This is a genomic window from Pseudomonas sp. PWP3-1b2 (genome assembly GCF_049896045.1).
Taxonomy (GTDB): domain Bacteria; phylum Pseudomonadota; class Gammaproteobacteria; order Pseudomonadales; family Pseudomonadaceae; genus Aquipseudomonas; species Aquipseudomonas antarctica_B.
Genome location: NZ_JAFCTN010000049.1, coordinates 1 through 43,080 on the forward strand (window position 1 = coordinate 1; position 43,080 = coordinate 43,080).

30 protein-coding genes and 1 pseudogene are annotated in these 43,080 nt (G+C 61.7%); 11 read left to right on the forward strand and 20 right to left on the reverse strand.

Features of this window, described 5'->3' with window-relative positions; genetic code table 11:
• Positions 1 to 153: 153 nt before the first annotated feature.
• Both ACP7A2_RS23495 and ACP7A2_RS23500 read right to left on the reverse strand, forming a co-directional pair.
• On the reverse strand, positions 154 to 672 hold the full coding sequence (locus tag ACP7A2_RS23495; protein ID WP_426136160.1) for a hypothetical protein: 519 nt from the start codon (positions 670 to 672) through the stop codon (positions 154 to 156).
• Complete coding sequence (locus ACP7A2_RS23500; protein WP_426136161.1) at positions 669 to 1,583, reverse strand: NAD synthetase; 915 nt, start codon at positions 1,581 to 1,583, stop codon at positions 669 to 671. The genes ACP7A2_RS23495 and ACP7A2_RS23500 overlap by 4 nt, the downstream gene beginning before the upstream one ends.
• A gap of 185 nt (positions 1,584 to 1,768) precedes the next feature.
• Between ACP7A2_RS23500 and ACP7A2_RS23505 the strand changes: the two genes are divergently transcribed.
• Positions 1,769 to 2,257, forward strand: coding sequence for an Hcp family type VI secretion system effector (locus ACP7A2_RS23505; RefSeq protein WP_426136195.1), 489 nt, complete (start codon positions 1,769 to 1,771; stop codon positions 2,255 to 2,257).
• Positions 2,258 to 2,296: 39 nt separating this feature from the next.
• Here ACP7A2_RS23505 and ACP7A2_RS23510 read toward each other — a convergent pair whose 3' ends face one another.
• The 9 genes from ACP7A2_RS23510 to ACP7A2_RS23550 all read right to left on the reverse strand — a co-directional run bounded on the left by ACP7A2_RS23510 (position 2,297) and on the right by ACP7A2_RS23550 (position 16,186).
• The gene (locus ACP7A2_RS23510; protein WP_426136162.1) at positions 2,297 to 4,807 is read right to left on the reverse strand and encodes a fimbria/pilus outer membrane usher protein; all 2,511 of its coding nucleotides are present in this window, start codon (positions 4,805 to 4,807) and stop codon (positions 2,297 to 2,299) included.
• A gap of 85 nt (positions 4,808 to 4,892) precedes the next feature.
• The gene (locus ACP7A2_RS23515; RefSeq protein ID WP_426136164.1) at positions 4,893 to 5,633 is read right to left on the reverse strand and encodes a fimbrial biogenesis chaperone; all 741 of its coding nucleotides are present in this window, start codon (positions 5,631 to 5,633) and stop codon (positions 4,893 to 4,895) included.
• A gap of 74 nt (positions 5,634 to 5,707) precedes the next feature.
• Positions 5,708 to 6,310, reverse strand: coding sequence for a fimbrial protein (locus tag ACP7A2_RS23520; RefSeq protein ID WP_426136165.1), 603 nt, complete (start codon positions 6,308 to 6,310; stop codon positions 5,708 to 5,710).
• A gap of 196 nt (positions 6,311 to 6,506) precedes the next feature.
• On the reverse strand, positions 6,507 to 7,154 hold the full coding sequence (locus ACP7A2_RS23525) for a response regulator (protein ID WP_348057558.1): 648 nt from the start codon (positions 7,152 to 7,154) through the stop codon (positions 6,507 to 6,509).
• A gap of 67 nt (positions 7,155 to 7,221) precedes the next feature.
• The gene (locus ACP7A2_RS23530) at positions 7,222 to 10,377 is read right to left on the reverse strand and encodes a response regulator (protein WP_426136166.1); all 3,156 of its coding nucleotides are present in this window, start codon (positions 10,375 to 10,377) and stop codon (positions 7,222 to 7,224) included.
• An 82-nt stretch (positions 10,378 to 10,459) separates the two neighbouring features.
• Positions 10,460 to 11,653: an EAL domain-containing response regulator gene (locus ACP7A2_RS23535; protein WP_348057554.1), complete on the reverse strand. Its 1,194-nt coding sequence runs from the start codon at positions 11,651 to 11,653 to the stop codon at positions 10,460 to 10,462.
• Positions 11,640 to 14,438 (reverse strand): ATP-binding protein, encoded by a 2,799-nt coding sequence (locus tag ACP7A2_RS23540; protein ID WP_426136168.1) that lies wholly within the window; start codon positions 14,436 to 14,438, stop codon positions 11,640 to 11,642. The genes ACP7A2_RS23535 and ACP7A2_RS23540 overlap by 14 nt, the downstream gene beginning before the upstream one ends.
• A gap of 57 nt (positions 14,439 to 14,495) precedes the next feature.
• Positions 14,496 to 15,479: a fimbrial protein gene (locus tag ACP7A2_RS23545; protein WP_426136170.1), complete on the reverse strand. Its 984-nt coding sequence runs from the start codon at positions 15,477 to 15,479 to the stop codon at positions 14,496 to 14,498.
• A gap of 23 nt (positions 15,480 to 15,502) precedes the next feature.
• The gene (locus tag ACP7A2_RS23550) at positions 15,503 to 16,186 is read right to left on the reverse strand and encodes a fimbrial biogenesis chaperone (RefSeq protein ID WP_426136171.1); all 684 of its coding nucleotides are present in this window, start codon (positions 16,184 to 16,186) and stop codon (positions 15,503 to 15,505) included.
• A gap of 207 nt (positions 16,187 to 16,393) precedes the next feature.
• On the opposite strand from ACP7A2_RS23550, the gene ACP7A2_RS23555 reads away from it, so the two are divergent.
• The gene (locus ACP7A2_RS23555; protein WP_426136173.1) at positions 16,394 to 16,915 is read left to right on the forward strand and encodes a chemotaxis protein CheY; all 522 of its coding nucleotides are present in this window, start codon (positions 16,394 to 16,396) and stop codon (positions 16,913 to 16,915) included.
• 246 nt (positions 16,916 to 17,161) lie between these two features.
• On the opposite strand, the gene ACP7A2_RS23560 is transcribed toward ACP7A2_RS23555, so the two are convergent.
• Positions 17,162 to 18,238 (reverse strand): aldo/keto reductase, encoded by a 1,077-nt coding sequence (locus ACP7A2_RS23560; protein WP_426136174.1) that lies wholly within the window; start codon positions 18,236 to 18,238, stop codon positions 17,162 to 17,164.
• Between the two features lie 131 nt (positions 18,239 to 18,369).
• Here ACP7A2_RS23560 and ACP7A2_RS23565 point away from each other — a divergent pair, with 131 nt between their 5' ends.
• Together ACP7A2_RS23565 and ACP7A2_RS23570 are read left to right on the forward strand one after the other, a co-directional pair.
• Complete coding sequence (locus ACP7A2_RS23565; protein ID WP_426136175.1) at positions 18,370 to 19,047, forward strand: ABC transporter ATP-binding protein; 678 nt, start codon at positions 18,370 to 18,372, stop codon at positions 19,045 to 19,047.
• Positions 19,044 to 19,835, forward strand: a complete 792-nt coding sequence (locus tag ACP7A2_RS23570) for an ABC transporter permease (RefSeq protein ID WP_426136176.1) — start codon at positions 19,044 to 19,046, stop codon at positions 19,833 to 19,835. The genes ACP7A2_RS23565 and ACP7A2_RS23570 overlap by 4 nt, the downstream gene beginning before the upstream one ends.
• A gap of 369 nt (positions 19,836 to 20,204) precedes the next feature.
• Here ACP7A2_RS23570 and ACP7A2_RS23575 read toward each other — a convergent pair whose 3' ends face one another.
• From ACP7A2_RS23575 to ACP7A2_RS23585, 3 genes and pseudogenes are all read right to left on the reverse strand, one after another.
• Positions 20,205 to 21,251 carry an L-idonate 5-dehydrogenase gene (locus ACP7A2_RS23575; RefSeq protein WP_426136177.1) on the reverse strand — a complete coding sequence of 349 codons (1,047 nt, stop codon included), beginning with the start codon at positions 21,249 to 21,251 and terminating at the stop codon, positions 20,205 to 20,207.
• 14 nt (positions 21,252 to 21,265) lie between these two features.
• Positions 21,266 to 22,039, reverse strand: a complete 774-nt coding sequence (locus tag ACP7A2_RS23580; protein ID WP_426136178.1) for a glucose 1-dehydrogenase — start codon at positions 22,037 to 22,039, stop codon at positions 21,266 to 21,268.
• Between the two features lie 21 nt (positions 22,040 to 22,060).
• Positions 22,061 to 22,165: pseudogene (locus tag ACP7A2_RS23585) on the reverse strand (hypothetical protein); the annotation flags it as partial.
• Between the two features lie 142 nt (positions 22,166 to 22,307).
• Between ACP7A2_RS23585 and ACP7A2_RS23590 the strand changes: the two are divergent.
• The gene (locus tag ACP7A2_RS23590) at positions 22,308 to 23,180 is read left to right on the forward strand and encodes a LysR family transcriptional regulator (protein ID WP_426136179.1); all 873 of its coding nucleotides are present in this window, start codon (positions 22,308 to 22,310) and stop codon (positions 23,178 to 23,180) included.
• A 580-nt stretch (positions 23,181 to 23,760) separates the two neighbouring features.
• Here the strand turns inward: ACP7A2_RS23590 and ACP7A2_RS23595 are convergent.
• Positions 23,761 to 25,185, reverse strand: coding sequence for an efflux transporter outer membrane subunit (locus ACP7A2_RS23595; RefSeq protein WP_426136180.1), 1,425 nt, complete (start codon positions 25,183 to 25,185; stop codon positions 23,761 to 23,763).
• A complete protein-coding gene (locus tag ACP7A2_RS23600; protein ID WP_348059779.1) occupies positions 25,185 to 25,979 on the reverse strand; it encodes a helix-turn-helix transcriptional regulator in 795 nt (264 codons plus the stop codon). Before ACP7A2_RS23600 ends, ACP7A2_RS23595 begins: the two co-directional genes overlap by 1 nt.
• 504 nt (positions 25,980 to 26,483) lie before the next feature.
• On the opposite strand from ACP7A2_RS23600, the gene ACP7A2_RS23605 reads away from it, so the two are divergent.
• Complete coding sequence (locus ACP7A2_RS23605; protein ID WP_426136183.1) at positions 26,484 to 32,753, forward strand: amino acid adenylation domain-containing protein; 6,270 nt, start codon at positions 26,484 to 26,486, stop codon at positions 32,751 to 32,753.
• Between the two features lie 537 nt (positions 32,754 to 33,290).
• Here ACP7A2_RS23605 and ACP7A2_RS23610 read toward each other — a convergent pair.
• The 3 genes from ACP7A2_RS23610 to ACP7A2_RS23620 form a co-directional block, all read right to left on the reverse strand.
• Positions 33,291 to 34,808, reverse strand: a complete 1,518-nt coding sequence (locus ACP7A2_RS23610; RefSeq protein WP_426136184.1) for an ArnT family glycosyltransferase — start codon at positions 34,806 to 34,808, stop codon at positions 33,291 to 33,293.
• A gap of 26 nt (positions 34,809 to 34,834) precedes the next feature.
• Entirely contained in the window at positions 34,835 to 36,490 is a 1,656-nt protein-coding gene (arnT, locus tag ACP7A2_RS23615; protein ID WP_426136186.1) for a lipid IV(A) 4-amino-4-deoxy-L-arabinosyltransferase, read from the reverse strand.
• Positions 36,491 to 36,678: 188 nt separating this feature from the next.
• Positions 36,679 to 37,353: a histidine phosphatase family protein gene (locus ACP7A2_RS23620; RefSeq protein WP_426136188.1), complete on the reverse strand. Its 675-nt coding sequence runs from the start codon at positions 37,351 to 37,353 to the stop codon at positions 36,679 to 36,681.
• 272 nt (positions 37,354 to 37,625) lie between these two features.
• On the opposite strand from ACP7A2_RS23620, the gene ACP7A2_RS23625 reads away from it, so the two are divergent.
• The 5 genes from ACP7A2_RS23625 (at position 37,626) to ACP7A2_RS23645 (ending at position 42,876) form a co-directional block, all read left to right on the forward strand.
• Positions 37,626 to 38,294 (forward strand): ABC transporter ATP-binding protein, encoded by a 669-nt coding sequence (locus ACP7A2_RS23625; protein WP_348059789.1) that lies wholly within the window; start codon positions 37,626 to 37,628, stop codon positions 38,292 to 38,294.
• Between the two features lies 1 nt (position 38,295).
• Complete coding sequence (locus ACP7A2_RS23630) at positions 38,296 to 40,758, forward strand: FtsX-like permease family protein (RefSeq protein ID WP_426136189.1); 2,463 nt, start codon at positions 38,296 to 38,298, stop codon at positions 40,756 to 40,758.
• The gene (locus ACP7A2_RS23635; protein ID WP_426136191.1) at positions 40,748 to 41,812 is read left to right on the forward strand and encodes a lipocalin-like domain-containing protein; all 1,065 of its coding nucleotides are present in this window, start codon (positions 40,748 to 40,750) and stop codon (positions 41,810 to 41,812) included. The genes ACP7A2_RS23630 and ACP7A2_RS23635 overlap by 11 nt, the downstream gene beginning before the upstream one ends.
• A 138-nt stretch (positions 41,813 to 41,950) precedes the next feature.
• Positions 41,951 to 42,496, forward strand: coding sequence for a hypothetical protein (locus tag ACP7A2_RS23640; protein ID WP_426136192.1), 546 nt, complete (start codon positions 41,951 to 41,953; stop codon positions 42,494 to 42,496).
• A gap of 2 nt (positions 42,497 to 42,498) precedes the next feature.
• Complete coding sequence (locus ACP7A2_RS23645; protein ID WP_426136194.1) at positions 42,499 to 42,876, forward strand: hypothetical protein; 378 nt, start codon at positions 42,499 to 42,501, stop codon at positions 42,874 to 42,876.
• The last annotated feature ends 204 nt before the right edge of the window (positions 42,877 to 43,080 follow it).

The window sequence follows — 43,080 nt, forward strand, 5'->3', positions numbered from 1 at the left end:
TTGCTCGCGAATGCGGTGGGTCAGCTACCACATTGATCAACTGACACACCGCCTTCGCGAGCAAGCCCGCTCCCACAGTTTAATGGCTAGATTCCTCGCTCTGCGTCAGGCCTGTAGTTTATTTTTTTGGACACTACAGGCCGGGTATTTGAATCATTTTCCGGACGTCCACCATTTCCAGCGGCCCTGTTTTTTCAGGGTCGCGATGATGTCTTGGCGTTTCTGGCGGATTTCTACCATTGTGTGGCGCATTTCGCGGCAGCGGTTGCTGTTGAGGATGAGCAAGCCGATCAAGGGGCTCAGGAGGGCGGTGGCGTAGAGGTAGGTGTTGGGTTGGTAAACGATTGTGGGGAGGGAAGCCACAAAGCAAATAAAATAGACGCTCACATTTATCCAGACCCAATGAATACGACCGTACAACACTTCTGCTTTGGCTAGGGCAAACACTCCACCCAATCCGATGCTGCACAAAAAAACGGTCTTGGCCATAACGTCTACGGTTTGAGTAGAGAGATAGGTGAGCATCGCGAGGATCGTGGTTAATGCAATCGAGCAGCAGCCGGCAAGCATGTCACCCGCGATTAACGGCATGTACCGCTTGAGCAATTGCCAAGGATCTTCAATAAAAGCCGCTGAGTAACAACGGTTTTTTATGTTGCCTTTTTTGCTCACTGTATGACTTCCTCGTAGATGCCAATCGCTAATGCCCTCACATTTCCGTTCGCTGCACTGCTGGTGAAACTCAGCGAGGCTGCTGCGACATCCATTATATGGATGACGGTTGCCCGTTGCATTTGTGTGGCGCTAATACGTTTGGGAACCCGGCCGGCAGCTTTTTCCAGTTTTAGCTGTTTGAGCGTCAGTTTCGGGTGCTGGATTCTTAGTAGTTCATTGCTGAGCTTTGTACGCTCTTGCCGAGTCAGGCCTTTGAGCGCTTGGTAAGTGGTTTTCCCCGTTACGTTCGTGGTTGTCTTGATGACTTTCATTGTTACCAAAGCCGATGTGGTAACACCTAGTAAAGCAACACCGTCCAGCATGGCTGTCGCAGCCTGGTACCAAGCTTCGTTATCCAGATAGTCATTAACTTGAGGAAAAGCCGCCTCTGTTCCCGTCCGTATAACGCCAGCGATGCATTGAATAGTGCCCGCAACAGCAGCGGCTTTGCCGATGATTGAAATAACTGCACTTGTCCCTGCCGTAAACGGCATCAATGCCACACCACTCGAAACCACGACCCAGCTCAGTATCGCCCCTGCACACGTCACCGCCGTATTCACCGCTTCTGCCACTAACTTCGACTGTCGCGGCTCATGCTCCAACATCCGCTTGAACTCTGCCGGCCCCACGTAGCGAGGCGCTTCACGCAGAACTACTTTCTTGGGCACCACACTGCAAATCGCCTGAAAATCACGCAGGGTCACGACGTTGAAGTCTTCGTCGATGTACACCACTCCAGCGCCAATCAATGCCGGGTCTGCGTCAATGGCAGAGAACAACCGGCGCAGATCCAGGCTGCTTTCAAGTCGTTGGCGTGTCGTGCGGTGGGCTGAGGGGAATCCATCTTTCAGCAGGGAAGCCGCCATGTCTAAACTCCTTTTATGCGGGAGCCGAGAGAGTAGAGACGGGCAGGCAGGGCTGAATGTCGGAAGGTTCGCCAATTCAGGTGAGGTGCGTCCTTATCCTGCTTTGGCGTCTTGTTAGCACCCGCCGGATTAGTGAAAAGTGCGCGCCACGTCAGTACCGACGCCTACATAAACAGGGAAGAACCATGGCAGTTGATATGTTTTTGAAGCTGGGAGATATCAAGGGCGAATCAAGGGATGAGGCCCATCGCGACGAGATTGACATCACCGAATGGGCGTGGGGGCTGTCGCAGAGCGGATCGATGCACAGCGGCACAGGCGGCGGTGCGGGGAAAGTCGATATCGCCAACCTGAACCTCAAAAAACCGCTGGATAAATCCAGCCCCAATTTGATGATGGCCTGCGCCAGCGGCAAGCATTATCCCGACGCAAAACTGGTGGTGCGCAAAGCGGGCGGGGCGAGCCCGGTGGAGTATCTGGTGATCAGTTTGAAGGAGGTGATGGTGGCGTCCTACAGCACCAGTGCTGATCAGGCGGGTGATGCGGTGTATGACAGCTTTGCACTGAATTTTGCCATGGTGGAGGTGAGTTATCAGCCGCAGAAGGCTGACGGCGGCAAAGAGGGCGGGCCGGTGAAGTTTGGCTGGAATATTCGCCAGAATCAGAAGATCTGAGCGCGGGTGGGTGCACTTGGCATCGAACCCGCCGCACAATCAAGGCGCACACACCAGCGCCTGCCGTTCATAGTTCAGCGCCTTGTTCTGCGCCGGCAGTGCATACGTCGCACGGCATTGCTGCTCGCCCCATTTGATGATCAACGTACCCTGATCCTGCTCCACCAACGCCAGTGCATTGCCATTCGGATCAGCGATTGCCAGCTGCTTGCCAGCGGTGTCTTCCAGCGAGGCACCGAAGGATAACGGCTGATGCTGTGCGTCATACAATTCAAACAACACACGTCGCCCCTTGGACCCGCTGTAGCGCGCGACGACGATGGCGCCCCGGCGTGGCACCAGTTGCTGGGAGGCGTTGGTGATTTCCACGTCGCCGCCCAGGTCGCGGGTGTCCAGGCTGATCCAGTTCACCCGATAGGGCTGCGCGGTGGGGATCACCGCATAGCCGTTGTAACCGGTCTCGACCCCGCTGTAGCTGCTGATCTTCGCCCCGGCGATGCCCGGCACTTCGGCCAGTGCAAAGGTCTCGCTGACGGTCTGCCCCAGGTTGACTCCGCCCGCGTGGGCCACCACCGAACCGGCGAGGTTGAGGTTTTGTGAGTTGTAACCCTGGCCCTGGCTATAGCCGAGGCTCACATCCGCCACGGACGTGCGGCTGTTGATATTCACCGAGCCTGAGTCGCCACTGGTATCGCTGTGACCGGCCTGCACTGAGTAGAACGTGTCGCTGGCATCAGCGACGTAGCCGTTGACACCGGCCTGAGTGGTGGTGTCGCCGTGAGTGCTGCTGGTGGTGACAAATGCCCGTGGCGCGCGGGCCTGGCTGCCCAGCGGGAACGAGATGGACAGGTTCACCTGGGTGTCGCTGCTCGGCTGGCCCCAGGTGACGATTTGCTTGGTGCGGGTCACGCCCAGGTTGTAGCTCAAGTCGCCCCAGTTGCTGGTGTAACCGGCGGAAAAACTCTGCGAGCCGCCACGGTTCCAGTAGCGCTGATCGCTGGCATTCATGTACAGGCTGCCGAATTCGCGGTTGCGCCCGATGCTTTGGTTGATGGTCAGGTCGGTGCGGGTTTTCGAGTTGCCGGTGCGCACGCGGGCGCCTTCGCTGATGTCTTCGACATGGTCGGTGAGGCTGCGGTAGCCCTCAGTGGAGTAGCGGTAGGCGGCCAGGGTGAAGTTGGTGTCGGTGCCGGCGAACGTTTTGGCATACAGCGCGCGCACGCTGTTGCCTTGGGTGGTTTGCCCGCGCGCCTTGCTCGACGAGTGAGTGACATCCAGTGACACCGCACCCAGCGAGGTGTTTTTGCCGGCGCCGAGGGACAGCGCGCTGTAATCCTCACTCGCTTGCACGCCGACGATGCCGCTGAGGTTGCTGGTCAACCCGTACGCGACGGTGCTGCTGATAAAACGCGGCGTGGCCAGGCCGTCGGCATTGCTGTTGAAGGTGCCCGCCGAGACGCTGTACTTGACCTGGCCTTCGCGCACCATGATCGGCAGGCTGGAAAACGCCTGCATGGTCACGCGGCGGCTGCCGTCGGCTTCGATCACGGTGATTTGCAGGTCGCCGTTGGAGCCGCTGGGGTAGATATCGTTGATCTCGAACGGGCCCGGCGCCACGTTGGCGGTGTAGAGGATGTAGTCGTTCTGGCGAATTTCCACCGTCGCGTTGGTCTGCGCCACGCCACGAATCACCGGCGCATAACCGCGCTCACTGTCGGCGCGCATGCCTTCGTCGGAGGCCAGTTTCAGGCCGCGATAGCGGACGCTGTCGAACAGGTCGGTGTCGGAGAAAATCTCACCGGCGCTGAACTGGCCCTTGATCGCCGTCACGTCGTGTTGCAGGTACGTGCGGTTGCTGGTGAAGGTATTCGGGCGCCCGGTGCCGCTGCTCAGGTTGGACTCGTTGCGCAGTCGCCAGGCACCCAGGTTGATGCCGTTGCGCAGGCCCAGATTATTGTTGATTCGCGTCTTGTAGTCGCCGGCAGTTCGGCTGCTGTTGAGCTGATAGTTTATGAACGCAGCGGGCACGCCGGCGTCCCACAGTTGGGGGTCGACATAGCCGCGCAGGCCACGCTGCATGGCCGCTTGCGGGATGCTCGCCATCAGGCGCAGGCGGCTGCTGTCATAACGCACGCTGGCGTCTTTGATCATGTCCGCCAGGGGGTAGCATTCCAGCGGGTGCTGCGGGTCGACTTTACCTTCGGCCTGCAAGCGGGTCATGTCGATGCCCAGTTGCTTGAGCAGGTCGAGGGTCAGGCAGGCTTCCACCCGGCCGTTTTGCGGGTTGCGCTTGAAGTCGATGTCGCGCCGGCCCACCAGCACTTCGTTGCTGTACAGGTCGACGCGGTAATTGCCCGGCAACACGCTGTTGGCCGACAGCAATTGCTGCAGGTCGACGGGTGACTGCGAGCCCTGCAGGAACGTGGTGTTGAAGGTTTCCGCAGCGTCATCGGCCAACGCCAGCGCCGGCAGGCTGGCGGCCATCGCCAGCGACAGCGTCTTCAACTTCAGTGCGCAACGCGCGGGCCGGGTGCTGGAAAGAAAAGACATGCGAAGACCTGTGGCAGCCCTGATCAGCCAACAGGCGGGCACGCGAACGCGCCCGCGAAGTAAGCCGGAGGGTGAGCGGAAATTCTTAAGGGTTCAGACGTGACTCAGTCGCGTAGACGGCGGCCGAAACGCCCCGGGCCAGGCGTGCGGTGTATTGATTCTGCGCGCCGTAGTCGTTGATGCTGGAGAACGACAGCTGCACCGGGCCGTCGCCGGGCAGGGCGCCGAGCGGGAATTGCTTTTGCTCGCCGGGCGCGATCATGGTGGAGTCACTCGCCAGTTGTGTCTGTACTTTCACATCGGCCATGGACACGTGATACAGCGTCGGGTTTTTCACCTGCAAAACGGTCTGCGCGCCGCTGCGCACCAGCGTCCACGCAAGCTGCGCCGGCGCCTGCAACGCCGAACCGAGCAAGCCGGCAGGGCGGTAAAAAATCTTGATGCGCTGGCGGATGGCCAACTGCAAGGTGTTCTCGGCTGCACTGGCCTTGGGGATTTCCTGCACGTTGAGCCACACCACCGACTCACGGTCCGTGGGCATGCCCGTGCCTTCGTACAGAATGCGCAGCAGTTGTTGTTCCTTGGCAAACACGCGTGCCAACGGCGGGGTCACGGCAAACGGCGCGCGGCTGCCGCTGGCGTCGTTCATATCGACCCAGGACTGCACCAACACATCCTGATTACCGTTGCGCACGGTGATATTGGCTTCCTTGTGGTCGCCATCAAACACAATTCGGGTGGCATTCAATGAAATGCTGGCGCCTGCCGGGGTCGCCAAAAGCACGCCCAGCAGCCCCAGGCACGCGGCAAAAGAACGAGGCAGCATGAGGGTTATCCGGTGAAGTCAAAAGAAAATGGCGAGGCCGCAGGGCCTCGCGCGTTCGGTGCCTGAGCGCCGGGTTATTCGTATTGCAGGATGAACGGCAGGGTGGCATCACCACGACCCGCGACAGCGGAACCGGCTGCACCGGTGGTCACGTAGGCAGCGGCGAAGCTCAGGGTGGCGTCGCCGCCCTCGGCGCCTTGGCCGTGCATAGTGCTTTCAATGCGTGCGGTGGTTGGCGAGCTGAGGTTGATCAGGCCACCGTTGCTGTCGAGCAGGGCGATACCGACGTTTTTAGCCGACGCGGAACCGGCGTTCAGGGCCAGTACGTTCTTGCCGGTCACCAGGCCCGAACCGCCATTGTTGGCATCAAAAATCATCGCGACTTTGGTGCCCTGGTTGCAGTTGACGTTCAGGTTGAAATCCTTGGCAGTCACGCGGCCGGCAGTCGGGTTCTCTGCGGTGCCCATGTCCTTGATCGAAACGTTGCCCATGTCGACCGAAATGCTGCGGTCGGAGTTGGCGCCATCTACCGAACAGGCGTCGTTGTTGATGACGCCGGTGAAGGTGATTTTACCGCTGCCACCCAGGGTCGGAACAGGCGCTGGGTCTTCGGCAAACGCGCTGCCGGAAGCGGCGATGATGGCCGAGGCGATAACCGCCAGGGAAAACTTCTTCATGATGATGTCCGTAAGTGTTGGTTGAAAAAATGCTGTTGTTGAACTGCCAGGAAAGAGTAAGCGGCAGGGGCGGGCGGGCGAATAAGACGATTCTTATAAGCCGCGAAGCAGACGGGTCGAATGCCCTGAAATGCAGGAGGAAAAGCACAAGGCGAGGGGCAAAGCCATTGCCGGGGAATGGCTTGCGAGGGGTGTGTCAGTTGAAAATATTACGCGCCAGGCAATACGCCAACAGGTCCTGGTCACTGCTGACTTCAAGCTTGCGCATGGCCGAAATCTTTTGCGCGCTGATGGTTTTCGAACTGCGATGCTGGCTGCGCGCAATGTCACTCACGCTCATGCCGGAGATAAACAAACGCAGGATTTCAAACTCTTTGGGCGACAGCGTGGAAAAGCGTTCGTCGATGGCCGTGAGTGTCTCGATCACCGAGGTTTTCGGCGGCTCCAGGCTGCGATAGACACCCCGTAGCGCAATCGCCTTGAGGGCGAGTTGAATCTCGGTGTGCAGCTGACTTTTCTGGATGATGCCGACCACCCCCAGTTCCTGCAGGCGAGTGAGGATCAGGTGATTGGAAATCATCGTCAGGATCAGGATCTGCACCTGCGGGAAGTGCCGTTTCAGGTACTCCACCAGCTTCAGGCCATCGCCATAGGGCGAGTCGCCCGGCATGTTGTAATCGGTGATCACAATGTCGACGTCCTGGCGCTGCAACAGCTCGATCAGGCCCGCCGAGCAGACCGCCTCACCCACAACCTGAAAGCGCGTGTCACGCTCCACCAGTTCGCGTACCCCGAGCAGCACGATCGGGTGATCGTCCGCGATAACCACGTTGAATTTTTTCATAAGGGCCGTCCGTAATGCCGGTTCAAGTGAGGGAAGCGTTCCCGGGCTGAAGTTCAGTGCTCAGTCGTCACGTGAGTGTTTCTAGAACGGCCGACAGTCGCTGTGTCAGCGCCTTTACCTTGAGCGCCAGTGCGGTGTCGAGGCTGCCACGGCCAAGTGCGGTTTCCAGCTCGATACACGCGTTGGCCAGGCTCAGGGCCTGCACTGCGCCCAGAGCCCCGGCAGTGGCGTGCAGCAATTGGCCGAGCTGGTGCGCATTGCGTTGCTCCAGCGCTTCGTCGATGCGTTGCAGGTCGTGCTCAAGGCTGCTGATGAACAGCGGGCGCATCGTGTCCGACATCTGCACGCTGTCCTCGAAGTGCTCGGCCGGCAGCTCTGCCGGTAGCCTGATTTTGCATAACTTGATCAGATGAGCGCGCAAGGTTTGCAGGCTCAGAGGTTTGACGATCCAGGCATTCATGCCCACGGCCAGGCAACGCACGCCTTCTTCACGCATGGCGTTGGCGGTCACGCCAATAATCGGCAAGTGGGGGTCGTGCTCGCGCAAAATCGTCGCGAGTTCATAGCCGTTCATCAGCGGCATGTTGACGTCGGTCAGCACCAGGTCAAAGGCCTGTGGCTGCCAGCGCTGCAGCGCCTGCTCGCCGTTGTCGGCCAGGGTGACCGAGCAGCCGAGTGCCTGCAGTTGCTCCTTGATCACCGCCTGGTTCACCGGGTTGTCCTCGGCAACCAGGATGCGCAAGCCCAATTGCCCGGCGCTCTGCGGCCTGACTACGGGCGCAGGCGTATCCCGGCCATGCTGGGCCAGTGAAACGGTGGCGGCAATCGCGCGCACGTCGTGCATGTCCACCACCCAACCCTTTTCCGTGTGCAGGGGCACGCTGTGGGCGCCAGGTACACACAGCACGCGTTGGCCTGCCACAGGCGGGGCGTTTTCGTCTGGCAACATGTCCACCAGCACCCCGTGTTCCCCGCGCGGCGCCTGTGTGGGCGCGGCGAGGGCGGCCGTAACACCCAGGCGATTGAGCCAGTCACACAGCGACTGCGCCAACTCGCGCACCGGAGCCTGCACAAACACCGGGGTGAGGCTGGGTTCTATTACGGGCAGGTTTGGCAGTGCACCGCAGCACAGCGGCAAGCGCAGTTTCAGGGTGAAGCTGCTGCCCAGGCCAGGCTCGCTGACGACGCGGATTTCGCCGCCCATCATCTGCGCCAGCCAGCGGCATATGGGCAAGCCCAAGCCGGCGCCGCCTTCGCTGGAAGTGTCGGGCGCCTGATAAAACAGGTCGAACAGTTTGGCTTGCTGCGCCTCGGCAATACCCACGCCGGAGTCAGTGACTTGCCATTCCAGGTCGGCGCTTTCACTGTCGCGCGCGGTCACCCTGGCGCGGATGACCACGCGCCCGACGTCGGTGAACTTGAGCGCATTGCTCACCAGGTTGTTGAGGATCTGGCGAATGCGCATCGGGTCGCCCATTACGCAGTCCGGTAGTTGCGGATCAATGCAGCTGTACAGTTGCAAACCCTTGCGCTGCGCGAATGCCGTGTAGGTGTGCAGGGTGTCTTCGAGCATGTCCAGCGGGCAGAAGTCCACGGCTTCGATTGCCATTTGCCCGGATTCGATTTTCGATACATCCAGCACATCGCTGATCAGTTGGAACAGCGTCGCCGACGAGCGCTGGATGGTGTGCAGGTACGTGTTCTGCTGCGCGTCCAGTTCAGTCAGCCCGAGCAATTCAAGGGTGCCGAGCACGCCATACAGCGGCGTGCGGATTTCATGGCTCATGGTCGCCAGGAACAGCGTCTTGGCTTCGTTGGCGGCATCCGCGGCGCGGCGCGCGTCTTCCAGGGCGGTGGCATCGTCGATGTGCCGGGTGATGTCGTTGAAGGCATACAGGCGCACGTCTTCGGATTGATAGCGCGTGGACACAAAGCCGATCTGCAAGTGCCGGCCTTCGATTTCAAGGTGGGTCTCGCCGCTGTCGGCGCTGTCGTGCACACCGGCCAGGGCCGCCACCAGGCGCTCGCTCCCCGGCCATTGCTGGGCGCGCTGGTTTTCGATCAGCACCGTGTTGTCACTGCGCCGGACCACGCACAACCCGGTGGGCGCGGTGTCGATGATCACGCGGCTGAAGGCCACGCTTTCGGCAATGCGTTCGTGGGCCAGGCGTGCGGGTGTGATGACCTGGCGCCGGTACCAGCGGCTGCCGGCCCAGCCCAGGGTAATCAGGCTGGCAAAAAGCAGGGCCAGGCTGCTCAGCGGCCACAGCGCATAGTGGAAAAAATGCGCGTAACTGAGCGTGTAAACCGCGCTCCACGGCTGCTCACCGGTTTCGGTAATCTTGAATTCAAAGCCGTTCGCCTTGAAATGCACGCCGTCGCTGAGTGACGCGCCCAAGGCGTCTGTGCCGTTGAAGGTGCTGCCATCGTGCGCGATCAGGGTGAAGCGGTCGAACGCCGAACGGTCCAGCGTGCGCTGTATGTCATCGGCTTGAGACAGGTCGAGCAAGGTGCCAACCACCGCCTGGTGCGTGCCGTCGAGGGGAATGCCGATGTACGCCAGCAGATGCTCGGGCGCAGGCCCCGCCTGCCAATACACACGGTCCGCCTCGAGTACCTGGGGCGCCTGCGCGAGGGTGTCCTGCACCGCATTGATCAGCCCCGACGGGTTGTCGGCGTCGCTCGGGCTGTCGCCGTGGCGGTAGCCGATGGACGGAATGGTGATGGAGTAATGGGCCTGCCGGTTGGACACAAAGGTCTGTGGCGCCTCGTACGGCGAAGACGACCAAAACGCGCTGTAGTAACTGCTGAGGTGGGCGCCGAGGGCGAAAATCTGCGGCCTGGCGGCGACGTCCACCAGCTGTTCATCGAGCTTGACGCTGAACGGCACCGAGAACGAATACTTCTGGCCTTCGTACAGCGTGCGGCGGGTATCGACCATACGGCTTTTCAGGCTGACGTGAACGTCGGTGGCCCGCAGCAGCTCGGCCTGGATGCCCGGGTGCGCGAGGGTCTTGAGGTACATTTCCTGCTGCTCGAGATTTTCCATCAGGCGCACGAAATGAAAGCGTATGGCGCCGTAGCGAATATCCACCGCGCGCTGCAGCGACCAGACGTTGCTCAGGCCCAGCAGCAACACGAGCCCGAGCATCACCATCAGGCCTTTGTTCAAGCGAGACGAGCTGCGAGTAAAGGCTTCGAGAACCGCGTTGTTGTGCTTCATCAGTGGGGTCCGCAGGCGCAGGGAAAATCGGCACTGGAAGGAGTCTAGTCCTTAAATCGGGCAGATAATCCACCGCCAGCTGCTAGTGAGATGTCGCGGGGCCATCATTGTTCAATAGTTGCTGAAATTGATCGGAAGAAACCGCGTGGGAGATCAGAAAGCCCTGCACTTGATTGCAGTCTATCTTGCGCAAAAGCGCCAGTTGCTGGGGCGTCTCGACGCCTTCGGCGACCACCGTCAGCCCCAGTTTGCGACCCAGTGCGATGATGCTTGCCAACGCCTGGGCCATGCCTTCATTGTCGTGGCTGCCCTGGACCAGTGCCTGGTCGATCTTCAGCTCGGTAAACGGCGTGGACACCAGATTGAGGTAAGAGCTGTAGCCTTTGCCGAAGTCGTCCTGGGACAACCCGAAGCCTTTAATGCGCAATCGGCAGGCGCCGGCGTAGAAGTTGCTGATGTCCTGCGGCACCGAGCACTCCATCAATTCGAAGCAGATCATCCCCGGGATACCGTCGTAGTGCAGCACGAACTCAAGCAGGCGATCGGCCAGGTCATGGCTGTTGAGCAGGTGCGTGGGCAGGTTGATCGACACTGGAATTTCATAGCCGCGCTGGCGCCAACGCTCCTGGGCATGGATCGCCTGTTTGAGCACCAGCCACAACAGGCGCTCTTCCAGTTCAAACGCCTTGATGGCCGGCAAGAACGCAGCGGGGAGCATCACGCCCTGCTCGGGGTGCATCCAGCGCACCAGCGCTTCGGCAGCGACGATGCGCCCGTTGGCGAGGGATTTTTTCGGTTGGAACCACGCCTGGAACTGGCCGTTGCCCATGGCCTGCACCAGCGTGTGCCGGTCGATATCCAGGTGCTCGGGTAACGTGGGCGAGGGTGTGCGGGCCTTGTTCTTGAGCTGGTCCACCACCGTGCGCAACGCGTCGGCGGCGACCGGCTTGGAGATCAGCCCGATTACTTCCACATCGAGGTTCTTGGCCACCAGGCTTGCCGCCATCAGCATGCGCCGTGAGGCCGCGCTCATGATCGCCAGGGCCGGCTTGCAGCGCAGGCCGGCCAGGCACTGGATAAACTGCACGCCGTCCATGCCGGGCATCAGCAGGTCGGTCAGTACCAGGTCGAAATCCCGTTGGCGCAGACGCGCCAGCGCTTCCTTGCCATCCTGGGCGGTTTCGAGCATGAAATCCCCCAGCTCACCCAGCAGGTGCTGCAGGTAGATGTGCTGCAGGGGATGGTCCTCGACAATCAAAATACTAAGAGGCTTCATGGGTGATCCGTGCATAAGGCGCCAGGGAGTTGAATAGAGCTCGCAACGCAAAGGGCTTGACCAGGCAATGGTTCATGCCGGCGGCCAGGCACAGGTCGGCCTCGCCGCGCATGGCGTTGGCGGTGGCCCCGATGATCGGCAACGGGCAGCCTTGGCGCCGCAGTTCGCGCGCCAGTTCATAGCCGTTGATGTGGGGCATGTTGACGTCCGTCAGGACCACGTCGAATTGGCCGGCGGTGTACAGCTGCAGCGCTTCCTGACCATCGGCCGCCAGTTCCACGGTGCAGCCGAGTTCTTCGAGTTGGTCGCGCAAAATCAGCTGGTTGATGATGTTGTCCTCGGCCACCAGCAGGTGCAGGTTGAGCTTTTGCAGGTCCCGCTGGCGCGTCGGTTCATCATTGCGCGCCACCCACAAGCCTTGGGCCTGGCTGACCGCCTGATGAATCGCGCCCAGGTGGTTGAGGTTGACGTGCCACGCGCCCGCGTCGGTTTCCGGGGTGTTGCAGGCGTTGCCGCTCACGTGGATCACCGGGCCGGGCCAGTCGGGCGCCAGCAACGGATCGACGTTGCCGGGGTGCACTTGCAGCAACAGGTGGGTGTCTGGCAGCGTCGGCAGGCCGGTCTGTGCGCGGGCGCCCCAGCGGCGTAACCAGCCGCTGATGGCGTGGGCCAGTTCGGGGATCGGCGAGGCGACGTAAATGGTCTCGGCCAGCAACGGTGTCATCGGCGCGGTGGGCGCTTCTTCCAGGGGCAGGGTCAGGCTGAAACTGCTGCCCAGCCCCAGTTCGCTGACCATGCGGATAGTGCCATTCATCAGTTCGGTGAGGCGCTGACAAATCGGCAACCCCAAACCCGTACCGGCGACCACATGGGTGTTGCCTTCGCTCTGGTAGAACGGCTCGAAAATCAGCGCCTGGTCTTCCTGAGTAATGCCTTTGCCGGTGTCCGAGACTTGCCACAACAGGCTCGTGCGCTCGCCCTCGCGGCAGAGCACTTTGACCCGCAGCACCACGCGCCCGTAGTCGGTGAATTTCACCGCGTTGTTGAGCAGGTTGTTGAGAATCTGGCGGATACGCGTCACGTCGCCAATAAGCCGCTCCGGCAGCTTGGGATCAAAGCAGGCGTAAAGTTGCAGGCCTTTGCCCTGCGCGGCAGCGGCGTGGCCCTGGATGATCTCGTGCACCAGGTCCAGGGGCGAGAACTCGCTCAGTTCCAGGGCCAGTTGCCCGGCCTCGATTTTTGACACGTCGAGTACGTCGCAGATCAACTGCAGCAATGTCGAGGATGACCCCTCTATAGCGTGCAGATAGTCTTTTTGCTGGGCATCCAGCTGCGTGCGCGCTAACAGTTCGAGGGTGCCGAGCACGCCATACAGCGGCGTGCGAATCTCGTGGCTCATGGTCGCCAGGAACAGCGTTTTCGCGGCGTTGGCTGCATCTGCCGAGTGCCGTGCTTCTTCCAGCGCGGCCTCGACTTGCTTTCGCGCGCTGATGTCGCTGAACGCGCAAAACAGCACGTCTTCGCCTTTGTAGCGGGTCGGCGCGCTGCTCAGGTACAGGTGACGGCCGTCGACCGTCTCAAAGTAATCGGAGCGCTCGCCCGGCTCGCCAGCGAAGGCCTGCTCGATCCAGCCCGCGCGCAGGGCTTCGCGCTCGGGGCCGTCGCCCAGCCATTGTTGGGCCAGGGTGTTTTCCAGAACCACCTGGCCGTCGGTACGGCGCAGTACGCAAAGGGCGACGGGAGCGGTCTGGATGACGTCGCGGCCGAATGCCTCGCTTTCGATCAACGCCTGGATCCGATGGATCGAGGGCACGATAAAGCGCTGGTCTACCCGGCGCATCACCAGCCAGATCAGCGTCAGGCTGAGCAGGCAGAACAGCAGTGAACCGAGCAGCTGTTTCCACACACCATTGATCACGGCGCGCAAGTCGATGGAGTACATCAGCTGCCAGTCCGAAGACTTCAAGTGTTTGCGAATCACCAGGTGATCGGGCAGGAAACCGTTGCCGACGAAACCGAAAAAGCTCTCTTCTCCGGGCCTGAACCGTTGCTGGCTCAGGCCCGCGTCCGCGCTGTTGGTGAACACCAGCAGGCCCTGGGAGCTGAGCATCATGAACTCGCCCGCGCTTTGATCGCTGAGGGCCGAGGACACCTCGCGGCTTTCCATCTCCAGGCCCAGCCACCCTGACTCGGCATCGCGTTCGTCCAGGCGGATGAAAATGTACAGGTGTGCGTGCTGCTCGGTGGTGTCGCTGAGCCACAGCTCGTTGAGCGTTGCCGGGTCACTGTGTTGCAGCGCCTTGAGGCGGTTAAGCATGTACGTGGAGATCGGCAGCACCTGCGCGGTGGCGTCGTACAGGCGGGTGACCTGCGGGTTCGGGCCGGCGTTCACGTAGAGCAGGTTGAGTTGCTTGGCCTTGAGGTAGTCGCGCATGCGCTCAGTCAGCCAGAGGCTCCACTGGTTGCCCGGCGTATCGCCCAACAGCATGCGTTGTTCTTCCGGGGAGGGCGGGTAGGGCCTCGACTGCTTGCGCACCGCTGACAGGCTGAGGCTTTCGAGCAGGGCCTCACGGTTGGTGAAAAACGTGTGAGCCTCGGCAATCGCGCTGCTCATGTAGCCGCGTCGCTGGGAAATGTCGTTGTTGAAGGTCGACAGCAGAAACGTATAGACACCGCTGAGGATGCCGATCAATAAAACCGTCGCGAAAATACGAAGCAGCCTTCTGGCTGCTTCGGGTCGGGAGAGGACGGGGTTGATCTGGAGCAGATAACTTTTCAATCGCATCGGCAGACTTTATTCGCCCGCCGGTGCGGGTGGCATAAGACGATCCTTAAAAAGCCGCTACTTGTAGTACATATCCACCACCACGGCGGCGTCGAACGCGCCGGGCACTGGCGGCGTTCGCCATTTCAGGTCGGCGCGAAATTCATCGTGGCTCTGGCCCAGCCCCATCAGCTCCTGGAGGGTGAACCAGGTGTTGAACGGCAGTTGCTTGTCGCTCTCGGCGCGCGACAACAAAATGCCCACCGAATTGTTGTTGGGCGGCACCAGCAACCCGTCGATCACGCTGCCACCCCCCGGCGTGGTCGCGAAGCGTGCGCTGACGGTGTAGGGCGTGTCGCAGCCCTTGCGCAGGTTCAAGCTGAAATTCGCCGTGCTGGCAACCTCACCGATCGACGCCTTGCGCGAGGGTGTTGGGAAAATCACTGTGCTGGGACTGATGGTCAGTTCGGGTGTGCACGGCACGAAGCGGATGCCGTTCATGCCGGTGACCACGTAGTTAAAGTTACTGTTGGGTCGTGAGTTAAGCCCGAGCACGCCATCCAGCTGAAATACCCGGTAGGAGGTCAACTGGCTGGCCTGGCCGCTTGGTGGCGTGGGGTCGTACTTCTCGATGAATACGCTGAAATTGAGGGTGAACCGGGCCTTGTCCCAGCCCACGCAACTGGATGCGGTGCAACCTCGGTCGGAAAAGAACCCGGTGCCGACCTTGCCGGTGCTTTGAGTGATCGGCACGTTGTTGTAGCGGATGCCCACGCGGATACCCTTGCCAATGCTGACGCTTGCCGGATTGACGTAGAAGTACACTTCTTCACGTCCGTGGAAGTAGTCGTCCTTGCAAATCACATTCACGCTGCGCGGGCCAGACTCCCAGATGATGGAGCCGTTGGGCGCATCGGCAGCGACCGCCAGCGCGGTACCCAGCGCCTCGGAAGTGATGACCGAATTGGTGCCATCCTCGCGGCAGGCCAATGCATAACTGGTGCCGGGCAGCGCAACGCAGCCCCACAGCAGCAAGGGTAGAAAACGTTTGGTCAGAGACATGAGTGCAGGTTCCTCGCGAACTATCACTTGAGCGCCGCGCTGTGGCGGGCCTGCAAGCCGATATCGGTGATTTCGGTGAAATGGACGGTGGTGCCTGTTGGCAGAACGCCGGGTGCCGTGAGGGTTTTGCTTTCCCGGGGCTTGAGCAACAGGTAGTCGCTGAGCGCTTGAGTGTCGGTGTGCAGGTTCACCAGTGACAGGTGATAAGCGCTCGGATTGCTCACCGTAATGCTGTGCCCATCGGCGCTGCTCCACACCAACTGCTGCACCGCTTCGGCGGAGCCGCCGGTCAACTGCGGCGGGCGATACAACAGCTTCAGGCGTTGGCGTATCGCAAACTGCACGGCGTTGGGGTCTTCCGGCTTGCGCGGGATTTCCATGATGTTCAGCCATAACAGCGATTCGCGGTCGGTCGGCAAGCCTTCGCCGGCATACAGGATGCGCAGTTGGTGATGCTCGCCGCCGCCGAGCCTCACCAGCGGTTCGGTTGCAGCAAACGGCACGCGGCGGTCCGCCGAGTCGTCCTCGCCAGTGATCCAGGTTTGCACCACCACTTCCTGGGATGCCTGGTTGACCACGCCCAGGGTCGCTGCCTTGTCCTGGCCAAAATAAATCAGGCGGGTGCCTTCGATCTTCAGCGCCGCACGGGCGGAAGGCGCGAGGGCGAGCATCAAGCCGGCGAGCAGCAGCAGTCTGAACAGTGACATCAACACAGGCGAATTCCATGGGTACGTGGGGCGACGCAAGCCATGGTAGGGGGCGCAAAGCGGCAAGGCTTTCAGGCGATTCTTAAAAGTCGCTGAGTGCCCCCGCTTACCGTTTCAGAATCGCCTTAAAGTCATCGTTGGCGCCTGACCGTTACCGTGATCACCGTTGAATGATCGACGTTGATGCCCAACTGTCAGGTTTACTCTATGTCAAATAAAGCGTTACGCCTTCTGATTGCCGATGCGGATTTCCTGCAACGGCTCAAGATCGAGAAAATGCTCAATCAACTGGGCTATCACCGCATTGCCCCCCTCAGCTCGTTTGATGAATTGATGGGGCTGACGCGTTCTGGGGGCGTTGCATTCGACCTGTTGATCATCAACACGGCGTTGGTGCGTTCAACGCAGGTAAACCTGCTGAAGTACTGCCATGACAACCCGCAAATCCGCCACACACTGATCTATGACGGCCAGTGTGCGCTGAGTTCGGTGGTGTCGGTTTCGGTGAGCCAGACCCTGCATTTGTCCCTTTCGCAATCGCCGGACTTCAACTCGTTGCGCCGCTGCATGGAAATCGTCGACCCCACCCACAGCCTGCCGACCGTCGAACGCCCCGTGTTACGTGCGGTTGACGGCCGCATCGTGCCGCCGTCCATAAGCCCGCGAGCACACTGCGAGGGCGACCCGGCGGTGGTGGCGTGCGCGATCGGGCTGGTGCCCAAGCGCTGATCACGCGTCGGTTAATCACGCCTTACGGGTTGGTGGCGGTCGTCCATTGCCCAGTGGGGTTGGCGAGGTTTCAAGCACACAGCGCCCACCCAACGCTCGGGTCTTGAGTTTTCAGGCGCGGCAACAATTCCCTGTGGCGAGGGAGCTTGCTCCCGCTGGGCCGCGAAGCGGCCCCAAAAATGGCACTGCTACGCAGTCCAGCGCAAGCAAACTCCCTCCCCAAAGGTTCAGTGTTCGCCAGGGCTTTTACTTGTCCTTACGGGCATCCATGGTTTTTTGATGCTCTTTCAGGAATGGCTGTTCAGCCGGGTCAAAGCGATCAATCCCGGCGGTAAACCGATGCCAGTACGGGTACAGCGGCTGGCGTCGCGTGGCGGCTTCGATGCGCGAGGACTGTTCTTCGCTGAGTTTCAATTCAGTCGCGGCGAGGTTGTCGCGCAGGTGTTCCTCGGTCCTGGCGCCGACAATCAGCGAGGTGATTCCCGGACGGTCCTTGAGCCACGCCAGGCAGGTGCGCGCCACCGATACCCCGTGTTCATCACCGACGGCGGCGAGGGTTTCGATGATGTCCAGCGCCCGCTCGTAATCATGCACATAGGGTTCCGGCCAGTCGCTGCCCTGACGGGTGTTGGCGGGAGGCTTCTGCCCGCGACGCGTCGAACCCGTCAGCAGGCCTTCGCCCATCGGGCCCCACACCAACGTGCCGATGGACTGGTCGAGCGCCAACGGCAGCAACTCGTACTCGGCCTCGCGGGATTCCGGGGTGTAGTAAATCTGCTGGGTGATGGGTTTGAGCATGCCGTGCAGTTCGGCTTTGCCCAGGGTTTTCATCATCTGCCAGGCGGTAAAGTTGCTGGTGCCGAAGTAGCGAATCTTGCCCGAGCCGACCAACAGCCGCAGGGCTTCGAGGGTTTCCTCGATCGGCGTCATGCCGTCCCAGTTGTGCAACTGGTAGAGGTCGATATGGTCGGTGCCCAAGCGCTTCAAACTGGCTTCGCAGGCGCGAATCAGATGGTAGCGAGACGATCCCGAGTTGTTCGGGTTGTTGTCCACGGGGCTGCGGCCCTTGGTGGCGAGCAGCACGTCATGGCGCTTGTCGCCCAGGGCTTTGCCTACCACTTCTTCGGCCAGCCCGTGGGAGTAGAGATCGGCGGTGTCGATCATGTTGACCCCGGCGTCGAACGCGATGTCGAACATGCGCCTGGCCTGGGGCACGTCCACCGAACCGCATTTTTCGAACTCGGCACGACCGCCAAATGGCACGGTGCCCAATACGATTTCGGATACCAGCAGACCTGAATGGCCCAGTTGTCGGTATTGCATGTCGCCTCCTGCCTAACGTTGTACGTAAGGGTGTGAACGACTGGGGTGGCGATAGTTTGAATTTTTTCATGAAATCTTCGTGCGCCTGTCGCACCATTGCGCCCAACAGGTTTGAGAGGAACACCGCGTCCATGAGCGCACTGATAGAAACCCGCGCCCTCACGCGCACGGACGAGCGCCGCCACGTGCCCTTGCTCCAACCCACCGATTTCACCCTGCGGGCCTGCGACCGCGTGTCGATCACCGGCGCCTCCGGTTCCGGCAAAAGCGTGTTCCTGCGTGCGCTGGCATTGCTCGATACGCCCACCTCGGGGCAGGTCCTGTGGAACAACCAGCCGATCGCCAACGCGCAGATTCCCCACTACCGCAGCCATATCAGCTACCTGTCGCAACGCCCGGCGCTGCTGGAGGGCACGGTGGAAGACAACCTGCGTTTCCCGTTCAGCCTCAAAACACTCCGCGCGCGCAGCTTTGATCTGCACGCCGTCACCACGCTGTTGGGGCATGCGGGCAAGTCCTCGGACTTCCTTGCAAAAAACGCCAGCGACCTGTCGGGCGGTGAATCTCAGGTGGTCTCGTTGATTCGAACCCTGCAGCTCAATCCCGAAGTGCTGTTGCTGGACGAACCGACCGCCGCCCTCGACCCCACGTCGTCACGCGATGTAGAAGCATTGATCGACGCCTGGTTTGCCGCAGATAAAGCCCGCGCTTATATCTGGGTGTCTCACGACCTTGAGCAGGCGCAGCGCATGAGCGACATCCATTTGCACATGGACGCCGGTGTATTGAGCGGAGCGGCCCAGCCATGAACTACCAAAACCTTACGGCGCTGGACATGGGCATCGCCGCCTCGCTGATCCTGATCAATGGCGCGCTCTCGCTGCTGCTGCGCCTGGGCCTGGAGCGCCAACTGTTGTGGGCGGCGGTGCGCACGGTGGTGCAGTTGCTGGCGATCGGTTACCTGCTCGGCTGGGTGTTTGAGTTCGCCTACTGGTACGTGGTGCTGCCGCTGATGTGCGCGATGACCTTGATCGCCGGCATCTCGGCAGCCGGGCGCGGGCGGCGCACGTACAAGGGGCAGCGGGTCGACAGCATCCTGTCGGTGTGGGGCAGTTCCTGGCTGGTGACGGCGGTGGGCTTGTTTGCGGTCATCCGCATTCACCCGTGGTACGAGCCGCAGTATGCGATTCCGATTCTTGGCATGATTCTCGGCAATACCTTAACTGGCGTGTCGTTGGGTATTGAGCGCATGACGCAGGAGTTGACCTCGGGTCGCAACACCATCGAAATGATCCTGGCCCTGGGCGGTTCACGCTGGGAGGCTGCGCAAGAGGCGATACGCCAAGCAGTGCGCGCCGGGATGATCCCGACGCTGAACCAGATGACCGTGGTCGGCATCGTCAGCCTGCCCGGCATGATGACCGGCCAGGTGCTGGCGGGGGAAAACCCGGTGGACGCAGTGCGCTATCAGATCGTGATCATGTTCCTGATCGCCGCTTCCTCGGCACTGGGCACCGTCGGCGCGGTGCTGCTCACCTACCGGCGGTTATTCTCCACAAGCCATCGTTTTTTGCGCGATCGATTGGAAGAGCGCTGACATCCCCAAAAACAATAGAGATTCAATGTGGGAGCTGGCTTGCCTGCGATGGCGGCGGCATTGCCAATAGAGATGCCGCCTGACCCACCGCTATCGCAGGCAAGCCAGCTCCCACAGGGGATCAGCGGCATTTCAACATCTCCATTGGCAGGTCTATCGTGCCGGGCACGCGCTCACCAGCGGTGAAGATCAAATGTGGGAGCTGGCTTGCTCGCGAATGCGGTGTATCAGTCAACTCATATTTGGCTGACAGGCAGCCTTCGCGAGCAAGCCCGCTCCCACAGGGTATCAGCGGCATTTCATCATCTCCACTGGCAGGTCCATCGCGCCGGGCACGCGCTCGCCCGCAATGCAGATCGAGCTTGATACCTAGTCCGGCACACCGAAATCCAGTACCACCTTCATCGCCTGCGTTTTGTCCGCCGCCAGCTCAAACGCTTTTACTGCATCGCCAAATGGCACGGTGTGGGAAATCACCGGGCGCACATCGATCACTCGCCGATTCAGCAAATCCACCGCCTGGGCGAACTCCGGGTGGAAGCGGAAGGTGCCGCGCAGGTCGATCTCGCGGCTCACCAGCAGGTTCAACGGCAGTGACACATCACCGCCCAAACCGACGGTCACCAACACGCCGCGAGGGGCGATGCATTCCAGGCTGTTGCGCAGCGCCTGGGCACTGCCGGAGACTTCGAACATCACATCGAAATAACCCTTTTCAGCGGCGTAGCGCTTGAGCGCGTCGGCCCCTTCGGCAATGTTGTGCGTGCGCGTGGCGCCCATTTTTTCGGCGCAGGCGAGGGCGCTGGCGGACAAGTCCACCGCAACAATTTCACCCGCCCCGGCAGCACGCAGGCTGCCGATCAGCAGGTTGCCGATGGGGCCGCAGCCGGTGACCAGCACGCGTTTGCCGAACACGGCGCCCGCACGCTGGATTGCATGCAACCCTACCGACAACGGCTCGGCCAATGCACCTTCAGCAAGGCTGACGGTGTCGGCCAGCCGATGGGCCTGGTGCGTCTCGATCACCAGGCTCTGGCGAAACGCGCCCTGAATGTGCGGGAAAGGCATCGCGCTGCCATAAAAGCGCATGTTCAGGCAATGATTCGGCAGGCCCTGATGGCAATACCGGCACCCACCGCACGGGCGTGACGGCGACACCGCAATGCGCTGGCCAACCTTGAACAACCCGGCGTCACTGCCCACCGCATCAATCACCGCCGACACTTCATGGCCTAGCACCATCGGCTCGCGCAGGCGCACGGTGCCAAAGCCGCCGTGCTGGTAGTAGTGCAAATCCGAGCCGCAGATACCGCCCCGGGCGATGCGCACGCGCAACTGATCGGGGGCGAGGGTTTGCGGCTCATCCTGAGGGTCGACCCGCAGGTCTTTTGAAGCGTGGCAGACAATGGCGTGCATAAGGTTCTCCAAAGTTACAGCGACGCGGTGATGCCACCGTCGACGTACAGAATATGACCGTTAACGAAACTGGCTGCATCGCTGGCGAGAAACACCGCCGCACCCGCCAGTTCTTCAACGTCGCCCCAGCGCCGGCTCGGGGTGCGTTGCACCAGCCAGTCGCTGAACTCAGGGCTGGCTACCAAATTAGCGTTCAGCTCCGTCTTGAAGTAGCCGGGGCCGATGCCGTTGACCGTCAGGCCATGCGGGCCCCAGTCGATGGCCATGCCTTTGGTCAGCATTTTCAGCGCGCCCTTGCTCGCCGCGTACGGCGCAATACCCGGGCGACCCAACTCACTTTGCACCGAACAGATATTGATAATGCGCCCACGCTTGCGCGGGATCATCGCCCGCGCCACGGCCTGGCCGACCAGGAAGGCGCTGTCGAGGTTGGTGGTGATCAACTCGCGCCAGTGCTGCTCGCTGTAGTCTTCCAGCGGGCCACGGCGCTGCATGCCCGCGTTGTTCACGAGGATTTCCAGCGGGCCAAGGCGCTCTTCGATATCGGCGACGGCGGCCAGAATCGCCGCGCTGTCGGTCACATCAAACGCCTGGGTGTGCACCTGTAAACCGTCCGCTGCCAGCAGCGCCGCCGCGTCACGCAAGGTGCTGCGGTTGCGCCCGTTAAGCACCACCCGCGCGCCGGCCTGGGCCAGGCCGCGAGCAATCGCCAGGCCGATACCGGCGCTGGAACCGGTGACCAGCGCGAGCCGGCCGTCCAGGCGGAAGTTGTCTAAAACGCTTTTCATGGGTTACCTCTCCTATGCATCACTGACAACCCGGTTCGCCTTGAAGTGGGTGATCAACACAACCAATCCGATAATCGTGACCAATGCGTCCAGCAGCCGATACGTGTCGTTAGCCATGCCGAGCATGGTGCCTCCCTGTTTTCATTGTTATCGGCCAAGCCCCGTCATATCGTGTATGACGGAGTATTACTTCACCGCAGGCGCCAATCAGCGTCCAATTTTCATTTGTGATCGGGTGATCAATGTTCGTGATAACCGGAGGCGCTTGATGGAGCTCAAGCATTTGCGTGCCTTTGTGGTGCTCGCTCAGGAACTGCATTTCGGCCGGGCGGCGGTGCAGTTATCCATCGTGCAACCGGCGTTGAGCATGCAGATCAAACTGCTCGAAAGTGGCCTGGGCGTGCGCCTGCTCGACCGCAATCGGCATTCGGTCACGCTGACTGACGCAGGCCGCGCATTCCTGCCCGAAGCCCAAGCCACCTTGCATCAGGCCGCCCGGGCGGCCGATGCGGCGCGGGCCTCCAACCGCGGTGAGATCGGCCGCGTGCGCCTGGGCTTTGTGTCGTCGGTGTTGCCGCAATTGCTGCCCGAATTGATTCGCGCAGTGCACCAGCGCTACCCGCGTATCGAACTGGAACTCAAGGACATGCCCGGCCCCGATCAAGCCGCCGCGCTGAAAAATGGCTTGCTGGATTTCGGCCTGATGCGCCTGCCCGCCGCCCACCCCGGCGTGCAGACCCGCGCCGTGCTGCATGAAAGTTTCTGCGTGGCGTTGCCGATGGATCACCCATTGGCCGCCCGCCAGTCAATCCATCCCGCTGACTTGCTGGCGGTGCCGGTGTACATCCTGGCGCGGCGGTATGCACCGGGTTTTCATGATGAGTTTATTCAGGCGGTGGGCATTACCCTGGACATCGCTGCTGAGTTGGGCGAGTTCACCACCATGCTCGCGCTGGTGTCCGCCGGGTTGGGCGTCGGCGTGCTGCCGTTGCAAGCGGCGCGGGCGCTGCCGGCCAATTGCGTGTCGCGTCATCTTGAGTTGGGGGCGTTCCAGGCCACCACGGGCCTGGCCTGGACCGAGCTGGACAGCGCCGTAAAGACCACGCTGTTCAACCTGATCGTCGAATTGTTTGGCGAGTGATTGTTTCGGGCGGTGCACTGCGCTGGCAGTTCGCCAAGTTTTCGCCCCACAGCCTGGCGATGGTAGCTGGTAAGAGAGTGGCTGGCGCGATGGCTGTTCCAGTGGAGATTTTTGAAATGCCGCAGATTCCCTGTGGGAGCGGGCTTGCTCGCGAATGCGGTGGTTCAGTGCCAGATGTATTGGCTGACACTCCGTATTCGCGAGCAAGCCCGCTCCCACATTGGATCTTTATTGTTAGTGACAAAGTGGCTGGCGCGATGGCTTGCCAGTGGGGATTTTTGAAGTGCCACAGATTCTCTGTGGGAGCTGGCTTGCCTGCGATGGAATCAACTGGTTTTGCCTGATGTACCGTGCTGTCTGCATCGCAGGCAAGCCAGCTCCCACCTTTGATCTTTATTGTTGGTGATAGAGGGGCTGGCGCGATGGCTTGCCAGTGGAGATTTTTGAAGTGCCGCAAATTCTCTGTGGGAGCTGGCTTGCCTGCGATGGCATCAACTGGTTTTGCCTGATGTACCGAGTTGTCTGCATCGCAGGCAAACCAGCTCCCACAACTGACCCTTAGCGCTCAAAGGTCACCCATTCAACGCCGCGCCGTCATTACCGGCGCGTCGGCCCACGCGCCCCCCAGCGCCGTGTACAAATTCACTTCCGCCACCAATTGCGCCAGTCGGTCCACGATCAGCGCCTGTTGCGAGCTGAACAGCGAGCGTTGTGCATCGAGGAAGGTCAGGTTGCTGTCCACGCCGCTGCGGTAGCGGTGTTGGGCCAGGTCGTAATAGGCCTGGTTGGCGGCGACGAAATCCCGTTGCGCATCCAGCTGGTCGGTGAAGGTTTGCCGGGCGGCGAGGCCGTCGGCGACTTCCTGGAAGGCGGTCTGGATCGATTTTTCGTACTGCGCCACGGTGATGTCTTTTTGCAGCTTGGCGTAGTCGAGGCTGGCGCGCAGGCTGCCGGCGTTGAAGATCGGCAGGTTGATCTGCGGCTGAAAGGTCCAGGTGCCCGACCCCCCCTTGAACAACCCTGACAGCTCCGTACTGGTGCTGCCGGCGTTGGCCGTGAGGGTCACCGAGGGGAAAAACGCAGCGCGGGCCGCACCGATATTCGCGTTGGCCGCCTGCAACTGGTATTCGGCCTGGAGGATATCCGGGCGTCTTTGCAGCAGATCCGACGGCAGGCCAGCAGGCACACGTGCCACCAAGTCATCCGCCAGTGGGCGCGACGGCAGGCGCTCATCCACCGGGCCGCCGACGAGCAGGGCGAGGCTGTTCAGGTCCTGCGCGACCTGGCGCTCATACCGCGCCACGCTGGCGCGGGTGCTTTCGACCGCCGTGCGGGCTTGCACCACGTCCAGCGCCGAGGCCTTGCCCGCGCTCTTGCTGCGGTTGGTCAGCTGCCAACTGTGGTCGTTGGCCACCAGGGTTTGCCGGGCCAGGGCCAGCAGTTCCTGATCGGCGCGCCAGGTCAGGTAGGCGTTTGCGACATTCGCGACCAGGCTCAATTGCGCACTGCGGCGTGCTTCTTCGGTGCCTAAATAAGTGAGCATTGCCTGTTCGCTGAGGCTGCGCACACGGCCGAAAAAATCCAGCTCGTAGGCGCTGAGACCCAGGGTGGCGGAGTAGTTCGACGTGATCGCAGACTTGCCGGTCCCCGTCACGTCGCCGGGTAATTTCTGGCGCTTGCCAAGGCCAGTGGCAGACACCGCCGGGAACAGGTCCGCACGCTGAATGCGGTACTGCGCCTGGAACGCCTCTACGTTCAGCGCCGCCACCCGCAGGTCGCGGTTGTTGACCAACGCGTCACCAATCAACTGCTGCAAGGCCGGGTCGTGAAACAGCACCTGCCAGTCCGGCTTGACAGCCACCGTGCCGGCCTGCGCCTGGCTGTACACCCCCGTGTGCGGAAACTGCGCAGGCACCGGCGCCGAGGGCCGCTGGTAGTCCGGGATCAGCGAACAACCGCCGAGCATCCATGCCAAGCCAGCGGTGGTGATTATCCGTGTGTTCATCAGGCGCCAACCATCCATTTGGCCAAGCCATGCCGGCCGCTCACACCCAGTTTGGCGGCCGCTCGTTTGAGGTAGGTTTCAATCGAGCTGTTTTTCACGCTGAGTTTTTCCGCCATTTGCGGCACGGTGCCGCCGGTCAAAAGGCCAAGGCACACTTCCTGCTCCCGCGCCGACAGGGTGATGTCGCTGAGTGACAAACGCTTGTAGAACTCGCGCTGCAACTGCGACTGCTCCAACAGGTTCTGCGCGGGCTCGGCGTCTGCATGGGGCGCCTGGCGCAGGATTTGTGCATGACGTTCCATCAGCGGCAACAGGGTGTCCGACAGGCTCTTGAGAAACGACAGCTCTGCCAGCGAAAACCCGCGCAGCGTGGGCGGGCGGTACAACGAAATCACACAACGCCGATTACCCTGGCGCGACACCAGATTGCACTGGTGCGAGGTGCCACGTGGGTGCGCGCTGTCGGCCTTGGCCTTCATCTGAATCAGCAGCGGGTCCTGCATTTTCAGCATTTCGCGCAGCAGCGGGTGGTCTTTAAGGGCGTGCGGGGTTTGCGGCGCTGACAAGTCCTTTTTCAGGCCGGCGCTGCCCAGCAGCTTGATGTCGCGCACGTTGTCGCGCAATTCATCGAGGGTCCACTCACTCAGGTCCACCAGATCAATCGGCACCCATTTGTCCACCAGGTGCAGCATGTTGGCGGCAAAGTTTTCCTGGCCGCTGTTTGAAATCAACTCGCCCATTTCGGCGTAGAACTGCGGGCTGTGGGTGTTGGTAATACTGCGGGTCAGACTCATAGCCATCTCATCCTTGATGTCGAAAACCGTCGACGGGCGCGCCCGGTCTGTGTGGGGCGGTCCGTGTTCCTTGAACGTAACTCGCGTTGAACGTAGCTCGGCGTTCGAGATTTTATTTAGCCATAGCGAATTGTCCTACGTATGTAGCGGAAACGAGGGACACAAGCTGCCATAAAAACCACGTCATTAATTCGACGTTTCTGACGGTATGAATCGCCTACGAAAAACCACAGATAAACTTTAAATCGAGTCAACCAGTTGATATTTAAGAAAAAAATATTCAGACAAAAAGTATTTCGCCCACCGGCATCGCTCAGATATAGCCAATGTCCTACAGCCTTTTAATCGTTTCAGTAATGAACCTTCAGCCAAGCCCGTTTCCGCCCCGTTGAATGTCCGGGTTTCAGGTGTCAGACAGCCCCATGCACCCATGCTCAAATCCGGCAATTTCGGCGTATTGGGCCCCCTGCGCGGCCAGTGCCTGACCCCCATGAGAAGGATCTTATGACGCATCTCTGCAGCTCGACGGCCAGCTTTCCCCTCACCGCCGCCCAACAGGACATCTGGCTCGACCAACTGCGCGCGGGCGACTCGCCGCTGTACAACATTGGCGGCTATGTCGAGTTTCCAGGCCCGGTAGAGCCCGAGTTGATCAGGCGCGCCGTCAAGCTGTTGGTGGCCAGGCACGATGCGTTGCGTACCCAGCTGCACAGCGACGCGCAAGGGTTGCCTCGCCAAACCTTCGTGGCCACGTTGGCGGCCGACGTGGCGCTTCACGATTTTTCCAGCTTGCCCGACCCGCAACGCGCGACCCAGGCCCTGATGCAAGCGCAAATGGCTCGGCCCTACGCCATGACGGGCGAGCCGCTGTTTCGCTTTTTTCTGGTCAAGCTCGCCGACGACCATTACCGGCTCGGCACCCAGGCCCATCACCTGATCCTCGACGGCTGGGGTTTTGGCCAGATGCTGCAATCCCTGGCTCAGCTGTACACCGCCCTGCAACACGGGCGGCAGCCGGAGCTGGTGGCGCCGTCTTATGTCGACTTTATCGACACCGATCAGCGCTACCAGCAATCTGCCCGCTACGCCCGCGACCGTGCCTATTGGCTGGATAAATACCGGGTGCTGCCCGAGCCGCTGCTCACGCCAAGGCTGAAAGCCCAGGCGCCAAGCAACACCCTCGTGGCGCCGTTTCCGCTGGCGTTGCTCAACCGTATGGAGCAAGTCGCCCACCGTTACCAGGCCTCGGCGTTCCATGTGTTATTGGCGGCGATGTATGTGTACTTCACTCGCACCCACCAGCGGGATGAGTGGGTGGTGGGGCTGCCGATTCTCAACCGCTCCAATGCGCGCTTTCGCTCCACCGTGGGGCTGTTTGCCCAGGTGAGTGCGGTGCGGTTTGAATTCGACGAGGCGTTAGCGTTCAGCGCCGTGGTGCGTGGTGTGCGCGACCAGCTCAAGCAGGATTTCCGTCACCAGCGTTTCCCTCTGAGCGAGATGAACCGCGAGCTGGGCCTGCGCCGTGCTGATCGCGGCCAGTTGTTCGACCTGTCGGTGTCCTTCGAGCAGGATGACCATGACCTGCGTTACGGCAGCGTCCAGGCGCGCGCGATCAAAGTCTCCAACCACCATGAACCGTTGCCGATCGCCATCCACCTGCGCAGCAACCGCTTTCAGGACACCGCGTGCCTGCACTGCGTGTACAACGAGGCCTATTTCCGCCATGACGATGTGCAGGCGTTGGCGCAGCGCTTTACCTGGCTGCTGGAGCAGGGGTTGGAAAACACCGCGCTGACCGTGGCTGAATTTTCACTGGTGACGCCTGCCGAGCAGGTGCAGTTGCAACGGTGGAATGCCACCGCACAGCCCACTTCTGAACCGCACACCCTGCACGAACGTATCGCCCTGCAAGCCGCGCGCGCACCGGCCGCGATTGCGGCGGTGTATCGGGGCCAGCAACTGACCTACGCGCAACTCGATCAGCAAGCCAATGCACTGGCCCATCAACTGTTGGCGCTGGGCGTAAAACCGGATGACCGCGTGGTGATCCTCGCCCGACGCGGCCTGGACACGTTGGCGGGGCTGCTCGCGATTCTCAAGTCTGGCGCCTGCTATGTGCCGGTGGACCCGGCCCATCCCGCCGAGCGCCTGAATTACTTGCTGCACGACAGCGCACCCGTGGCGGTGCTCACCCAGCACGACTTGAGGCATCGCCTGCCCGCGTCCGAGGTGCCGGTGCTGTTGCTCGACCATCCCGGCGCCGACCTCGGCGACAGCCCCCGCGTGGCGGTCAAACCGTCGAACCTGGCCTATGTCATCTACACCTCCGGCTCCACCGGGTTGCCCAAGGGTGTGATGGTTGAGCACCACACCGTATCGAACCTGGTGGACTGGCACTGCCGGTCGTTCAACCTGCATGCAGGCTGCCACACCGCCAGTGTCGCCGGGTTTGGTTTTGATGCGATGGCCTGGGAAGTCTGGCCGGCGCTGTGCGTAGGCGCGACGCTGCACCTGCCACCGGCCCACGACGGCGCCGAAGATATCGACGCGCTGCTGAGCTGGTGGCGCGCGCAGCCGCTGGACGTGTGCTTTTTGCCGACCCCGGTGGCCGAGTACGCTTTCAGCCAGCGCATGGACCATCCGACCCTGCGCACCTTGCTCATCGGCGGCGACCGCCTGCGCGCGTTCAACCGCGCGCAGACCTTTGATGTGATCAACAACTACGGCCCCACCGAAGCCACAGTGGTTGCCACCTCCGGGCGAGTTGAAGTGGGCCAGCCGTTGCACATCGGCGCGCCCATTGCCAATGCCTCCGTCTACCTGCTGGACGAACGACAACGCCCGGTGCCGATTGGCGCGGCGGGGGAGTTGTACGTCGGCGGCAAAGGCGTAGCGCGCGGTTATTTGAATCGCCCTGAACTGACGGCGGAGCGCTTTCTTGACGACCCCTTTAGCGGCGGCAGAATGTACCGCAGCGGCGACCTGGCGCGCTGGCTGCCCGATGGCAACCTGGAATACCTGGGCCGCAATGACGACCAGGTGAAGATCCGGGGTGTGCGCATTGAGCTGGGGGAAATCGAAACCGCGCTGGCCGCCCACCCGGCGATCAAGGAAGCCGTGGTGCAGTACCGCGAAGGGCAGTTGCTCGCCTGGTTTGTTGAACACTATGGCGTCGAAATCGAAGCGCTGCGTACCCATTTGCAAGGCACCCTGGCGGACTACATGCTGCCCGCCGCCTATGTGAAGCTTGAGGTTTTCCCGCTCACCGCCAATGGCAAACTCGACCGCAAGGCGCTGCCATCACCGACCAAGGCGGCCTTTGTCACGCGGGTGTTCGAGGCCCCGCGTGAAGGCGCGGAAAGTATCTTGGCGCAGATTTGGACCGAGCTGTTGCAGGTGCAGCAGATCGGACGTCATGACCATTTTTTCGAGCTGGGCGGGCATTCGCTGCTGGCAGTGCAATTGGTGCAGCGCATGCGCCAGGCCGGTTTGCACGCCGATGTGCAAGTGCTGTTCGGCCAGCCGACCCTTGCGGCGCTGGCGGCGGCCAGTTCCGGCAGCGAAGTGGCAGTGCCTGCCAACCGGATTCCGCCAGGTTGCCGCGCTATCACCACCGACATGCTCACACTCGCCGAACTGGACCCAAACAGCCTCGAACGCATCCTTGCCGCCATCCCCGGTGGCGCGGCGAACGTGCAGGACATCTACCCGCTGGCGCCGTTGCAGGAAGGCTTGCTCTACCACCACATCACCGACGCGCGCGACCCGTACCAGCAACATGCGATGTTCAGCTTTGCGCGCCGCGAGCAACTCGATGCCTTTGCCCAGGCGCTGCAACAGGTGATCAACCGCCACGACATTCTGCGCACCAGCCTGGTGTGGGATGCCCTTGAGCAGCCGATGCAAGTGGTGTGGCGCGAGGCTCAATTGCGCGTTGAGCCACTGCGCGAGCCTTCACCGCCACTGGACTTGCGCCAGGCGCCGCTGATGGCCCTGGACTATGCCGAAGAGCCGCACAACCGGCGTTGGATCGCCCGATTGCGCTTCCACCATTTGGTCAACGATGCCACCTCGACCAGCGTACTGGTGGATGAAATTCGCGCCCACTTGCTCGGTGAACAGGCGCAACTGCCGCCGCCGGTGCCTTATCGCAATGTGGTCGCGCAAACTCGCTCGCCCGCGCGCCACGCGGCCCATGAAGCGTTCTTCCGCGAGCGCCTGGGCGATGTCGATGAGCCAACCCTGGCCTTCGGGTTGCAGGAGCGTCAGGCGGATCGCGCCGACATCGAGGCGTTTGAACAGCCGCTGACCGACGCGCTCAACCTGCGCCTGCGCGCGCAGGCACGTGGCCTTGGGGTCAGCGCTGCGAGCCTGTTTCATCTGGCTTGGGCTCAGGTACTCAGCCGCGTCGCTGGCCGTGATGATGTGGTGTTCGGCACTGTGCTGCTCGGCCGTTTGCAGGCAGGCGAGGGCGCTGACCGCGCCTTGGGCATGTTCATCAACACCCTGCCGCTGCGCGTACGTCTGGCCGGGCAAACGGTGGTCGGTGCGCTGAATGACACCCACGCTCAGTTGAGTGCCTTGCTCGGCCATGAACAGGCTTCGCTGGCGCTGGCCCAGCGTTGCAGCGGCGCGTCCCCGTTGTTCAACAGCCTGCTCAATTACCGTCACACCAGCGCCGACCCCAACCTGAACCTGGTGCCGGGCATCGCGTTGCTCAGCAGTGAAGACATCCTCAGTTACCCGCTGATGCTCACGGTTGACGACACGGCCAGTGGCTTTCGCCTCAAGGCCAAAGCGCCGCGCACGGTCGGTGCAGAGCGCCTGTTGGGTTACCTCCACACCGCGTTGCATGGGGTGGTGCATGCACTTGAACACGCCCCACAAATGCCCCTGCGCGAGGTGCAAGTGCTGCCTTCCAGCGAGCGGCACACGCTGTTGCTGGACTTCAACGCCACCGAAACCGATTACCCCGACACACTCACCGTACAGGCGCTGTTCGAAGCGCACGCGCGGCATATTCCCCACGCCATCGCGGTGCAGGCCGGTGAGCTGCAAATGAGCTACCGCGACCTTAACGAAAGCGCCAACAGGCTCGCCTTCCACCTGCGCGAACGCGGCGTGAGGCCGGATTCACGGGTGGCGCTGTGCGTCGAGCGCGGGCTGGATTTGGTGGTGGGCCTGCTGGCGATTCTCAAGGCCGGCGGCGCCTACGTGCCGCTGGACCCCGGCTACCCGCGCGAGCGCCTGGCCTACATGCTGAGCGACAGCCAGCCCGTGGCGCTGCTGGTGCACGCTGCCACCCGTGACCTGCCCGGCGACGTTGCCATTCCGGTGATCGACTTCGACCACTGCACCTGGCGCCATGCGCCGAGCGGCAACCCGTTGGTGCCGGGCTTGAGCGTCGCCAACCTCGCGTACGTGATGTACACCTCGGGTTCCACCGGCACGCCCAAGGGCGTGATGATCGAACACCGCGGCCTCGGCAACCTGATGCACTGGGGCTCGCAACTGTGCCCGAATGCCGAAGGTGGCGCGCTGTTGCAACGTGCGCCGTTCAGCTTCGACGGCTCGGTGTGGGAGCTGTTCTGGCCGTTGACCAATGGCATGCGTCTGGTGCTGGCGCGGCCGGATGGGCACCGCGACCCGGCGTACCTGGCGCAGGTGATCCGCGAGCAGAAGATCACCGTGATCAAATTTGTGCCGGCCATGTTGCAGCAGTTCCTTGAACTGGAAGAATCGGCGCTGTGCACCAGCCTGACCGACGTGCTGTGTGGCGGCGGTGAGCTGACCGAAGCGATTGCCCGTGGTGTGCAGGCGCGTTTGCCCGCGGTGCGCTTGCACAACGTCTATGGCCCTACCGAAGCCACGGTGGACAGCAGCGCGTGGACGTTGGAGCCGGGCGCGCCGGTGCCTGCGCTGCAATTGCCGATTGGCCGGGCGATCAACAACACCCGCCTGTATGTGCTGGATGAACAGGATGCGCCAGTGCCGATGGGCGTCAGCGGGCAGTTGCATATTGGTGGGGTTGGGGTTGCGCGGGGCTATCTCGGGTTGGCACAGATGACGGCTGAGCGGTTTATCGACAGCCCGTTTGTGGCGGGTGATCGTTTGTATCGCACCGGGGATCTGGTGCGTTACTTGCCGGATGGCAACCTGGAGTTTCTGGGGCGCAATGACTTCCAGGTCAAGCTGCGTGGCGTGCGTTTGGAGTTGGGCGAGATTGAATCGCGGCTGGCGGCGCACCCGGCGTTGCGTGAAGTGGCGGTACTGATTCGTGATGAGCGGTTGGTCGCTTACTTCACTCTGCGCGGGGAGGCGCCGGGGCTGGAGGCGTTGCGCTCTTATGTGCTGGAGCAATTGCCGGAATACATGGTGCCGGCGGCGTTTGTGCAGCTGGAGGCGTTGCCGCTCAACCCTGCGGGGAAGCTGGATCGCAAGGCGTTGCCGGAACCGGGGTTGGACGCGGTGGTGAGCCGGGCGTATGAGGCGCCGGTGGGGGAGGTGGAAACGTTGATGGCCGGTATTTGGGCCGAGGTGTTGAAGGTTGAGCGGGTGGGGCGCCATGACCACTTTTTTGAGTTGGGTGGGCATTCGTTGCTGGCGGTGAGCCTGGTGGCGCGGATGCGCAAGGCGGGGCTGGATGTGGATGCGCGAACGTTGTTCAGCCAGCCGACGCTGGCGCAGTTGGCGGCCAGGACGGTGACGCAGGTGCAGCGTGTGGAGGTGCCGCAGGCGGCGATCCCTCAGCTTGACCGGCGTCGCAGGATTTGATCTTGAGAGGGATGTGGGCATATCCGTTCCCTGTGGCGAGCGGGCTTGCCCCGCGTTGGGCTGCAGAGCAGCCCCAAAATCAGCAGCCGAAGAGTGCCTGACTCACCGCATTCCTCCTTTTAGGGTCGCTTCGCAACCCAACGCGGGGCAAGCCCGCTCGCCACAGGGGTAGTGTTTGGCCTCATCGGGCTGGTATCAGCCACCGCATTCGCGAGCAAGCCCGCTCCCACATTTTTAACCGAGTAAGACTTCAATCCCTTCACACACAGTTGAGCTTCTCTGTGGGAGCTGGCTTGCCTGCGATGGCATCTACTGGGTGTGCCTGATGCATCGAGCTGCCTGCATCGCAGGCAAGCCAGCTCCCACAGAAATGCAGAGCCGAACTCGGTCCAACTGTGGGAGCGGGCTTGCTCGCGAAAGCGGTGGGTCAGCCAATAAATCCATCAACTGACCCTCCGTATTCGCGAGCAAGCCCGCTCCCACATTTTTTACCGAGTACAACTTCAATACCGCCACAAATCTGCTTCTCTGTGGAAGTCAGCGCGGCACGGGGATGAACGCCACGCTGCCTGCCTCGCGCTTTTGAAACAACCGCTCGCCGTTGTCCGGCTGGGTGGTGATTACTTGATGATCCGCGCCCAGGTAGGCCAATGGCGTTGGGTCTTCTTTGGACCACTGCGCGACGATGATTGTGTGTTGCGGGTCGAAGTGTTGGCCGCTGGTTTTGTCCAGCCAGGCCATCAGGGCGGCGCTGTTGCCCTGGCGGGGGAAGTCTTGGGTTTCGCTGACGTAATAGAACGCCTTGCCGCCATTTTGCAGGTACATCGGCAGTTTGTTGTCGACCTCCACCAGCACCATTTGCCAGTCGTGCCACGGCGCGGTTTTTTGCGCTTGGGCTTTCACGTCTTCGGCAAAGCGGGTCACACCGCCGTTACCGGTGGTCCAGGGGTAGATCACCCCCAGCACCAGCAGCAACAACCCGGCGGTGAGGCCGAAGCCTTTTTGCCAGCGCGGCACACTGGCCGGGTTTTTCTGCAGGCGCTCACTCAGCCACCAGGCTGCCAGCAGTTGGGCAAACGGCACCAGCGGCAGCACGTAGTAACTGCGGCGGCTGCCGCTGGCGGTGAAGAAGACAAACAGCAGGCCCAGGCCCCACACCAGCCAGCGTACGTTGGGTGGGGTTTGGCGCCAGTGACGCAGTGCCAGCCACACACCGAGCATCCAGCACGGCGCCCATGGCAGGGTGTAGGCGGGCAGGTAGATCAGGTAGGTGTAGATCGGCCCCATATGGTCGAAGGGGTCGAAAAAGCGCACGACGTTTTCCTTGAATACCAGTTCAAGGCCGCTCTCGCCGTAGGTCGGTGCGCCGTATAAATGCGACAGTACGAAGGGAATCGAATAGAACGCCGCAGCGATCACGATGGCCAGCAGCAGACGCAGGTTGAGGTGGCGTTTGTAGCGGTGCTCGCTGAGCAGGTGCGGCAGCAGCACCAGGCCCGGCAGTACAAACCCGATCAGGCCTTTGAACAGTGACGTTGTCGCCAACAGCAGGAAAAACACGCTGTAGCGTCCCAGGCGCGTGTCGTCCGGGCCGCGCCAATACCACCAGACCGACGCCAGTACGCCGCACACGGTGAGCACATCGGCAGTGGCCACTCGCGCCCAGAACAAAAAGTAGAAACTGGTGGCGAGCATCCAGCCGGCAATCAGCCCGGTGCCTTTGCGAAACAGGCGCTCGCCGATCAGGTACACCAGCCAGATGCTCAGCCAGGCCGCGATCACCGACGACAGGCGCAACGACCACGGGCCGAGCCCACCCATCAGGTTGGCGAAGCCGGTGATCAGCCAGTACGAGGGCAGGGGTTTGTCGTAGTACGGCGCGCCCTTGAGGTAGGGGTCGAAGTAGTCACCGCTTTGCAGCATTTGCAGCGCGATGTTTGCCCAGCGGGTTTCCGGCCCCCACAAGTCGCGGCTGCCCAGGCCCAGCAGCAGGAGCAGCGCCGAGACCCCCAGCAGTAACACCAACGCGCCACGTTCGGTTTTCCAGAAGCTCATCGGGTTTTCCTGTGGCAGGCCTGACGTCAGGGAAGTGGCGGGTAAATGATCATGAGCATGGGGCCTTTGCGGTAGCGCGTGCCGCCAGGCGGCAATTGCCCTTCCTCACGGTGCTCGCTGGTGCTGCGCACGTGCATCAACACACCGACCGAGCCGTGTTGGCGGGCTTCGCTCAACCACGGCTGGACGTTTTCCAGGGTGACTGTGCGATGGGCCGCGTCCGGGTAATTGAGGCCGTAGCGAAGCTCACCCTTGGTGTCATAAAACGCCACGTCCGCACGCCGCAGGCGCCAGGACAAGGCCGATGCGCTGCCCAACTCGTTGCTGATCAGAGCATGGGTTTGTTGCAGTTCATCCAGATGCGCCAGCACAAACTGGTCGGGCATTTCGGTGTCGGTGATTTCCTCCGGCATGCCCGCAGGCAGCAGGGCTACCAGCAAGCCGATGGCCAACGCGGGCATTGCCCATAGCGTCAGCGGGCGGAAGGCTTGCAGCAGGTTGGCGAGGATCCAGCCGAGCAGCACGATAAAGGTCAAGGACAGGCTGAACATCTCGGCGTGGCTGTTGCTGTACACCGGCCGATCGAGTTGCAGGTACATCAAGCTCGCCATCGCGGCCACGCCGAGGGCCAGGTTGAGCAGGCCGTTCGCGCGCAAGGTGGCGGTTTTGCCGCGGTTGATCAGGTCGGTCAGGGCATGCCCCATCAACAGCGCCAGAGGCAGCAGGCACGGCATGATGTAGGTCGGCAACTTGCCTCGGCTCATGCTGAAAAAAACCAGTGGCAGCAGCAGCCACAGCGCGAGAAAAATCACCGCCGGTTGGCCCTTGTCTTTCCAGGCTTTGAGCAGTGTGGCCGGCAACAGCGCAGCCCACGGCAGGCAGGCCACCGCCATGATCGGCAGGAAGAACCACCAGGCCCTCGCGTGTTGCGCATTGTCGGAGGAGAAGCGGCGAATGTGCTCGTGCCAGAAGAAGAAACGCCAGTAGTCCGGCTCCTGCAGATGCACCGCCCACGCCCAGGGGAGGCAGATCATCGCCGCCACCAGAATCGACAGCGGACCATAGCGCAGCAACTCGCCCAGACGCCGCTGCCATAGCATGTAGGGCAGGGCTATCAGCACCGGCAACAGCCACGCCAGGAAACCCTTGGTCAGAAAGCCCATGCCACAGGCCAACCCCAGCAATGCCCAGGCGCCCAGCCGATGGCGAGACGTGCGGCTGTCGAGGGCGAACCACAGCGCGACCAGGCTGAGGTTGACCCAAAAGGTGAACTGCGGATCCAGATTGGAATACCCGGCTTGCCCCGCCACCAGCCCGAAACTCATGTAGAGCAGGGCGCTGGTGAAGCTCTTGCGCGGGTCGTTCCACAGGCGCCGGGCGATGAGGTAGGCCAGCAACACGCTGAGGCCGGTGGTCAACGCCGAGGCGATGCGCACGCCGAACAGGTTCTCACCGAACACGGCCTGGCCGAGGGCAATCAGCCAATAGCCCGCGGCCGGTTTTTCGAAGTAACGCACACCCATAAAGTGCGGGGCGACCCAGTTGCCACTCATCAGCATTTCCTGGCTGACCTGGGCGTAGCGGGCTTCATCCGGAACCCATAAACCGTGCAGGCCCAGGGGCAGTAGATAAAACACGGCAAAGGCCAGCAACAACAGATGCAGGGGTTTTAAACGAGTCATGTAAACGTCGCTCCTTGACGTTCAATGGGAGGATACGGGCGATGTAAGGTAATAGAAGAAAGAGTCACAAAAGTTCACTAAGTCGCTGAAAGTATTCATGACGCCGCTAAATAACGGGCGCAGTTAAACATGCCAGAAGAGGCCTGTCGTTTTGCTGAACATGAAAGAAAGTATAGGTAAAAAAGTGTCTAGAACTTCTTCAGAACATCCAGCCATGCCTGGCTTTTCATAATGCCCAACGTCTCGAACTTGCCGTTCGGGAGTACGCGCACAAACAAGGCACTGCCGTATTCGGAAAAGTGGGCGCGGGGGTAGCCCAGAGAGGTTTCGAAGTCGGCGATGCAGCCACTGTGGGTGACAAATATGAGGTTGCGTCCGGCCTGTTTGCGGTTGAGTAATTCCTCACCGATGGCCGCGCCGCAGATGGCTTGCTGGCTGGAGGTCAGCTCGGTATTACCGAACATGGCGTGGGCGGTCTGGCTGGTGCGAACCACGGGGCTGGCGACCACGTCAGTGCTCTGCATGCCAAGTGCCTTGAAGGCTTTGCCCAATTCCCCGGCGCGTTGGTTGCCAAATACCGTGAGGCCTTCCAGTGGGCCAAGGCAGGGGTTGGGCGAACGGTCGCAGCGCTCTTCGTGCCGCACCAGGACGATTACGTCGCCATCGTGCCAGGCGGGCAGCACCTTCGATGTCAGCAGTCGGTCACCCACGCTCAGGTCACGCGGCGAGGAGGGCCACACCATGAAACCGGCCAGCAGCAGACCGACAACGACGACGCCAGCGCCCCACTTTCGCAAGCGTCTGATAGCGGCGCGGCGCGAGCGCGGTTTAGTCAGGGTAAGGTCAACCAAATCTTTCACCATGGGCACTGTCTGCATTTTTATTAAGTAGGCGCAACGCGTTGACGGACGTTCGCAATTAAGGGAAAGGCTGTCACAGGGCTGCTGTCTTTTCGCTGAACATCCAGCGGGTAGAAGTTGTCGAGACCCGCAACTAACGAGTTGCCGATAACCGACGCTTGGCCGGCAATTTAGAGGGCGGTGGGTGGGCAAGCGGTGAAATCGATGTGAAAAATTTGCGTGGACGGCGCGGTCAGCCGTTATTCTCGTTTGCAGTCCTTCACGCGAGCGTTCTTATGTTGCAGGTGCACGGTGTCCTGAAAAACTACGCCACCCCTCAAGGCCCGCTGACGGTGTTGGCGGGTGTCGACTTGCAGCTGGGTGAGCGCAGCAGCCTGGCGCTGATGGGCGAGTCGGGCAGTGGCAAAAGCACCTTGCTGCACCTGGTGGCTGGGCTTGACCGGGTAGACGGTGGCCGTATTCAAGTCGGTGAGCAGCGCCTGGATCAGTTGAACGAGGCGCAACTGGCGCACTGGCGCCGCACCGAAATCGGTTTGGTGTTCCAGCAGTTCAACCTGATCGGCAGTTTGCGCGTCGACGACAACCTCGCGTTCCAGGCGCGTCTGGCCGGGCGCTTCGATCCGCAGTGGCAGGCACAATTGGTTGAACGTCTGGGCCTGGGCGACTTGCTCAAGCGCTATCCTGAACAACTGTCCGGTGGCCAGCAGCAACGCGTCGCAGTAGGCCGCGCGCTTGCCTCGCGCCCCGGCTTGCTGCTGGCGGATGAGCCCACCGGCAACCTCGACGAAGCCACCAGCGATGAAGTGCTGCAACTGATGCTCGACCTGTTGCGCGACAGCGCCACCAGCCTGTTGATGGTCACGCACAGCCCACGCATCGCCGCGCGGCTGGACAGGCAGGTGGTGTTGCATCGCGGGCGTGTCGTGCCTGCGGACGCGCGCTGAGATGGCGGTGTTTTATTGGACCCTGCGTGCGCTGCTGAGCCATTGGCGGCGTCACCCTGTGCAGTTTTTCAGTGTGCTGACCGGGTTGTGGCTCGCCACTGCATTACTGACGGGTGTGCAGGCCCTCAACAGTCAGGCGCGCGACAGCTACGCGCGCGCCAGCCAGTTGATCGGCGGTGAACCCCAAGCCAGCCTGAGTGCGCCGGATGCGGCCAGTTTCCCGCAAGCGGTGTTCGTCGAATTGCGCCGCGCCGGGTGGCCGGTGTCGCCGGTGGTGCAGGGCGCCTTGGCACTCAAGGGGCATGAGGATCAACGGCTGCAACTGATGGGCATCGAGCCGCTGTCGCTGCCGGGCACCGGCGCCGTGGCGGGGCAGCGCTTGAGCCAGGCGCAGATGCTCGCGTTTTTCGAGCCGCCGGGGCGCACCTGGATAGCCCCGCAAACCTTGCAGGCGCTCGGGCTGCATGAGGGTGAACGCCCGCTGACGGCAACTGGAGACGCCTTGCCGCCGTTGCAGGTTCAGCAAGACATGGCTCCCGGTCTGTTGCTCACGGACATCGGTTTTGCCCAACCCTTGCTGGCGATGCCCGAACAACTGTCGCGCCTGCTGCTGGATAAAGCCTTCGCGTCCACCCATCCGGTGCCACCGGCCGGGCTGCAGCTCAAGAGTGGCGAAGACAATAACCTGGCGCGCCTCACCGAAAGCTTTCACCTGAACCTTGATGCCCTGGGATTTCTGTCGTTTGTGGTGGGGCTGTTTATCGTCCATGCCGCGATCGGTTTGGCCCTGGAACAGCGCCGTGGGTTGCTGCGCACCTTGCGCGCCTGCGGGGTGAGCGCGCGTTTGCTGATCCTCAGCCTGGGCGTTGAGCTGGGCGCATTGTCGTTGCTGGGCGGTGTGCTGGGCGTCGCCAGCGGTTACCTGCTCGCCAGCCTGTTGCTGCCGGATGTGGCCGCCAGCCTGCGTGGTTTATACGGCGCCGAAGTGCCCGGCCAACTGAGCCTCAGCCCGTGGTGGTGGTTCGCCGGTTTAGGCCTGAGCCTGCTCGGCGCGCTGCTCGCCGGCGCCAGCAGCGTGTGGCGGGCAGCGCGTTTGCCCTTGCTGGCACTGGCCAACGCGCAGGCCTGGCATGAGGCCCACGGGCGCTGGCTGCGACGCCAGGGTTGGGTCGCGGCGACGGCGTTGGTGATCGCGCTGCTGGCGCTGTGGCTGGGCGACAGCCTGGCCGCCGGTTTTGTGTTGATGGCCGCGCTGCTGCTGAGCGCGGCATTGGGTTTGCCGCTGGTACTCGATGGCTTGCTGAAAGCGGTGCTGGGGCGCAGCCGTGCGGTGCTCGGCCAATGGTTTCTCGCGGATTGCCGCCAACAATTGCCCGCCTTGAGCCTGGCGCTGATGGCGTTGCTGCTGGCGCTGGCGGCGAATATCGGCGCGGGCTCAATGACCTCGGGCTTTCGCCAGACCTTTACCAACTGGCTGGAACAACGCCTCACCGCCGAGCTGTACATCAACCCGCAAAACCCTGCGCAGGCAGAGCAACTGGGCACGTGGCTGGCGCAACAGCCACGGGTGCAAACCGTACTGCCCACCTGGCAGGTCGCGGTGCAATTACAGGGCTGGCCGGCGGACGTGTTTGGCGTGGTCGACGACCCGACGTATCGCCAGCACTGGCCGTTGCTCGAGGCTGCCAGTGCGCCGTGGGACAGATTGCTCAATGACGACAGCGTGATGCTCAGCGAACAGCTCGCCCGACGGCTGAAGGTGCAGTTGGGCGAGGCGGTCAGCATCCCCACGCCTGGAGGTGTCTGGTCGCCGCGCGTGGTGGGCATTTACGCCGACTATGGCAACCCCAAGGGCCACGTGCTGGTTAATTCCCGGCACCTGCTGACACATTGGCCGACGCTGTCACCGGCGCGCTTCAACCTGCGGGTATTGCCGCAAAACGTGCCAGCGCTGGTGCGCGAGGTGCAGCGTGAATTTGCTCTGGAAGACAGCCGCATCGTTGATCAACAGCAACTCAAGGGCTGGTCGAGCCAGGTGTTCGAGCGCACGTTTGCCGCCACCGCCGCGCTGAACAGCCTGACCCTCGGCGTCGCCGGTGTGGCGCTGTTTATCAGCTTGCTGACCCAGAGCCAAAGCCGCCTCGGCCAACTCGCACCGCTGTGGGCGTTGGGGGTGACGCGTCGGCAACTGATGCTGCTCAACCTCGGCCAGACCTGGTTGTTGGCCGTACTCACGTTGGTCCTCGCACTGCCGCTGGGCCTGTTGTTGGCGTGGTGCCTGGACGCGGTGATCAATGTGCAGGCGTTTGGCTGGCGCCTGCCGTTGCAGGTGTTCCCGTGGCAGCTCGCACAATTGTTGGGGCTGGCGACGCTCGCCACGCTGCTGGCTTCGGCCTGGCCGCTGTGGCAGTTGTACCGCAGCCGTCCGGCGGATCTGTTGAGGACGTTTGCCAATGAGGATTAAAGCGTTGGTGTGGGCCGCCCTGTTGCTGCTCAGTGCCTGCGACAAAGCGCCCGCGCCTGAAGCGAGTTTCGCCGGGCTGGGCAGCGATGCGGCGGACTTTGCCCAGGTGCTGCCGGGCAAGGTCTTCAGCTTTCCCGAGGACCACGGCGCTCACGCGGGCTTTCGTATCGAGTGGTGGTACGTCACCGCCAACCTCAAGGATGCGCAAGGCAATGTGTTCGGCGTGCAATGGACGCTGTTTCGCAACGCCTTGAAGGCGGGCGCGACACAGCCCGGCTGGCACGACTCGACCGTGTGGCTCGGGCACGCCGCCGTCACCTCGGCGACCCGGCATTACGCCGCTGAACGCTTTGCGCGTGGCGGCGTCGGTCAGGCGGGCGCGCAGGCGCAGCCTTTCAGTGCCTGGATCGACGACTGGAATTTCTCCACTCGGCCAGGCGCCGCAAGCCCCCTGGCAGACATGCAGCTCAAGGCCGGCGGGCCGCAATTCGCCTACGACCTGCACCTGACGTCGACCCGGCCGCTGGTGCTGCAAGGCGACAAGGGTTACAGCCGCAAGTCCGATCAGGGGCAGGCGTCTTACTACTACAGCCAGCCGTTTTTCACGGCGGCCGGCAGTGTGAGTATTGATGGCAAAACCTATCAAGTCAGCGGCCCGGCGTGGCTCGATCGCGAGTGGAGCAGCCAACCCCTGGCCGCCAGCCAGACCGGTTGGGACTGGTTTTCCCTGCACCTGGACCGGGGCGAACAGCTGATGCTGTTTCGTGTGCGGCAAAAGGACGGCGCGGGTTACCTGACCGGTACATGGATCGATAAGGAAGGCCACACCGAGACCCTGCACAATGCCGATATTCAGCTGACACCGCTGGCGACCACCCACATCGACGGTCGCGCTATACCGACGCGCTGGTCACTGAAAATTCCCGGCAAACAACTGGATATCACCACCGAAGCCGTCAACCCGAACGCGTGGATGAACCTGAGCATTCCCTACTGGGAAGGGCCGGTGAAGTTCGACGGTGGGGTGGGGTATTTGGAGATGACCGGGTATTAAGGCGCCTTTTTGTAGGCGCTTCTCTTCTGCCATGTAGGCAACTTCCTAAATGTGATTTCCCCCTCCCGGGCTTGTGTCCGGGGCGTGGTCGCTTGCCTATATTCCGACGCCATCTTCATTGCATTCGGGATGCAAGGCATGGCGCAGGGATTCGTAAATGACCGCACAACGGACTACCTCAGTTTGAAGTCCAGGCTGATCGACAGCGCCTCAAGCCGGCAGCGGGCTGAGCACTTTGATGCATTGAACAGGCATTTGCGGCCTGGGCTGGTGACGCCGGGGCAGTTGGTGATTGTCCCGGATACCTACAGCGTGAGTTGTTCGTTGGAGGAAGCCTGGTTGATGCGGTATGCCCAAGAGGTTCGACGGGATCTGGATGCGTCGACGGGTTCGGCAGTCATCAATAACTATGACTTGTTACAGTATTTGGAAACTGGGCGGTTGGCAGGTAGTGCGGTGGGGGCGGCCGCCATTGGGAAACTTGGCTCGAGATTGGCTCTTCGCGCATGTGTCATGGTGCTGGGCATTTCCATGAAAGCAAGTGGTCAACTGGCTTGCGGTATCGTCGGGGGGGCTGCTGGAGGGGACGCAGGGGGGAGCAGAGGCGGTGATTCTGGTGCGTTTTTTGGTGGAAAGGTCCTGGAAATTAATGGTGAGTTGATCTTCCAGCCGGAGGGTGCTTAGCCATGGATTATTTTATCGCCTATACCATTGTGTGGTTTGTTGGAATGTATATCCTTTTGGGGCTGATGCTATTTGCTGAATATACAAAGCTTGATGAAGTGGAAAGCTACTTCAGCAAAAACGAAAAGGTTCTCGCCAATAAGCGATTTTGGGGAGGCGGCCAGTGGATTGACAGGCAGTACCGAATGCAATTGATGGTTGAGATTCTGTGGATTCCAAAGCCTTATTTAAAAGCAGGTTTTGTGACTGAGGCCGAGCTTGCCTCTGTGCCTTTGGCGCTCAAACGCTGGGTATTGTGGCCCTACTATTTTGGGTTTATCTGGCTTATCGCAACGGTAGTGTGGTCCGTATGGCGTTGGTGGTGCGGCATCGTAATCTGACTCGGTCGGGTGGGGCATTTGGGGCGCTCGGTGTTTTTTTGTTGTGGTTTGAGCTTAGTTGGTGGTGGGGATTGTGCGAGTACATATCCGTTATTGAGTGAAGGCTGATATGGGTTCCGCTCTTACAGCGGGTCACTTTTGGAAGGACCGGAAGCCGGCCCAGCCAAAAGTAACCAAAAGGTCCTCGCCCCACCACTCGGCACC

What these genes read in the sequence shown, in the direction of transcription:
- ACP7A2_RS23500 (WP_426136161.1), bottom strand. Translation starts at nt 1,583, where the DNA reads ATGGCGGCTTCCCTGCTGAAAGATGGATTCCCCTCAGCCCACCGCACG.
- ACP7A2_RS23505 (WP_426136195.1), top strand. Translation starts at nt 1,769, where the DNA reads ATGGCAGTTGATATGTTTTTGAAGCTGGGAGATATCAAGGGCGAATCA.
- ACP7A2_RS23510 (WP_426136162.1), bottom strand. Translation starts at nt 4,807, where the DNA reads ATGTCTTTTCTTTCCAGCACCCGGCCCGCGCGTTGCGCACTGAAGTTG.
- ACP7A2_RS23515 (WP_426136164.1), bottom strand. Translation starts at nt 5,633, where the DNA reads ATGCTGCCTCGTTCTTTTGCCGCGTGCCTGGGGCTGCTGGGCGTGCTT.
- ACP7A2_RS23520 (WP_426136165.1), bottom strand. Translation starts at nt 6,310, where the DNA reads ATGAAGAAGTTTTCCCTGGCGGTTATCGCCTCGGCCATCATCGCCGCT.
- ACP7A2_RS23525 (WP_348057558.1), bottom strand. Translation starts at nt 7,154, where the DNA reads ATGAAAAAATTCAACGTGGTTATCGCGGACGATCACCCGATCGTGCTG.
- ACP7A2_RS23530 (WP_426136166.1), bottom strand. Translation starts at nt 10,377, where the DNA reads ATGAAGCACAACAACGCGGTTCTCGAAGCCTTTACTCGCAGCTCGTCT.
- ACP7A2_RS23535 (WP_348057554.1), bottom strand. Translation starts at nt 11,653, where the DNA reads ATGAAGCCTCTTAGTATTTTGATTGTCGAGGACCATCCCCTGCAGCAC.
- ACP7A2_RS23540 (WP_426136168.1), bottom strand. Translation starts at nt 14,438, where the DNA reads ATGCGATTGAAAAGTTATCTGCTCCAGATCAACCCCGTCCTCTCCCGA.
- ACP7A2_RS23545 (WP_426136170.1), bottom strand. Translation starts at nt 15,479, where the DNA reads ATGTCTCTGACCAAACGTTTTCTACCCTTGCTGCTGTGGGGCTGCGTT.
- ACP7A2_RS23550 (WP_426136171.1), bottom strand. Translation starts at nt 16,186, where the DNA reads ATGTCACTGTTCAGACTGCTGCTGCTCGCCGGCTTGATGCTCGCCCTC.
- ACP7A2_RS23555 (WP_426136173.1), top strand. Translation starts at nt 16,394, where the DNA reads ATGTCAAATAAAGCGTTACGCCTTCTGATTGCCGATGCGGATTTCCTG.
- ACP7A2_RS23560 (WP_426136174.1), bottom strand. Translation starts at nt 18,238, where the DNA reads ATGCAATACCGACAACTGGGCCATTCAGGTCTGCTGGTATCCGAAATC.
- ACP7A2_RS23565 (WP_426136175.1), top strand. Translation starts at nt 18,370, where the DNA reads ATGAGCGCACTGATAGAAACCCGCGCCCTCACGCGCACGGACGAGCGC.
- ACP7A2_RS23570 (WP_426136176.1), top strand. Translation starts at nt 19,044, where the DNA reads ATGAACTACCAAAACCTTACGGCGCTGGACATGGGCATCGCCGCCTCG.
- ACP7A2_RS23575 (WP_426136177.1), bottom strand. Translation starts at nt 21,251, where the DNA reads ATGCACGCCATTGTCTGCCACGCTTCAAAAGACCTGCGGGTCGACCCT.
- ACP7A2_RS23580 (WP_426136178.1), bottom strand. Translation starts at nt 22,039, where the DNA reads ATGAAAAGCGTTTTAGACAACTTCCGCCTGGACGGCCGGCTCGCGCTG.
- ACP7A2_RS23590 (WP_426136179.1), top strand. Translation starts at nt 22,308, where the DNA reads ATGGAGCTCAAGCATTTGCGTGCCTTTGTGGTGCTCGCTCAGGAACTG.
- ACP7A2_RS23595 (WP_426136180.1), bottom strand. Translation starts at nt 25,185, where the DNA reads ATGAACACACGGATAATCACCACCGCTGGCTTGGCATGGATGCTCGGC.
- ACP7A2_RS23600 (WP_348059779.1), bottom strand. Translation starts at nt 25,979, where the DNA reads ATGAGTCTGACCCGCAGTATTACCAACACCCACAGCCCGCAGTTCTAC.
- ACP7A2_RS23605 (WP_426136183.1), top strand. Translation starts at nt 26,484, where the DNA reads ATGACGCATCTCTGCAGCTCGACGGCCAGCTTTCCCCTCACCGCCGCC.
- ACP7A2_RS23610 (WP_426136184.1), bottom strand. Translation starts at nt 34,808, where the DNA reads ATGAGCTTCTGGAAAACCGAACGTGGCGCGTTGGTGTTACTGCTGGGG.
- arnT (WP_426136186.1), bottom strand. Translation starts at nt 36,490, where the DNA reads ATGACTCGTTTAAAACCCCTGCATCTGTTGTTGCTGGCCTTTGCCGTG.
- ACP7A2_RS23620 (WP_426136188.1), bottom strand. Translation starts at nt 37,353, where the DNA reads ATGGTGAAAGATTTGGTTGACCTTACCCTGACTAAACCGCGCTCGCGC.
- ACP7A2_RS23625 (WP_348059789.1), top strand. Translation starts at nt 37,626, where the DNA reads ATGTTGCAGGTGCACGGTGTCCTGAAAAACTACGCCACCCCTCAAGGC.
- ACP7A2_RS23630 (WP_426136189.1), top strand. Translation starts at nt 38,296, where the DNA reads ATGGCGGTGTTTTATTGGACCCTGCGTGCGCTGCTGAGCCATTGGCGG.
- ACP7A2_RS23635 (WP_426136191.1), top strand. Translation starts at nt 40,748, where the DNA reads ATGAGGATTAAAGCGTTGGTGTGGGCCGCCCTGTTGCTGCTCAGTGCC.
- ACP7A2_RS23640 (WP_426136192.1), top strand. Translation starts at nt 41,951, where the DNA reads ATGGCGCAGGGATTCGTAAATGACCGCACAACGGACTACCTCAGTTTG.
- ACP7A2_RS23645 (WP_426136194.1), top strand. Translation starts at nt 42,499, where the DNA reads ATGGATTATTTTATCGCCTATACCATTGTGTGGTTTGTTGGAATGTAT.